The 57,671-nt window shown below is 35.1% G+C and carries 45 protein-coding genes (1 of these 45 running past the window's edge); 10 read left to right on the top strand and 35 right to left on the bottom strand.

Annotation, left to right across the window (positions count from 1 at the left end; all coding sequences use genetic code 11):
* Nucleotides 1–466 precede the first annotated feature (466 nt).
* From EZV73_RS19420 to EZV73_RS19445, 6 genes are all read right to left on the bottom strand, one after another.
* Entirely contained in the window at nucleotides 467–1,150 is a 684-nt protein-coding gene (locus EZV73_RS19420; protein WP_240842073.1) for a hypothetical protein, read from the bottom strand.
* Between the two features lie 456 nt (nucleotides 1,151–1,606).
* Complete coding sequence (locus EZV73_RS19425; RefSeq protein ID WP_240842074.1) at nucleotides 1,607–3,010, bottom strand: flotillin family protein; 1,404 nt, start codon at nucleotides 3,008–3,010, stop codon at nucleotides 1,607–1,609.
* 3 nt (nucleotides 3,011–3,013) lie between these two features.
* Nucleotides 3,014–3,652 (bottom strand): hypothetical protein, encoded by a 639-nt coding sequence (locus EZV73_RS19430; RefSeq protein WP_240842075.1) that lies wholly within the window; start codon nucleotides 3,650–3,652, stop codon nucleotides 3,014–3,016.
* A 127-nt stretch (nucleotides 3,653–3,779) separates the two neighbouring features.
* Nucleotides 3,780–5,561: a sensor domain-containing diguanylate cyclase gene (locus EZV73_RS19435; RefSeq protein ID WP_240842076.1), complete on the bottom strand. Its 1,782-nt coding sequence runs from the start codon at nucleotides 5,559–5,561 to the stop codon at nucleotides 3,780–3,782.
* 8 nt (nucleotides 5,562–5,569) lie between these two features.
* Nucleotides 5,570–6,199: a TraX family protein gene (locus EZV73_RS19440; protein WP_240842077.1), complete on the bottom strand. Its 630-nt coding sequence runs from the start codon at nucleotides 6,197–6,199 to the stop codon at nucleotides 5,570–5,572.
* Nucleotides 6,199–7,194: a S66 peptidase family protein gene (locus EZV73_RS19445; RefSeq protein ID WP_240842078.1), complete on the bottom strand. Its 996-nt coding sequence runs from the start codon at nucleotides 7,192–7,194 to the stop codon at nucleotides 6,199–6,201. The genes EZV73_RS19440 and EZV73_RS19445 overlap by 1 nt, the downstream gene beginning before the upstream one ends.
* A 55-nt stretch (nucleotides 7,195–7,249) precedes the next feature.
* Here EZV73_RS19445 and EZV73_RS19450 point away from each other — a divergent pair, with 55 nt between their 5' ends.
* From EZV73_RS19450 to EZV73_RS19465, 4 genes are read left to right on the top strand one after another with little or no spacing between them, the layout of a single operon-like run.
* Entirely contained in the window at nucleotides 7,250–7,903 is a 654-nt protein-coding gene (locus EZV73_RS19450) for a RecX family transcriptional regulator (RefSeq protein WP_240842079.1), read from the top strand.
* Nucleotides 7,904–7,948: 45 nt separating this feature from the next.
* Nucleotides 7,949–9,274 carry an MATE family efflux transporter gene (locus EZV73_RS19455; protein ID WP_240842080.1) on the top strand — a complete coding sequence of 442 codons (1,326 nt, stop codon included), beginning with the start codon at nucleotides 7,949–7,951 and terminating at the stop codon, nucleotides 9,272–9,274.
* Nucleotides 9,261–9,521: a metal-sensing transcriptional repressor gene (locus EZV73_RS19460; protein WP_240842081.1), complete on the top strand. Its 261-nt coding sequence runs from the start codon at nucleotides 9,261–9,263 to the stop codon at nucleotides 9,519–9,521. Before EZV73_RS19455 ends, EZV73_RS19460 begins: the two co-directional genes overlap by 14 nt.
* A gap of 9 nt (nucleotides 9,522–9,530) precedes the next feature.
* Nucleotides 9,531–9,863 carry a DsrE family protein gene (locus tag EZV73_RS19465; RefSeq protein ID WP_240842082.1) on the top strand — a complete coding sequence of 111 codons (333 nt, stop codon included), beginning with the start codon at nucleotides 9,531–9,533 and terminating at the stop codon, nucleotides 9,861–9,863.
* Between the two features lie 18 nt (nucleotides 9,864–9,881).
* On the opposite strand, the gene EZV73_RS19470 is transcribed toward EZV73_RS19465, so the two are convergent.
* The 3 genes from EZV73_RS19470 to EZV73_RS19480 are packed head-to-tail and all read right to left on the bottom strand — an operon-like array spanning nucleotide 9,882 to nucleotide 11,543.
* Entirely contained in the window at nucleotides 9,882–10,502 is a 621-nt protein-coding gene (locus EZV73_RS19470; protein ID WP_240842083.1) for a hypothetical protein, read from the bottom strand.
* A 55-nt stretch (nucleotides 10,503–10,557) separates the two neighbouring features.
* The gene (msrA, locus tag EZV73_RS19475) at nucleotides 10,558–11,106 is read right to left on the bottom strand and encodes a peptide-methionine (S)-S-oxide reductase MsrA (protein WP_240842084.1); all 549 of its coding nucleotides are present in this window, start codon (nucleotides 11,104–11,106) and stop codon (nucleotides 10,558–10,560) included.
* Nucleotides 11,106–11,543: a MarR family winged helix-turn-helix transcriptional regulator gene (locus tag EZV73_RS19480; RefSeq protein WP_240842085.1), complete on the bottom strand. Its 438-nt coding sequence runs from the start codon at nucleotides 11,541–11,543 to the stop codon at nucleotides 11,106–11,108. Before EZV73_RS19480 ends, msrA begins: the two co-directional genes overlap by 1 nt.
* A 155-nt stretch (nucleotides 11,544–11,698) precedes the next feature.
* Here EZV73_RS19480 and EZV73_RS19485 point away from each other — a divergent pair, with 155 nt between their 5' ends.
* Together EZV73_RS19485 and EZV73_RS19490 are read left to right on the top strand one after the other, a co-directional pair.
* Complete coding sequence (locus EZV73_RS19485) at nucleotides 11,699–12,886, top strand: cation:proton antiporter (RefSeq protein WP_240842086.1); 1,188 nt, start codon at nucleotides 11,699–11,701, stop codon at nucleotides 12,884–12,886.
* A gap of 77 nt (nucleotides 12,887–12,963) precedes the next feature.
* Nucleotides 12,964–14,346 carry a diguanylate cyclase gene (locus EZV73_RS19490; RefSeq protein WP_240842087.1) on the top strand — a complete coding sequence of 461 codons (1,383 nt, stop codon included), beginning with the start codon at nucleotides 12,964–12,966 and terminating at the stop codon, nucleotides 14,344–14,346.
* 21 nt (nucleotides 14,347–14,367) lie between these two features.
* On the opposite strand, the gene EZV73_RS19495 is transcribed toward EZV73_RS19490, so the two are convergent.
* The gene (locus tag EZV73_RS19495) at nucleotides 14,368–15,408 is read right to left on the bottom strand and encodes a cysteine-rich CWC family protein (protein ID WP_240842088.1); all 1,041 of its coding nucleotides are present in this window, start codon (nucleotides 15,406–15,408) and stop codon (nucleotides 14,368–14,370) included.
* Nucleotides 15,409–15,510: 102 nt separating this feature from the next.
* Here EZV73_RS19495 and EZV73_RS19500 point away from each other — a divergent pair, with 102 nt between their 5' ends.
* Both EZV73_RS19500 and EZV73_RS19505 read left to right on the top strand, forming a co-directional pair.
* Entirely contained in the window at nucleotides 15,511–17,097 is a 1,587-nt protein-coding gene (locus EZV73_RS19500) for a peptide chain release factor 3 (protein WP_240842089.1), read from the top strand.
* Between the two features lie 53 nt (nucleotides 17,098–17,150).
* On the top strand, nucleotides 17,151–19,472 hold the full coding sequence (locus EZV73_RS19505) for an ATP-binding protein (protein WP_240842090.1): 2,322 nt from the start codon (nucleotides 17,151–17,153) through the stop codon (nucleotides 19,470–19,472).
* Between the two features lie 12 nt (nucleotides 19,473–19,484).
* Here the strand turns inward: EZV73_RS19505 and EZV73_RS19510 are convergent, their stop codons facing one another.
* From EZV73_RS19510 to EZV73_RS19595, 18 genes are all read right to left on the bottom strand, one after another.
* Entirely contained in the window at nucleotides 19,485–21,365 is a 1,881-nt protein-coding gene (locus tag EZV73_RS19510; protein ID WP_240842091.1) for an IGHMBP2 family helicase, read from the bottom strand.
* An 87-nt stretch (nucleotides 21,366–21,452) separates the two neighbouring features.
* Nucleotides 21,453–22,361, bottom strand: a complete 909-nt coding sequence (locus EZV73_RS19515; protein WP_240842092.1) for a DUF697 domain-containing protein — start codon at nucleotides 22,359–22,361, stop codon at nucleotides 21,453–21,455.
* A gap of 48 nt (nucleotides 22,362–22,409) precedes the next feature.
* Nucleotides 22,410–24,701 carry a xanthine dehydrogenase family protein molybdopterin-binding subunit gene (locus EZV73_RS19520; protein ID WP_240842093.1) on the bottom strand — a complete coding sequence of 764 codons (2,292 nt, stop codon included), beginning with the start codon at nucleotides 24,699–24,701 and terminating at the stop codon, nucleotides 22,410–22,412.
* The gene (locus tag EZV73_RS19525; RefSeq protein ID WP_240842094.1) at nucleotides 24,701–25,150 is read right to left on the bottom strand and encodes a (2Fe-2S)-binding protein; all 450 of its coding nucleotides are present in this window, start codon (nucleotides 25,148–25,150) and stop codon (nucleotides 24,701–24,703) included. The genes EZV73_RS19520 and EZV73_RS19525 overlap by 1 nt, the downstream gene beginning before the upstream one ends.
* Nucleotides 25,140–25,859: a xanthine dehydrogenase family protein subunit M gene (locus tag EZV73_RS19530; protein WP_240842095.1), complete on the bottom strand. Its 720-nt coding sequence runs from the start codon at nucleotides 25,857–25,859 to the stop codon at nucleotides 25,140–25,142. Before EZV73_RS19530 ends, EZV73_RS19525 begins: the two co-directional genes overlap by 11 nt.
* Entirely contained in the window at nucleotides 25,856–27,037 is a 1,182-nt protein-coding gene (gene thrC, locus EZV73_RS19535; protein ID WP_240842096.1) for a threonine synthase, read from the bottom strand. The genes EZV73_RS19530 and thrC overlap by 4 nt, the downstream gene beginning before the upstream one ends.
* The gene (locus EZV73_RS19540) at nucleotides 27,037–28,107 is read right to left on the bottom strand and encodes a 4Fe-4S binding protein (protein ID WP_240842097.1); all 1,071 of its coding nucleotides are present in this window, start codon (nucleotides 28,105–28,107) and stop codon (nucleotides 27,037–27,039) included. The genes thrC and EZV73_RS19540 overlap by 1 nt, the downstream gene beginning before the upstream one ends.
* Nucleotides 28,104–29,348 (bottom strand): amidohydrolase family protein, encoded by a 1,245-nt coding sequence (locus EZV73_RS19545; RefSeq protein ID WP_240842098.1) that lies wholly within the window; start codon nucleotides 29,346–29,348, stop codon nucleotides 28,104–28,106. The genes EZV73_RS19540 and EZV73_RS19545 overlap by 4 nt, the downstream gene beginning before the upstream one ends.
* Nucleotides 29,332–30,597: a dihydroorotase family protein gene (locus EZV73_RS19550; RefSeq protein ID WP_240842099.1), complete on the bottom strand. Its 1,266-nt coding sequence runs from the start codon at nucleotides 30,595–30,597 to the stop codon at nucleotides 29,332–29,334. The genes EZV73_RS19545 and EZV73_RS19550 overlap by 17 nt, the downstream gene beginning before the upstream one ends.
* A gap of 8 nt (nucleotides 30,598–30,605) precedes the next feature.
* Complete coding sequence (locus EZV73_RS19555) at nucleotides 30,606–31,568, bottom strand: ornithine carbamoyltransferase (protein WP_240842100.1); 963 nt, start codon at nucleotides 31,566–31,568, stop codon at nucleotides 30,606–30,608.
* Complete coding sequence (locus EZV73_RS19560) at nucleotides 31,553–32,767, bottom strand: YgeY family selenium metabolism-linked hydrolase (RefSeq protein ID WP_240842101.1); 1,215 nt, start codon at nucleotides 32,765–32,767, stop codon at nucleotides 31,553–31,555. The genes EZV73_RS19555 and EZV73_RS19560 overlap by 16 nt, the downstream gene beginning before the upstream one ends.
* Nucleotides 32,757–33,572: a xanthine dehydrogenase family protein subunit M gene (locus tag EZV73_RS19565; RefSeq protein ID WP_240842102.1), complete on the bottom strand. Its 816-nt coding sequence runs from the start codon at nucleotides 33,570–33,572 to the stop codon at nucleotides 32,757–32,759. The genes EZV73_RS19560 and EZV73_RS19565 overlap by 11 nt, the downstream gene beginning before the upstream one ends.
* Nucleotides 33,565–34,035, bottom strand: a complete 471-nt coding sequence (locus tag EZV73_RS19570; RefSeq protein WP_240842103.1) for a (2Fe-2S)-binding protein — start codon at nucleotides 34,033–34,035, stop codon at nucleotides 33,565–33,567. The genes EZV73_RS19565 and EZV73_RS19570 overlap by 8 nt, the downstream gene beginning before the upstream one ends.
* A complete protein-coding gene (locus tag EZV73_RS19575; protein WP_240842104.1) occupies nucleotides 34,025–36,100 on the bottom strand; it encodes a xanthine dehydrogenase family protein molybdopterin-binding subunit in 2,076 nt (691 codons plus the stop codon). The genes EZV73_RS19570 and EZV73_RS19575 overlap by 11 nt, the downstream gene beginning before the upstream one ends.
* Nucleotides 36,097–36,651, bottom strand: coding sequence for an NTP transferase domain-containing protein (locus EZV73_RS19580; RefSeq protein WP_240842105.1), 555 nt, complete (start codon nucleotides 36,649–36,651; stop codon nucleotides 36,097–36,099). The genes EZV73_RS19575 and EZV73_RS19580 overlap by 4 nt, the downstream gene beginning before the upstream one ends.
* A gap of 177 nt (nucleotides 36,652–36,828) precedes the next feature.
* On the bottom strand, nucleotides 36,829–37,608 hold the full coding sequence (locus tag EZV73_RS19585; RefSeq protein WP_240842106.1) for an XdhC family protein: 780 nt from the start codon (nucleotides 37,606–37,608) through the stop codon (nucleotides 36,829–36,831).
* A 10-nt stretch (nucleotides 37,609–37,618) separates the two neighbouring features.
* The gene (locus EZV73_RS19590; protein ID WP_240842107.1) at nucleotides 37,619–38,431 is read right to left on the bottom strand and encodes a hypothetical protein; all 813 of its coding nucleotides are present in this window, start codon (nucleotides 38,429–38,431) and stop codon (nucleotides 37,619–37,621) included.
* Between the two features lie 2 nt (nucleotides 38,432–38,433).
* Nucleotides 38,434–39,345, bottom strand: a complete 912-nt coding sequence (locus EZV73_RS19595) for a GNAT family N-acetyltransferase (RefSeq protein ID WP_240842108.1) — start codon at nucleotides 39,343–39,345, stop codon at nucleotides 38,434–38,436.
* Nucleotides 39,346–39,414: 69 nt separating this feature from the next.
* On the opposite strand from EZV73_RS19595, the gene EZV73_RS19600 reads away from it, so the two are divergent.
* The gene (locus EZV73_RS19600; protein ID WP_240842109.1) at nucleotides 39,415–40,290 is read left to right on the top strand and encodes an acetamidase/formamidase family protein; all 876 of its coding nucleotides are present in this window, start codon (nucleotides 39,415–39,417) and stop codon (nucleotides 40,288–40,290) included.
* Between the two features lie 134 nt (nucleotides 40,291–40,424).
* On the opposite strand, the gene EZV73_RS19605 is transcribed toward EZV73_RS19600, so the two are convergent.
* The 4 genes from EZV73_RS19605 to EZV73_RS19620 form a co-directional block, all read right to left on the bottom strand.
* Nucleotides 40,425–45,308 (bottom strand): DNA repair ATPase, encoded by a 4,884-nt coding sequence (locus tag EZV73_RS19605; protein WP_240842110.1) that lies wholly within the window; start codon nucleotides 45,306–45,308, stop codon nucleotides 40,425–40,427.
* 1 nt (nucleotide 45,309) lies between these two features.
* Nucleotides 45,310–47,268: a flotillin family protein gene (locus EZV73_RS19610; protein ID WP_240842111.1), complete on the bottom strand. Its 1,959-nt coding sequence runs from the start codon at nucleotides 47,266–47,268 to the stop codon at nucleotides 45,310–45,312.
* An 18-nt stretch (nucleotides 47,269–47,286) separates the two neighbouring features.
* Nucleotides 47,287–47,811 (bottom strand): hypothetical protein, encoded by a 525-nt coding sequence (locus EZV73_RS19615; protein ID WP_240842112.1) that lies wholly within the window; start codon nucleotides 47,809–47,811, stop codon nucleotides 47,287–47,289.
* A 569-nt stretch (nucleotides 47,812–48,380) separates the two neighbouring features.
* On the bottom strand, nucleotides 48,381–49,892 hold the full coding sequence (locus EZV73_RS19620; RefSeq protein WP_240842113.1) for an S-layer homology domain-containing protein: 1,512 nt from the start codon (nucleotides 49,890–49,892) through the stop codon (nucleotides 48,381–48,383).
* Nucleotides 49,893–49,945: 53 nt separating this feature from the next.
* Here EZV73_RS19620 and EZV73_RS19625 point away from each other — a divergent pair, with 53 nt between their 5' ends.
* Nucleotides 49,946–50,755, top strand: a complete 810-nt coding sequence (locus EZV73_RS19625; protein ID WP_240842114.1) for a response regulator — start codon at nucleotides 49,946–49,948, stop codon at nucleotides 50,753–50,755.
* Here EZV73_RS19625 and EZV73_RS19630 read toward each other — a convergent pair.
* The 3 genes in view from EZV73_RS19630 to EZV73_RS19640 are tightly spaced (at most 46 nt apart) and all read right to left on the bottom strand, a layout consistent with a single transcriptional unit that may run on beyond the window.
* Nucleotides 50,741–51,439, bottom strand: a complete 699-nt coding sequence (locus EZV73_RS19630) for a deoxynucleoside kinase (protein ID WP_240842115.1) — start codon at nucleotides 51,437–51,439, stop codon at nucleotides 50,741–50,743. The two genes, EZV73_RS19625 and EZV73_RS19630, sit on opposite strands and share 15 nt — an antisense overlap.
* A gap of 30 nt (nucleotides 51,440–51,469) precedes the next feature.
* On the bottom strand, nucleotides 51,470–52,048 hold the full coding sequence (locus EZV73_RS19635) for a diguanylate cyclase (RefSeq protein ID WP_240842116.1): 579 nt from the start codon (nucleotides 52,046–52,048) through the stop codon (nucleotides 51,470–51,472).
* 46 nt (nucleotides 52,049–52,094) lie between these two features.
* Nucleotides 52,095–57,671, bottom strand: the 3' portion of a protein-coding gene (locus EZV73_RS19640; protein ID WP_240842117.1) for a VWA domain-containing protein. Its footprint extends 456 nt past the window's final position; 5,577 of the gene's 6,033 nt are visible here — the last part of the coding sequence; its start codon lies off the right edge, out of view — the gene reads right to left on this strand; it ends in the stop codon at nucleotides 52,095–52,097.

Genomic DNA, 57,671 nt, shown 5'->3' on the forward strand with positions numbered 1-57,671 from the left:
ACACGATAAAAGAAATAAATAAAAAATTAGAGATGGAATAAGCCATGGTTCACCATGGTTTTCCACTCACAATAGTTTGGCAATCTAAGCAATCAACTATTGGCAAAAGTAGTGAGCAAGGCAAGGTCAGACTAAGAAAGCATTAACAATCTAGAATGCTTTCTCCATAAATTACATCATAATAATAAACTGTACGATTAAAAATTGGCCATCGACTAAGAATAAGAAATAATATATAAAAAATTAATACTGGTAAATAATATATCCAATGTTTTTTTAGGCTAGTCATATCAAAAACTTTCCTCATTATTAGTAGTTCCTTTCCATATATGATAACAACCTTTCATTTCGTGTCATATTAAAGATATTAACTAACACACACAAATCAGTGCAATCACGCTAAATTAGTTGCACTTGCCTAATATTATTAAAAAGTCAATCACAATCACATTCACAAATAAAACTTTTATTTTGAATTTATAAAATATAATTGTAATATCAAATCAATCCATGAATTATTCCAAGAAGATAGTTTTATACTTGGTGGAACCAGATTCTCATCAAAATCACTTTTAAGTTTCACTTGTAAATCAGAGTAAATATGGTTGTTTTCATTATATTCATTAAAAACAAATTCAAGATGATTATACATATCATATTCTGATTCAAATAGATTTATTAAATCTCGATAATAACCTCTGACATGTATGAAATTGTCCAACTCTGCATCATTAAGTTTATACTTAATATCTTCGTTTATCTTTTTATTTTCTTCCATATAACTTATAGATAAGATATCTCGAATTGAGTCATATCCAATTTTTTGAGTATAGTCTGCTTCAACTCTTTTGAACTTTTTCCCCTCAACACGTTCGATAACATGGAAAATATCTGTGAGATTGCCATAGAACTCTAAATATGATTCGTTCAAAAGTTCAATATCAGATTTCAGCATATACTCATTTTCAATTACCCTATTTAGAATAGCCTCTGTTTTATATGAGTTCCTAACTAACATATTAATATCTGCTTCTACAGTATCTTCAACGACATAATTCTTAAATCTATAAAAATCAAAGCATAAGCCGACAAGAAAAATAATTAATACAAATATGATAATCAATGCAATTTTAGAATATTTATTAACCAATTTATTACCTCCATTCAACTTGTGTATCCAAAATAGAAATGAGAACACAAAAAACTTCACCTACCAATAATGTTATCATTGGTGCAAACACGGAAATCTCTTTAAACATAGTCATAAGAGAGGGAGAGTTCCAACTTAGCATTTTGACTTTGTAAAACCACGATATTACTTTAAAATTCATTAAAGCAAATAGTTTTATTTGAATATGTTGTACGCAAAATAGTATTTGCCATAATTTTACTACAGAAAAAAGATATTGTCTCCCAATATCTTCAAATGTATATTTATATGATACTTTCACAGATCGATCCCTACATATCAGAATTTTCTCGTTTAAGTATGACCTTTGATGAGGCTGATATAAAATAATAACACTTCTAAAATTTTATTGTACTTGTTAAGAAAAGTCTCATAAAAAAACAGTGACGAATCACTGTTTAATATGTATCATATCATCTATTCTAACTCTTCAATAACAGTTTCTTTTACTGCATCGTCAAGCTTATCTTGTACATCACTGCCTAAGAATTTAGGTAAGTCCATACCTGCCATTTTGAACATTTCATTCATTGGTGGTACAGCTTTCATCATGCCTGACAAGAAATCAGCAGTATTTGGAGAACCACCACTCATGCTGTCCCAAACTGTAACTTTATCAATCTTAAGGTTCTTAATGGCTTCAACTTGAATCTTAACGAGGTCTTCCATCTTATCAGCGATCATAAGTTTAACTGCATCGTCTGCAGAACCACCAGATGCTTTAACAACTTCTTTGAAACCTTCAGCTTGTTTCATTAACATGGCATTGATACCATCTGCTTGAGCAGACATTTTTGCAAAGATTGCATCCGCTTCACCTTTTGCATGTCGTCTGATTCTTTCAGCTTCAGCTTCAGCAGCAATCTCAATTTTTTCTTTTTCAACTCTAGCGATAACCAGTTCGTCGGCTTCTCTAGTAGCTCTTTCCTTATTGGCTCTTGCACGTTCAGCTGCTTCTTCAGCAACATATGCTTCTTGAAGTGCTAAGGCAGATTGAATCTTTTCAGCAGAAACGGCTTGTTTGTTTGCCTTGGCTTCCATCTCTCTTCTACTTGCATCTGAGTTTGCAATGGTAACCTTTGTTAAGTTCTCACCTTCTACAGCAGTAGCATTTGCTTCAGCTACTTGAACTCTCTGATCTCTTTGGGCATTGGCTTCACCAATAGAACCGTCTTTAGTTTTTTCAGCAACAGAAACTCTTGCTTCATTGATAGCTTTTGCAGCTGCTTCTTTACCAAGTGCTACGATATAACCAGATTCATCATTGATATCAGTAACGTTAACGTTGATAAGTCTAAGACCAATCTTTTTTAATTCTGTTTCCACATTGCTAGATACAGCAGCTAAGAACTTATCTCTATCTGTGTTAATTTCTTCAATATCCATTGTAGCTACTACCAAACGTAATTGACCGAAAATAATGTCCTTAGCTAATTCTTGAATTTCAGGTAGTTTTAAACCTAAAAGTCTTTCAGCAGCATTTTGCATAACACCAGCTTCTGTTGAAATACCAACTGTAAATCTTGAAGGCACATCCACACGAATGTTTTGTTTTGACAGTGCATTAGTCAAATTAACTTCAATTGAAATTGGTGTTAAGTCTAGGAATGCATATGACTGGAATACTGGCCATATAAATGCCGCACCACCATGAATACAGTTAGCAGAACGTTGGTCACCTGCTGATGACTTTGAAACCTTACCATACTTAACCAAAATTTTATCCGACGGACATTTTTTATAACGGCTAAATACAGCGACAATCATACCAAATACAAATACGGCGATGACTATTAAAAATATTGGTGTATAATCTGTCATTTCTTACTCCTTTTCATCTACTCTTTTAACCAATAAGATATTTTTTTCGATTAATCCGACTACTTTGACTGGTGTGTTGGTTTTAATTGTTTCAGGATCATTGGTCATAGCATCCAGTTCTTTGGATGCACCTGAAATAATTAAGGTTATTTTCCCAAGACCTGACTTATCTTTAGGAATAGGAATATAAACATGACCAACTCTTCCAACTGCATGAGATGGTTTTACAGATCCATCATTGGTCATTTTCTGCATGAAATAAAACAAACCAAAACTGACCATCATGGCTATAAATCCACCTATAACTGAAAGTGTTATTACGAGTACATTGGAATCCATCTTAGGTATTAAAACGATACCAGTCCATCCAAAGAAAGTTAAAAATGCAATCAGGTTTCTTACTGAAAAGATGTGCCATGCAAAAGAAAAATCACTTTCTGCTTCAGTATCAATATCACCATCTGACTCCATATCTAAATCAAAGTCGCCATCCGTATCTACATCCACATCTGCATCTAAATCATCGCCACCCAGACCTAAAAATGTCATGACTGTCTGTAAGACCATAAAAGTCGTTGCCGGTAAGGCAATAATCCAGAAAAATCTTTCGAACTGTGTCATTAACTGCCACCACTGTCCCATTTTTTCACCTTCTTTCTATGATATAATGATTAATCCTCTTAATTGTATCAAATAAAACCATTAATAACCAAGTCCTATAATAAAATACATTAAATTTTAATCATTTAAAAAGCACCTCTTAAGGTGCTTAGCTTTTCTTTTTCTTTTGTGCATACATTTCCTTGTCAGCTATATTTAATAGTTCTTCAAAACCGACCTTGTGTTTTGGATAGGATGCTATACCATAAGAAAATTTAGTAATGATGGTATTGCCTTCATAGGAAATTGGATGTGTATCAAATAAGTCCTTCCAATTTTCTAAACGATTTAATATATGCTTTTCTTCAATATCCCAAAAGATACCTACAAATTCATCACCACCTATTCTGGCTATGACATCAGAATCTCTTATTTCGTTTTCGATTACAAAGGCAAATTGCTTTATGACCTGGTCTCCAGCTACATGACCATAAGAATCATTAACTTTTTTTAGTTTATCAAGGTCAAATAAAACTAAAACAAATGACTTAGCAAGCTCGTTTGCATCCATAACATAAGTATCAAAGAGGTCTACGAGATGTCTTCTGTTAAAGATACCTGTTAATGGATCTATAATTGAATCACGCTTGACCTTTCTCATGTTCTTGAATTTAACAATGGCCCTTTCAATCTGAATTTTGATATAATCTAATAAATTCAAGTCGACATCATCAAAGACATGTGATGTATCACTGTCTACTGATAAAATACCATAGAGACTGCCATTGATAACAAGTGGTGTTGTGATATTGGATCTTAAAATGAACTCAGCTTCTAGCTTTGTACCATCAGGTAACAGATCCAGGTATTTTTTATCTATCTCATCAATGATGATGGATTTGTCATAGTTACCGGCCAAGTGTCTGGCTGCGTAAGACTTTTTAAATGGTATGACCATATCTTCTATATAGGACTTCTCAAAGCCGTAATCTGCATCTATATACAGATCATCATTTGAGTTTATCTTTAGGATACACGCTCTTTTAGCTGCAGGTATAACTGTGTTGATTTTTTCTAAGAGGTAATCATACATCTTAGTTAAGTCATTGGCATGATCCACAATGTCCTTAATTTCTATAACCAGTTCATTGGCTTTTAGTATCTTATTAAGTTGAGAATTATCAGTCTGATAGTTGGTCACATCCTCATGAAGATACAAGATACCTACAGCATTAGAATCATCTTTGATCTTTACTCGGTGAATGATATTCACATGGAGTTTATGCCTTAGAAAATAAGTCACCTTCATCTTCATATGGTGGTCAGAATACTGTTCTATACTAAGACTTTTAATCCATTCATAGTCATCAATATTTAAGAGTTGATCATGTACATATTTTTCAATAATCTTGTTAATACGTGAAAGATCAGCACTATGAAACTGGTTGGTAAACATCAAGTTACCTACTGTGTCATAGTAATACATAGGTAATGGTATAATATCTAAAAATTGCTCTAGCTGACTGGATAAACCTTTTACATCTTCTTGTGCGCTTTTTAAACTTGTGATGTTTTCAATAACACCTGTAATAACTGCTTTAGATTTGTCTCTTGAAAAACTCAACTTATACCAAACTTTGTTATTAAAAAATGGTCTTTCAAAGACAACAAGGTCCTCACCTTCGAAGAGTTTCATAAAATGATTAAGGACTGTGAATTTCTCCTTATCTTCAAAAGCTTTCTGAACGCCTTCTAATAAGAAGTTGACCTGATCACTTTTTATAAGTTCTAATACTCTATCATTTGCATAAAAATCCAACTCATTATAATACCATTCAAAAACACCTATACCGCTCTTGTTTAAGACGTTTAGGATTTTTCCTTTACTATCATCTGTATAAGACTTGATTCTGGTTTGATTTAATTTCAAAATGAGTTCATCTAAATTCATAAATACCTCTAAAAATATTGACTAATAACTTGTAAGATAACCATATGTATAGGATAGAATAAATAAAAGAAATACTTCATCTTTCTTCCTGGTTTCTTATTGTAAAACATAATTATAAATGGCGACAAGGCCGCTAAGTATTGGATATTAAACCAGGCATATGGTTTGTAGTAAAATAAGACACTCAGTACTAGTATACCCACTGACATCAGTAAATATCGTTCTTTTGTCATAAAGATGACAAGTATCATGATAACCCCATAGGCCCCATAGTCGCTCCCTATTATATGTGCTAAATACACAAGGCCCAGAATTTCAATTAATTTAATGAAATCATCTTGTTTGCTTTCAAACACCATGATAGATAAAAGGCCGAAGCTTAAGGTGAAAAACACATTTACAGGCAGTGTCATAAACAAGGATGGTATTTGTATGATACATGCAAATACAAAGAGTCTAAGAAAGTACTTCTTTACATCCCTAGTGTAGGAGTAACCATTGGCAATGAGAAAAGCGAATATGGGAAATGACAGTCTCCCGATGATTCTTAGTATTTTGTATTGTGGCAATAGGAAAAAACCTATATGGTCAATGATCATAAGGATTACAGCAATCCATTTTAAATAATAAGCACTCATTATAACCTCTTTATGATAAGACTCTTGGCACTTGTGTCTACTTTAGCATGCATACCAAGAGGTAAAATCCATTTAGGATCTGTATGTCCGAACATTAAGTTAAAGCATATTTTCGGTTGAATTTTAAGCTCTACTTCATAAATATCTAATATAATCTTTTTAACTCTTTCATAATCTTCTTCACTATAGTCCTTGAATCGTCCAAATATAACGCCTGATACCCTGTTTAAGATGCCTTGTGTGGCATAATTTCTTAAGAAGTATCCAACTTGATCAGGTGTCGGTTTCTCTTCTGACGTTTCAAAGAACAAGATCTTATCGTTAAAAAAGTCTAATTCCGGCCAATACTTGGTTCCCTTCATAAATTCAAGCACTTCAATGCATCCGCCAAAGAGTTTGCCTTCAAAGTCACCACCGAAAGATTCGAATGGTGCATAGGGTGTTTTTCTCTCTAAGAACTTATTAGGATACTTGAACCAATCTTTGTAGCCATCTACATAATAATCTGACAACTTTAAAGTATATTCATCCCAGCTGACTTGTAAAAACTTTTTTATGTTATCAAGATAGTGAATATCTTCATCCATTTGAGCAAAGCCTGCCATTACAGATGGTCCGTAATAGGTCGTCATCCCTAAGGCATTCAGATATGATAGAAATGTTGTTGCATCAGAGAAACCCATAATTGGTTTTGGATGTTTAAGGATCTCATCAATAGCCAGATGGTTAAGTATTCGGATGGATTCATAACCCCCTATGGCGCATACGATGCCTTTAATAGATGGATCTAAAAAGGCATCATTTAAGTCTTTTGCCCTTAACTCTGGATTTTCATACAAGTCTCTAGACGTCATCTTACATGTAGGATATAGAACACATTCATAATCCATTTTCTTTAAAATATCTAAACCACTTTGAAAGACATCTGGAAACATAGTTGCTGCTCCACTCGATGGTGCAATAATGGCAATTTTCGAATTTTTTTCTATAATCATAAATTCCTCTACTTTCTTTCATAAGTTTAGTATAATACAAGTATAAGGAGAAAGCATGAAAATTACTAAGATTGAAATACAAAAGAAAAATTTAAAAAGATATAATTTATACATTGATGGTGACTTTAAGATGGGTATCCATGAGGATGTTATTGTTTCATTGGGACTCTATGTCAATATGGTTATAGATGAAGCCACTGTAGAAGATATATTATTAAAAGAGGTCTATGCCAAGGCTAAAGCTGATGCCCTCAACTATATTTCTTATAGAATGAGAAGTGAAAGTGAGGTTAAAAGTAAGCTGTATGAGCTTGGTAATACGGAGGATATGGTAAACGTGACCATTGATTTTCTATATGAATATGGCTATCTAAATGACTATGAGTTTACCAAATCCTTCATACATGACAAAGCTACCCTATCTAGACACAGCCTATATAGAATCAAACATGATTTAAAACTAAAGGGGGTTTCTTCAAAAGTCATTGAAAAAGCCATCAATTACTATAAAGACCAAATGATTGACTTTGATTATGACAATGCTAAGGTGCTTGCTTTAAAAAAATATAAGCAATTATTAAGTAAAAAGAAATACAGCGAGTATGAGTTAAAACAAAGAGTCTATCAAGCCCTTTCACAAAAAGGCTTTAACATTTACACAGTAAAAGATGCCTTGGAAGATGCATTAAATGAAGAGCCTATTGATTAGGCTTTTATTCTATGTTAAAATAACCCCCGAGGGAGGTTGTAGGATATGACTAAATTTAAGAAAAACATCTTCGAGTTGGCAATTCCGTCAATCATTGAAAACATCCTGCAAATCATGTTATCTACAGTAGATACATACTTTGTAGCCACAATAGGATCCTTAGCTATTTCAGCTGTAGGTATCAATACACTTATTTCAAATCTATATTTAACCTTTTTTATAGCTCTAGGTACAGGTATTGGTATCATGACCGCTAGGGCTGATGGAGAAAATAATAGTATAAAAGTAAAAGAGAATATTCAAAATGGTTTACTGATGACCTTGCTTATCAGCATTCTGTTTTTAATTTTAAACATTGTATTTGGACACGACTTTTTACATTTCATAGGTAAAGACTATGAACTCGTTGAAACTGCACACATCTATTTTAATGTGGTTATCATCCCCATAGCGAGTCTTTCATTTATGACAGTCTTGTCTTCTATTTTAAAATCTCTTGGTGATACCAAAACACCAATGATGACTGTCTTTTTTATAAACGTAATTAATGTTATACTGGATTATATCCTGATTCAAAGATACGGTATATTAGGGGCAGGTATGGCCACAACTTTTTCTAGATTAGTTGCTTGTGTCATATTAATGGTTCAATTAAATAAGCGAACTGGGTTTTTATCAAGCTTTAAATTAAGTTTTACCAAAGACATTCATGAGATGGTCAAATACGCTATCCCAGTCGGACTAGAAAAAATTTCGATGAGGATTGGACAATTGGTATACGGTGGTTTAATTGTTACAATTGGTATCACCCATTATACGGCTCATAACATTGCAGGTACCATAGAGGGTTATTCTTACCTACCAGCAATGGGCTTTGGTGTAGCAGCCTTTACCATTATTGGACATGCCATTGGCGAAAAAAACTTTCACGATATAAAAAAGATTGGTCTTTTGACCTTTAAGTACTCTACTATCTTTATGGTAGCAATCGGTATTGTTTTCTTTGTCTTTGCACCTAACTTGGCCGGTATTTTTACAGATGATCCTGAAATCATTAGATTGGTAACCATGGTTCTTAGAATCATCGCCTTATTCCAACCGTTTTTATGTTCTACCCAAGTCATCGCTTCTTCACTTCAAGCACTTGGAGATGTGAAATACCCGTTTTACTTAACCACAATAGGTATTTGGGTGATTCGAATACTTGGCACGCTATTCTTTGGTATATATCTGAAAATGGGTTTAATAGGCGTTTGGATATCTTACGCCATTGATGTTACATTTAGAGGTAGCCTCTTATGGATCAGGTTTAAGAAAAAAACAAAAGATACTGATATATTAAGAAAGGAATTTAGTTATGAGTCATCCTAATAAAAAGGCTGTCATGGCTAGACTGGCAAAGATTTCTGGTCATGCTAAATCAATTCAGAAGATGTATGAGGAAGATAGAGAATGTACAGAAATTCTTAATCAGATTGCCGCTGTTAAAAGTGCTCTAAACAGCGTTGGTAAGGTAATTTTAAAAGACCACATCAACCATTGTATCATTGACGCTGCTAAAAGTGGCGATGAAAAAGCATTAGAAGATCTTAACAAATCTATTGATAAATTATTGTAAGGAGACCTTATGGATTTAAAAGTTATTTGGACAAGTGGTGACAAGGAAGTGGCTATGAAAATGGTCCACATGTACGTCTACAATGCCAAGGTTTATGAATGGTGGGATGACATTGAGTTGGTTATCTGGGGCCCTTCTTCTAAACTACTAGCTGAGGACGAAGATTTACAATTAAATATTGAATCGATGTTAAAAAAAGATATCAAAGTTGTTGCTTGTAAAGCTTGCAGCGATTCCTATGGTGTTTCTGATAAGTTGGCTTTGCTTGGCATTGAGGTTAAGTATATGGGCGTACCACTAACTGAATATCTAAAGTCAGATGCAAAAGTGATTACATTTTAAAAGGTGGTTTAACCACCTTTATTTTTTGAACAGATAATATGTTTCACTCTTTTTACTTTTACCTTCTGTTACAAACTCTACAGTCTTATGGTCACCTTTTACATTGAAGTATCCTAGAAAAGTCAGCTTTTCATTATCAAAGGCATTATCAGCATCTGAATGACCGTTGTTGACCAGTAGGAGTCCCCCATCTTTTAACAAATCAAAACATTCCAAAGAAACTGGACCGCCATTAGATGAAATCATAAGATCGTATTGACCATTTTGTTTTTCATAAGCTTCATTGATAAAGGTCATCTTTGTTTCTTCTTCATAGATCTTATGTAGTGAGATGTACTTTAAAACATCTGGATCTTCAAAGAAATCATCAACATGTTCATATTTATCAATGTATGTGACGTTTGAAAATGCATAGGATGGTGCAAGATGAATAAAGCTGCCTGGATAGACAACACTATCTATGTTATAGTGTTGCTTCAAATAATTAAATATTGGGATGGTTTCATCATACTTACCTAAATAATAAGCCTTATAATATTCCAAATCTACAAATCTTGGATTAAATATGTCCCCATACTTTCTCATAAAATCATCAAAAGTTTTACCCTTCATATCAAATACGCTGGTATATTTGGTCATAACGCCACCTCCTTATGATATTTTTACCCATTAAACGTAGAAAAAAACTAGCAAGCTAGTTTTCGTCATAAATCTTATAGTAATCATCGCCCCATGTTTTCTTTATAAACTCATCCCTACCAGATTTAGACCGATCTAGTTTATAGGCTGTAGGATCTTTTTTATAAAAGTCTTGGTGATAATCTTCTGCTAGATAAAAACTACCAGCAGGAAAAATAGGTGTAAGGATTGGACCTTCAAAGCGTCCAGACGCATCCATCTCGAGTTTCGACTTTTCAGCAATTTCCTTTTGATGAGCATCAGAATAAAAGATAGCTGTTCTATAAGAAGGGCCCCTATCTTGAAACTGTCCTTCGTCATCTGTCGGATCTACCTGACGCCAAAATGCTTGAAGCAACTTGTCATAATTAATGATCGCATCATCGTATTCTATACGAATAACCTCATAATGACCAGATGTTTGCTTTTTTACATCTTCATAAGTTGGATTATCAAGATCGCCTCCCATATAACCCGATTTTACTTCTAATATTCCCTCTAATACATCAAATGGGCTGACCATGCACCAAAAACAGCCACCTGCAAAATAAGCATACTTTATCATTAAAGATTTTCCTCAAAATTGTCGTGCATTCTATGAAGGTATTCCATAAACTGCTTGGCTTCCTCATCAGAAAAACCTTTAAAAGCAACATTTCTTACATTTGAAGTAATGGTATGAAACTCATTTTCTAGGCTATAAGCTTTCTTCGATAAACGAATATAAGTAACGCGTTTATCCAACTTACTTTTTTCTTTTTCTACATAACCTCTGTCAGCAAGTTTATTTACAAGTACAGTTATAGTAGATTTGTCTTTACCAACGAGTTCGCTGATTTGATTCATCTTAAGTTGACCTTCATTGATATAAAGAGCTGTTAATATGTCGCCATAAGCTGGTACTAAATCGTGAATATCAAAACTCTTGATCTGTTGGTCTACAAATTGATGCATCATTTTCTTTACTTTGTTAAAAGAATAAACTACATAATTATTATCCATATTATTCGCCTAAAGGCTTCTCCTTTCTTTTCGTAAATATAATCTTATATTAATATTAAAACCCATTTTTGATAAAAAAACAAGTTTAACCATTTTAAATACTGTATCAAACTTCTTGTGTATGTTATAATACCCAAAGAAAGAAAGGATAAAACATGACAACAAGTATTGCTATAATTATTTTATTGGGACTTTTATCCAAGTATCTATTTGAGAAAATGAAATTACCAGGCCTTCTAGGCATGTTATTGGTTGGTATTTTATTGGGTCCCTACGCCTTTGATTTATTAGATGAAACCATCTTACTTATATCAAAAGATTTAAGACAACTTGCCTTGATCATCATCTTACTTAGGGCTGGTTTAGGTATTTCAAGAGACAACTTAAACAAGGTTGGTAAAACAGCTGTAAAAATGAGCTTTATACCAGGCATATTAGAGGGGCTTACCATTCTATTTGTTTCTACTAAATTATTTGGCCTAAGCTTTGTAGAAGGTGGTATTCTCGGATTTATTGTAGCGGCTGTATCACCTGCTGTGGTTGTACCTTCTATGCTTACCTATATTGAAGAAAAGAAAGGTACCAACAAAAGTATACCGACACTTATATTAGCCAGCGCATCAGTAGATGACGTTTTTGCCATAACCATTTATACAGCCTTTTTAGGTTTATATTCTGGTACACAAAACAACATAGGTATCCAACTGTTAAACATTCCTTTATCAATTATCTTAGGTATTGCCATAGGTGCAGTATCAGGTTTGTTATTGGTTAAGTTTTTTGAAAAACACCATATAAGAGATACCAAAAAAGTTTTAATCATCTTAGGTATTGCTACCCTACTAACAAGTTTAGAATCCTGGTTATTTGGCCTTGTGCCTATTGCATCTTTATTAGGTGTGATGACCATTGGTTTTATCATCTTAGAAAAAAGAGAGGTTGTAGCCAAAAGACTTTCAGTTAAATACAATAAGATATGGATATTTGCAGAGATACTACTTTTCATTTTAATAGGTTCGCAAGTAAATATTCATGTGGCTTTTGAATCTGGCCTTAAAGGTATATTACTTATTTTTATAGGTCTTATTGCTAGAACCATTGGTGTTATGATTGCCACACACGGATCTCACCTCAATACCAAGGAACGTATTTTCTGTGCAATTTCTTATATACCTAAAGCTACCGTTCAAGCAGCCATAGGTGCTGTACCACTAAGTTTAGGCGTTGCATCTGGTGAGTTAATACTTGCAATCGCTGTATTGTCAATTATCATCACTGCCCCACTCGGTCTCATAGGCATTCGCTGGGGGTCCAATCATCTTATAGAACAGGAACTGGATTGATACCAGTTCTTTTTTTGCATAAAATAAATGCTGTATTATTCTGTAAATTCTAGTATAATAATAGGAAAGGAGCTTTTATGATCGATAAAATATATGATGCAATAAAAAATGAAGATGATGAACTAATCATTAAGCTTGCCATAGAACTGTACTTGAACTATGATTTATCCAATGGTTATGACCAGATCGGTTATGATTTGTTTAATTATACAATCACAGCCTTCGAGCAAGGTAAAATGGAAAAGTTTCTCTTTTTATCAGAAGCCATCAGCCGTCTGGTTAAAAAGATTAATACAAGAGATTCCATAAGACTCTATTACGAAATTACGACAGCAACTTATTATGTATTAGGTGATACGACTCAGACCATCACTCTTCTAAAAGAATATGTAGACTTTTGCAAATCAAATGACTTTGACTATGTTTTGGAATATACCTTAGGGAATATCGCCACCATCCAGCTTGATTTAAAAGATTATGCTGGTGCCAGCCAAAGCTTAGATGATGTTAAATTATATACACAAGGTGACTTTTCTGTTGCTTATATAGTGGATTTAGCTCGACTAAGACTCGAGCAAAACATAACAGAGGGAGTTCTTGATTATCTAAATGAGGCTTATGTGAGACCTGAGCTTTCAGATAACTATCCTAATAAGATTGAGGTTAATCTTCTATTTGCAACATATTACAGTCTGTGTAATCAGATTGATAAGGCAAATGAATGGTATATGAAAACAATTGGTCTTATTGAAATGCATGAACTTTCTTATGAACAAAGGTCTGTCTACAAAAGACTTGCAAAGGTCATGGCATTGCAAAATCGTTATGAAGAAAGTAATGATTACTTAAATAAATACATTAAACTCGTGGAATCTGTTATAAAAAAAGAACGTGAACTCATGGCGACAAAGGCTAAATTACAGGTTTATATTAATGAGAAAGAACATGAAAACATCCTTTTAAGAGAAACCAACAAAACGGTTACACATGCAAGCAATCATGACTTCTTAACAGATGCTTATAATAGGCGGTATTTCACCAATTATATCGAGACATTGATAAACGCTGATAAAAACTTTTCTATGTTACTGATGGATATAGACTCTTTTAAGGAAATCAATGACACATATGGTCATCAAATAGGTGACTTTATATTAAGAGAACTGTGTCGACTTACAGAAGAGTTCCTTGATGACAATCATATGCTTGCTAGAATAGCTGGAGATGAATTTGTAGTGACTTTTAACTTCCTAGATCATAAGGATGCATTGATCTTGGCTGATAAACTAAAAAATCATATTCAAAATCATATTTTTAAATATGATAATTATAAGATTAAAATAACTATTTCAGGTGGTATAGCCAAGTATGAAATAGGCCTGACTGTTGACAATATGTTAAAACAGGTGGATGCAAAATTATATAGATCAAAAGATCGCGGTAAAAACGCCATCACTTAAAAAAGACCATGAAAATGGTCTTTACTTGTATCTGATTCTTAATAGTTCCTGCAGCGATGGCATACCAGTTTGTGCACCGGGTTTAGTTGTTGCCATAGCACCTGCTATATTTGATGTCATAAGGGCATCTTCTATGGTGTAGTTAAAAACAAGGGCAAAGCAAAATGCTGCATTAAATGTATCACCAGCACCTACTGTATCAATTGCCTTAACAGGATACGGCGGTATGTTGATAGAGATCTCATTATGGATGTATTTTGATCCCTTCTCTCCTCTTTTAACAATCACATGATGACTTGGCTTTAAATAAGACTTTATCTGTTCATATTCACTGTTATTCGGCGTGATGTAATCCGTATAATCTAACATCTTTACATGGAAGTTTGCAAAAGGTGCTGGATCTAAAATAATCAACTTATGATGTTTTTCTAGTATTTCCATTAAATAAAGAACAAGATCTTGAGGAATTTCTAAAGAAAATAAAAAGACATCATGTTCTAAAATTTCTTCTAGGTGGTCATCTATCCATTGGATAGAAAGATCGTAATTGGCACCACCAATTGTAACTATGTTATTCTCACCTTCTTGGTCTACTTGAATAAATGCTTGACCAGAAATATTAGACTGGTGAATCAGATTAGTATTCACACCCATGTTAGTAAAATGTTCTATATAACTGTTTCCGTGACCATCTGAGCCCACAGAACCCAGCATACTGGTTGTCAGTCCAAGTTTTGAGCAAGCTGTGGCTTGATTACCACCCTTTCCTCCAAAGAAAGTACTTAATTTACTAGCCTTTATTGTTTCACCAGGCTTAGGAAAGTTTTTCACATCTAAGACATGGTCAACATTTAAAGAACCGACCACGCAGACCTTCTTATTATAATTTTTTACACATTCTCTACAAACACATGAGATATTTCTAAACTCATCTGGTATATTACTTACAAGATCCTTTGGAACTTTAGTTGTCATACACCAACACGTTGAAGGTTCCTCACCTAATGTGATGGCACATTGATTTGTTTTTCCACAAATGGGACATTTACCTTTTTCTATCATATTTACCTCTCTCAATATGTGTATTATATCAGATATTATTGACATTCCAACCTATAAGCGTTAATATTTTAAGAGTTGTAATATAAATAGAAGGAGAAGTTTATGTCTAAGCTTACAAATGAAATAGATAAGAGGCGAACATTCGCCATTATATCCCATCCCGATGCCGGTAAAACAACCTTAACAGAAAAGTTCTTACTTTATGGTGGAGCTATTAGAGAAGCCGGTTCAGTTAAATCTAGAAAATCTTCTAAACATGCTGTTTCTGACTGGATGGAAATAGAAAAACAAAGAGGTATCTCTGTAACATCTTCTGTTCTGCAGTTTAACTTCAATGACCACTGCATCAATATCCTTGATACACCAGGTCACCAGGACTTCAGTGAGGATACTTATAGAACATTAATGGCAGCCGATTCTGCTGTAATGGTAGTTGACTGTGCTAAGGGTGTTGAGGCACAGACAATCAAGTTATTTAAAGTATGTAAAATGAGAAACATTCCTATTTTTACATTTGTCAATAAAATGGACCGTCAAGGTAAAGACCCGTTTGAATTAATTGAAGAAATTGAATCTGTACTTGGTATTAGAGCCTGCCCAATCAACTGGCCTATTGGTTCTGGTAAAGGCTTCAAAGGTGTGTATAACCGTCAAGCTGAACGTGTGGAATTATTTGATGGTGGTAACCACGGTCAAAGTAAATTAGATGTTGTTACTGGTTCGCATGACGATGAAAAGTTTTCTGAATTACTTGGATCTGAACTACACGAAAAATTACTAGAAGACATAGAGCTATTAGATGTAGCTGGTGATAACTATGATTTAGATAAGATTTTAAGTGGGGATTTAACACCTGTTTATTATGGATCTGCCCTAACTAACTTTGGTGTAGAGCCATTTCTTGAGTCTTTCTTAGAGATCTCAAGAGGACCTCAAGCCAGAGATTCTAACAAGGGTTTAATCAATCCTTCTGATGATAACTTTACTGGCTTTGTATTTAAGATTCAGGCCAATATGGACAAGAACCATAGAGATAGAATTGCCTTTTTAAGAATATGCTCTGGTAAGTTTGAAAAAGGCATGGCAGTTAACCATGTCAGAACCAATAAAAAAGTAAAACTGGCACAACCACAGCAATTTATGGCTCAAGACAGAGTCATCGTTGAAGATGCCTTCCCTGGTGATATCATCGGTTTACATGATCCAGGTATTTTCAACATTGGTGATACATTATGTCAAGACAACTCTAAAGTTGCTTATCATGGTATCCCATCATTTGCGCCTGAGCATTTTGCAAAAGTAACCATCAAAAATTCCTTAAAGAGAAAGCAGTTCTTAAAGGGTATTACTCAGCTTTCTGATGAAGGTTCCATCCAAGTCTTCAAGCGTCATAACATTGGTATGGAAGAATTGATTGTTGGTGTTGTAGGTGTTTTACAGTTTGAAGTACTTGAGTATAGATTGAAAAATGAATATGGTGTAGACTGTTTGATTGAAAGACAACCATATAGATATATCAGATGGATTCATGATGAAAACTTCAATCACAGCTCTTTCTCAGTACCTATGGATTCAATGCTTGTTGTTGACAAGAATGAAATGCCAGCCATTTTATTTAAGAATGAGTGGTCGATCAGACATGCTGAAGAGAGAAATGAAAATGTGGTATTAAAAGAAACATCAATGTAAATAGCTTGCTATTTACATTTTTTTTTGGGTATAAAACTATTTGAGGTGACCATATGTATAGAGATCAAATCGAAAAGGCCTGGAATGACAGACGTCATCATCCTGAGGCCTCTCATAAAATCATAAAGGAAATTTTAAATAAAGCCATGCCAGACAGCTTAGATTACCATAACGCTCTGACCGTTTATGGTATTTTAGAGATCTATTTTGCCGATTATCATGAAGCTGAAAAAGCATTGATACATGCTGGAGATTACTATGAAAAACATCATGACCCACTCTTTGAATCAAGAAATGACAATTCACTGGGCATGATGTACATCAACTCAGGAGACTTAAGCAAGGCCGTGACATATTTAATGCATGGTGTAGAAGTTGCTGATAAACATGATATTGATGAGATGTTTATTTACATGGTTTATAATCTTGGTGAGATATATAAAGACATAAAAAATTATAGCAAGGCCATTACATTTATTAAAAAAGCCATTGATAAAAACCCGTCAGAGTCTCATTCTATTACCAGTGTTCTTTATTCTAGTATGGCTCAGTGTCTTGAAGCAGTTAACGAGTATGAAAAAGCCATGGTTTATGCTGATAAAAGTATTGAAATAGCAGCAAATAGACAAGATGACATAGCCCTAGCTCTTTGTTATATTACTCTGGCTCATTTATACTTCAATATGAATAAACTAGACCTAGCCTATGACTACTGCCTAAAAAGTTATGATATCAGAACAAGGATCAATGATTTGTATTCTATCGTTGTTTGTCATATGGTTTTTGCAAGAATTGCCCATGGAAGAAAAAACTATCTTGAATGCATATATAGGTGTGAAATGGCGCTTGAAATCTCTAATCGTATTAAAAGCAGTGTCAATCATGTGGTTTTATATGAGCTACTTGCAACCTCTTGTAAACATCTAAAAAAGTTTAATGAAGCCATTTACTATTATGAGAAGTTAAAGGAATACCAAAAGAAGCATTTTAATGATGAACTTCAAAATAATGTGACGGTTATGTCTGCTGAAAATAACATTGAGTCTCTTAAAAAAGATGCTGAAATCTACATGCTAAGCAATGAGAAGTTGATTCAAAAGTCAAAGGAACTCAAACTGATTTCCAACATCGGTCAGACCTTAATTAATGTTTTAGACTTTAAAATTGTTACAGAAGAACTGTATAAACACTTAAGTGAACTTTTGAATATTCAATTTATGTCTATCGGGATCTTGAATGAGGATGAATTAGATTATACCTATATTGTCTATGATAATGAGTTTCTTATTCCCTATAGGGTCAAAGATAAAAAGAAAAGTTTTGGTTATAAGGCCATCAGCGAAAAAAGAACCATTACCTTGTCTAAAGAGGACTTACAACTAAATAATATTGAGCAGATCAAGGACATTTCCAAAATAAACTCTCTTCTCTTTTGTCCACTCTACAATCATAACAAGGCGATTGGTGTTATCAGTATACAAAGCTATGATGTCGATGCATACTCTATAAGTGATATTGACCTAGTAGAAGGTTTGTCATCCTATATAGCCATTGCCATAGACAATGCCTTAAAGACATCTATTATCAAAGATACAGCGGATGAACTTAGACGAACACTGGACAACTTAAGAGAAACTCAAGCTTCTCTGATACAAGCTGAAAAACTGGCTGCCATGGGCAGTCTTGTAGCCGGAGTTGCACATGAACTCAATACACCAATCGGGGCAAGTATTACCATGATTACCCATCAAATTGACTTGATAAAGAGTTTACAAAAACAGTTTCTAAGCGAAACCCTAAGCAAAAAACAATTAAGTGATTGCATCAATAAGAGTCTATTAACTCTAAATAATATTGAAGATGCTGTTATACATTCTTCAGATATGATAAACTCATTTAAATCACTGGCTATCAATAAGACCGATATCCTTCTAAAGCAAATAGAGATCAATCATCTATTGCAGCTGGTTTATAAAAATGAAGAAAAACTTTTAATGGACAATGATGTCCACTTAACCACCAATCATTCAAGCGACTTTATCAAAACATATCCGACCATTTTACTTGAAGTATTGCACCAATTGATTGCCAATAGTATTCATCACAGCTTTGAAGATGAAGACAGAAAGATTATTTCTCTTTTTGTTGAACTAAAAGAAGATGGGATTCATATTATTTATAAGGATTCAGGCAAAGATATTCCAGAAGATGTTCAGTCTCATATGTATGAACCCTTCTATTCTACAAAAAAACTTGAAGGTATGATGGGGATTGGCCTACATGCCGTTCATAACATGGTCACACAACTATTGGATGGTGTTATTTATTATGATAAAGCTTATACCATTACAATCCCTAATATTGAAACAAACTAAAACAAGAAGCCTTTAGGCTTCTTGAATCATTTCTAATAGATAATCATACATATCATCATGCCTGATCATATTTAAGTTTCCTATTAAAATCAGTTTTGATTTTGCTCTAGAGATAGAAACATTTAATCTTCTGAAATCCTTTAGAAAACCAATGTTGTTTGAAGGATTAGATCTAACGAAAGAGATGATAACAACATCTTTTTCACGCCCTTGAAAGGCATCAACCGTGTCTATTTCAATTTCGGGATACAACTTTTGCAACTTTTTAGCCTGTGCTTTATAGGGTGATATAACAGCAATTTGATCTTCTTTTACATACTTGAGAAGTCTTTTTATCTGTTTACCAACCATGTCTATTTCCTGTTGGTTGTAAAAGGACTTTGAATCTTTCTGCATAAGCTCTTTACCACCAACCTGAATCGTTTCAATGATGTCACCTCGCATAACACGTCTTTTTCTGACCTGCTTTGCAGGAATCAGTTGATCATTATAAAACATACTAGATACAAGATTGTTAATTTCCTCATGCATACGGTATTGGACATTTAACTGACTTAAATAGTAAGGATACTTGTCTGCCAAGTAATCCATCAGAGATTGGTCTAAACCTAATTCTTTAGCCTCTTGGTTGATGACAACTGGTGGTAACTGATAATGGTCACCTACTAATACAAAGCGATTACATTTTAAAATAGGAATCATAGCTGATGGCATAGATGCTTGGGCAGCTTCGTCCATAATGACCCAATCAAAATGTGCATCCACCAATAAATCACAGCCTGCTGTAGCATTAGTAGAAGCAATGATCTGATGACTATAAAGTATGTCACTTTGTATCTGGTCTCTAAGCTTTTGTATTTTAGAGTATAAAGCATCCATTTTTTTTTGTAACTTTAAAAAGGGTTTCATGTCTTTTATGGTCTGTTTAGAAATGCCTCTTCCAGACTGATTACTTTCTAGAAGCTCTATAAGCTCCGTATAAGTATAGCCTCTTGTATCTTTGTTGCTTGGTCTTTCAACGCCCTTTTGAAGTTCCTTGACTTCTTCTAACTGGTCCTGTAGAGAAGTTACTTCACCATAAAGAACATGCTCATATATCCTGTAATCCAGGGTGTATGATTTTAGGTCTTTGTTGACACGGATGGGATTACCAATACGGAGCGGGTCTAAGCCGAGCTTGATGCAGTTTCTAATCAGATGGTCGACTGCAGCATTAGAATCCGCAGTAATTAAAACCTTTTTACCCTGTTTGACAATCCAATGAATCAAATGAGCTGCTGTATAGGTCTTACCAGTTCCAGGAGGTCCCTGTATACTGTAATAGCCATTGTTGTTAAATGCTTGAGATATAGCATCGCTTTGACGTTCATTCAAGTCCTTATAAGGAATCTCCTTTAAGGATGTATTGACACCATATTGGCCGGATAATATTTTATGTAGTTTAGAATATTGAGGTGACCTTAGATTCAAAAGGGCCTCTTCCATTCTCTTATAGGTTGTATCATTGACAGCTAAGTCAATCCTTAGTCCCTTAGAACTTGCAAATCTAGGCTGTCTAGAAAATGCAAGTGTTATCGACTTATGGCTGACTTCATAAACAATAGCTGTAGGATTTTGCTGATCAAGTGGATTTGTAAGACTTACAAGTACCTGGTCTCCAACATTTATTTCCGTTTCAATTCTTTCACCTTTTGAAAATATGTATAAGTGTTCGCCACTCAGCGTTCGACCACTTTTTCTCTTTTTTAAGTTGATGATAGCTCTGCCCTTTTTCTCTCTTTCAAGGCCGCTTAAATACTTCATTTCTTGGAAGTGTCTATCTCTTTCTTCTTCTCTTTCGTATTCGACAGAGCGAAGCATATTATTAATAAGTGTTTTTACTTGATAATCCATATTTCTTCCTTTCACATACATGATACGTAAATTGCATGAAAGATTCAAGTTATAAAGTTATTAAAAAATAACTGTACATATGTACAGCTACTTCTTCTTAAATGGATTTAGCTTAGTAATTTTTCTTCCTGTGCCTGTTAATACTTTGCCTGACATCTCCTTCACGTAGGCGTACTTTAAACTTCTGGCGCGTCTTCTGGCGCGTTTCTTGACCTCTTTTTCACTAAGATTTTGATCTTCTACGATATTTAAGAGTTCATACTTGAATTTTAAGCCGCTATAGTACATAAAAGCATAGTTGCCAGCAGCTTGTAAAACAGGACTGAGTGCATTAACAGCAATGTTGAAAAATGGCACTTTGGAGCCGACACTCTTACCGGATTCCTCAGCAATCAGTTCTGAAAACTCTTCAGCCAGTTCCTCAATGATGGCTTCAATGGTTTCATCAAATTCCTCAACCAGACCAGTTACAGAAGCAACACTTAGAACCGAAAAATACATCCTCATAAGCGATTTGAAATTGTATCGTAAGCCAAGGATCGATGACAGTTTATAAATCATCTGTGAATTAGATAGAAAGATTGACAAACCATCAATAAATGAATTAGGTGATACCATTACAGTGACGGTTGTTTGCTGGGCAAATTGTTTAATGATGCCATCAAACTCGTCCACTTTATGTATAAGATGTGCTTTTAATTCTTCTTTATCTGAAAGACCTACATTATCTCTTTTATTAAAGTAGTTTAAAAACTTCTTTTGGTGTTTATCTTCTTCTATGAATGATTTTAACTGGTTAAAAGATGGCCGTGATAAATATTTCATCATTGGATAGATGAAATATACAAGCACCAGTGTGGCAAATAAGCCATATAGGACATAAGACAGATAGACCTGATCAAAACTTAAAAAGTCAATGACTTTAAACATGCTGTTCACAAAAAAATATCCAAAGTATAAAATAACAAAGAATAATATAATTTTTAACTGTTTCATAACGCCTCCACTATTAATATACCAAATAAAACAAAAAAAATAACGGTATTACCCGTTATTTAATGAATTCCATATATCCTCTGACCTCATAGGTAGTTTTCTGATACGTTTTCCTAGAGCGTTCTTAATAGCGTTTGATAAGGCTGCTGGTGGTGTATCTATACCAATTTCACCAACTGATTTGGCTCCGAATGGACCTGACGGCTCATAGGAATCAACAAAGGTAACATCCATATTTTTAACTTCCATCCTAGTTGGCACATTGTAAGTTAAAAAGGAATTGTTCATGTTGACACCAAGTTCAGTACGATTGACTTCTTCATAGAGTGTCATACCAATGCCCTGTAAAAGTGCACCTTCTACCTGGATTTTAGCTAGATTTGGATTAATGGTTGTACCACAGTCCACAACAGCTACATAGTTTAAGATATCAAGCTTGCCTGTACGCTTATCTATTTCAACTTCTACACCACCAACCATATATGGTGGAGGTGACTTTGTTCCAACATAAGAACCTGATGAAACCAGTTGCTCTTGGTTTTCTGAGTAAAAGAGCTTGGTTGAAAAATCCTTAAGACTTATTTTAGAATCACCACAGATAATAGATTCACCATCATAATCTACGTCTTCGCTAGAAAAATAGATTTTACCAGCTTTTTTGATTTTCTCAATCATATTTTCAGCAGCAATTCTTACAGAATGACCAGATACATAAGTAGTAGATGATGCATAAGCACCTGTATCAAATGGTGTTAAGTCTGTATCAGATGAATATACAATGATTTTATCGGTATCTACCATTAAAGTTTCTGCAGCTATTTGAGCCAATATGGTATCTGAGCCAGTTCCTATATCAGTTGCCCCAACCAATAAGTTGAAGAAACCATCATCATTCAGTTTGATAATCGCTGAGCCCATATCAATGTATGGAATGCCCGATCCCTGCATGGCTATGGCAAGACCAACACCTCTAGCCTTGTAAGGATGTGTATTCTCAGCATTTACCTTATTGTAGTAGTCAAGTTTCTCAATACACAGATCTAAACACTCATCTAGTTTACAAGATTCTACAGTCATTGCTGTACCTTCTTGGCCTTCACCCATGATTTCAAATATTTCAGAAGTTTCTTGTTCCTTCATCATATTCATTCTTCTTAGGACGACAGGGTCCATCTGAAGTTTAGAAGCCAGTTCATCAATTGCTGATTCCAGTGCAAAATTACCTTGAATGGCACCGTAACCCCTATAAGCTCCAGCAGGTGTTAGATTTGTATAAACAACATCACCAGAAAAACCAACAGCTTCTACCTTGTTATAAAGCGGCAGTGTTTTAGAACCGGCTACCATTAAAACGGTTAAAGCATGTTCGCCATAAGCACCCGTATTGGAAAGTATTTTCATATCTATAACTTTGATATGACCATCTGTATCTGCACCAATTCGAATATCAAGTCTCATTTCATGTCTAGTATAAGATGCTGAGAAAACATCTTTTCTAGTATAAATCAGTTTTGCCGGTAGGCCTGTCTTCATGGTTACCAGTGATACATAAAACTCTCCATGGATGGCTTGTTTACCACCGTAGCCACCACCGATACGTGGTTTGATTACTCTGATTTTAGAAAGTGGCAGACCAAGTGTTTTACCTACAATTCGTCTTACATGAAATGGTGTTTGCGTTGATGTAATGATGTTAAGTCTGTCTTGTTGGTCAAAGTAGGAAACAGCTGAATGTGGTTCAGTCATGGCATGTGCTTGGGCTTGTGTATAATACCTGCCCTCATAGACAACATCAGATTCTGAAAGTGATTTTTCTACATCACCAATGGCCATCTCATAACAGGCAGCTATGTTGACCTCAGGTTTATGGCCAATTTCAAACATAGACTTAGAACCATCATCCTTATGGACTAGAACCTCATGGCCAATGGCCTTTTCAAAATCTAAAACAGCTTCATGAATATCATATTTGACCTGTATTTTAGAAATAGCCAAATCAACTGCTTTTTCAGAATGACCAGCGACGATAGCAACCGGCTCTCCTACATAACGCACTGTCTTATTAAGAATTCTATGATCATATGGAGATGGTTCAGGAAAACCTTGACCAGCTCTTGAAAAGTTAACATCTCCTACATCCTTGTATGTAAGAACACATTTGATTTCAGGTAAGGATGTTGCTATATGTGTATCAATAGATACTACGGTTGCATGGGCATGAGGACTTCTTAGAAGTTTTACGATTAGCGCATCTCTTGGTGCTAAATCATCAGTATAAGCAGGTTTACCCAATACAAGTCCTACACCATCGACTTTTGGAATTTTCTTATTAACACTCATCACTTTACCTCCAACATTTTCTTTAAGGCTCTATGTTGGCCCTCGTAACCAGAACATCTACATAAGTTACCAGCCAAATAATGTTTAATTTCATCTATACTTGGATGAGGATGGTCTTTCATCATGGCATAAATGGCCATAACATGACCTGGTGAACAGAATCCACATTGGTCTACACCCTCTTCTGTAATAAACTTTGCAATTTTTCTGGCTTCTTCTTGGATGCCTTCTACAGTTGTTATTGGCTTGTTATTGGCTCTTATTGTTAGATAAGAGCAAGATGGTACGAGATTACCGTCTACTAGTATAGAACAGACGCCACAAGAAGTTTGGTCACAGCCTCTTTTAACTGATTTATAACCAAGTTTTCTAAGTGTGTCTAAAAGGTACTCGTCAGGTTCTGCGGCAAACTTGTAATGAGAGCCGTTGATGATTAATTTAACTTCCATAAGCACCTCTTTCCTCTAATAAGTCTTGATATAAGGCTTCAAATAACGCTTTTCTATACTTGCCCGATGCACGGTAGTCATCACCAAATGGTATTTTATCAAAGTCCGCCTCATTAAAGTTTTCTATCACTAGTGTTTTACCTGGTCTTGCTCCAACCGCTAAACGATTATCAACCATAGATACATTTAAAATGGATAAGTCAGTGTAAACTTTTTTAAAGTACTTTGTTCCAGAAAAAACTGGCTTTTTAATATAGATTTCAACTAATATGTCCTTCTCATCTAGACCATTTTCATAGAAATCCTTCATAGACATCTTACCCTTCTTATAGAAGACTAGATATGCATCTAATGCCAGTAGGGCTGTATTGATATCACTAAAAGGATATCTGCCACATATAGATCCCCCTATGGTTGCCATGTTTCTAACACCAATACCTGATATCTGTTTCACAGCATCTGTTATGGCCTTTGGCAGTTTTGATTTTTCTAATGATCTTAAGTTGGTCATAGCACCAATAATAAAACCATCTTTGATTTCATTGATGTAATCTAAGTTCAATCCATTTAAATCAATTAATAAAGGATGTGTTTTCTTCTGTAATCTGATGAATAAACCACCAGCTAAAAGGGTTGCATTTCTTCTACTGTTAAGTAAGTCATATGCTTCGTCTAAATCTGCTGGTATCTTTAAGTCTAATGCCTTCATGAATGCTCCTTTCTGAAATACTCGTAAACCTCTTCTTTTGTATATGATTTTACTTCTGTAATCTTGATGTTTGATGTGTCCTTTAAGCCGTTACCTGTAATCACTAGACATATAGACTTATCTTTTGGAATATCTGATTTAAGTAGGCCAGCCAGCGTCACAGCGCCTGCAGGTTCAGAGAAAATACCGGTAGTTGAAGCCAGTAGTTCAATGCTTTTAACGATTTCTTCATCTGTGACTGACATGAAGTAACCACCGTTTTCTTTAAGGTACTTGCAAGCCTTAACGACATCCCTTGGATTGCCGACAGAGATGCTGTCAGCGATTGTTTGAACATCTTCTACAAATAAGTCATGTCCTTCAAAGACTTTTTTTAAGGTTGAGGCATTCTCTGCTTGCACACCGATAACCTTTGGTAGATTATCAATAAGGCCCAAGTCATAAAACTCTTTAAAACCCTTACACAAACCACTGATGATGGTACCATCACCTACGCCTACAAAAACATAGTCAGGTGATTCATAGTTGTTTTGGACGATGATTTCAAATGCACCAGTTTTCTTGCCTTCAAGCAAATACGGATTGATGGCAGAGTTTCTTGTATACCAGCCATTTTTTAGCCCAATTTCTAAAGAGAGATCAAAAACTTCATCATAAGAAGCTTGAATGGGAAAAATATGAGCGCCTGCAACCATAAGCTGTGCTAACTTACCACTTGGAATGGTAGATGGTACAAATATGGTTGTTTTTATAGGGGTATGTGCATTTAAAAGAGCCAGTGATGAGGCTGCATTACCTGTTGATGCACAGAATATGTGATCATTGCCTTCTTCGATGGCGCGATTAACAGCTATGATGCTTGCCCGGTCTTTATAAGAAGCTGACAAATTCATACCGTCATTTTTTATCATAAGTTTGTCATATCCAAATACATGGTCAAAAGTCATAAGCGGTGTGCCACCGATAAAATCATCGAGTGGCGTATGTGAGCTTACTGGTAAAAGTTCAGCAAACTGAAACATAGATGCTTTTTTCTTGAAGTTCTTCTCTAACTTGATAGATTCATAATCGTATAGGACCTCTAGTGTACCTAATAGCGGCCCACAGTCATCACAGGTATAACGCCCCTTTTGAGGATCGTAGACTTTTTCACATGTGATGCATCGTAGTTTGTGCATCATATCACCCCACTAATTGCCCCTGTCGGGCATCTAGACTCACATAAACCACACCTTATGCACTTGTCTGAGTCATTAACAATATAGGTCTCTTGTCTCATAGCCATTTCTGGACATATGTTGGTACATTTATGACATAAAACGCATTTGTCTTTATCAACAACCGGATAACCACCCTTACCTTTTACTTCAAGTGACAATGGTGTTTTCCTTAATGAAGCGATACTTTCAATGTTATGTTTAGCCATTAATTCTGGTAAGTCTTCAACTATATGATTGTAAACTTGTCTGCCGTTTATCAGGGCAGACGATAACATTTGTACCAAATCAGCACCTGCTAAAATGAACTCCAGTACATCCCTAGCAGAAGCTACGCCACCACATGCAATTAGAGGTAGATCTGGATAGTGTTTTCTTATGGTCATGACACGCTGTAAGGCAATCGGCTTTATAGCTGGGCCAGAAATCCAAGAATGTCCTTCCTCTGTACCTATGGTTACGGATCTTTTCCCTAGGTCTATACAGACACCAGGTCCCACTGAATTTACAGCAACCACCCCACTTGCACCAGCTTTAATAGCAACATCGATGAAGTCGATAAAATCAGTTACATGAGGACTCAACTTTATAAAAACAGGTTTATCTGTAAGGCTACAAATGGTAGAAACCAAATCGTGTAAGGAATCTTTACCATAATGTGTGGACACCTCAAAGAAATCTGCAAACTTATCTAAATGTGGTATAGACTTTTTAAAGTCATCTGATGTGTAACCCGCACATACAATAAGGGGCTTATTCAAATCTTTTTTTAATTCTGGAAGGATTTTATCGGTCCATTCCTCAAGTGGTTTTTCACTCCAAAGCTCAGTATTATAGACCGTATGTTTACCTGCAACAATACAAGGTTTTTTAACATCAGCCCCTTCAATAGAGATGGTTTTTGTAACAATACCACCTACTTTTGATTGATTAAAGAAGACAAGACTATGTAAAGAACCAACACTTGGACCCGATGCTGGTAAAAGAGGGTTCTCAAACTCAACACCTAGTAGATTAACTTTTAAACTCATAAACGCCTCCATAAATTTTTAACGACATCCTCATTGATCACTTCATTTTCTATCAAATCATAGTTATCAACTTTTCTTTTACCACCTACAATAACTGTATGTGGCCTTAATGCTTCAAATGCACCAAATAAAACATGGGCAAATATATTATCAGTATGAACTGGTGTAATCGAGTGATAATCCACTAGGATAAAATCACTGTCATACCCCTTTGAAATTCGTCCAATACGTGTATTTCTTAGTTTGTTGAAATAGTCATAAGAATGAATGACCTGTTTTTTTACCCAGTCTAGTGAAACATCCTTATTACTTTCATTGGATTGATTGCCAACATAAAAGAGATGTTGATACTCTTTAGCCACATTAACGCCAAGACCATCGGTACCAATAAGTAAAGGTATGTCTAGTCTAGATAGTAGACTCTGATTGTAAAGTCCAACGCCATTGTTTAAATTAGAAGTTGGATTAATTGCAACCACACAATTTTTATTCTTAATCATTTGGCCTTCTTGATCATCAATGTATATACAATGGGCGAGTATACTATCTTTATTAAGAAGATTAAAATCATCCAGACGCTGAACCACCCTTTTATCATACTGAGAAAGTGACAGTTCTTCATCTAAATCACTTTCAGCGACATGTATATGTATCGGTCTATCACCTAATACTGCTGAAACTTTAGCTAGACTTTCATTGGATAAAGACATAGATGCATGTAGGCCAAAATGATTGCTTTCTATGTATTTTAGGTTCTCTTTGATACAAGCTTCGATATCAAATCGATCACTGGTTTCAAAGCATAGGAGATGCTTCATTTCCCTTTTTTCAAGTTCATGATGAATGACCATTAAACTGTCTTCAATAACACCAGACGCATGATGGTCAATAATAGACGTTACACCACATAAGAGAGATTCTTGAGCATAAGCTTTGGCACTTTCCTTGATGGAGTCTAGGGTTAATTCCTTATCAAATTTCCACCATATCTGTTCTAATATCTCCAGAAAATTATTTGGAGAAGCACTTAAAGGGGAACCTCTAAACAAGGTTGAATAAATATGAGTGTGGCCATTAATTAGACCTGGCAAAAGAAGCATGCCTTTACCATCATATATTTCATAGTGGCCTTCAAAGTCTTCCATAGGACCCACACTAATGATTTGCCTATCGAAAATGACATAACCATTTGGAATGTAGTTTTGATAGTCATATATTTTAACATTAACGATTGCCTTCATAAGCCCTCCTCAAATACTTACCCTTATGGTCAAAAACTTGCCCGTTTTCCATAATGACCCTACCACGAGAGATTGTAGTTTTAATTTGACAATTAACCTTTATATCTTCATAAACATTAAAATCACACTTGGTATAAGGATTTATTAGCTGATAGTCCCCTTCTTCTAACAATACAAGGTCGGCATCAAAATCTTTTTTAATATAGCCTTTGCCAGATAATCCAAAAATTTCAGCAGTATTTTCAGTAAACTTAGGTATGATTTTATCCCCATACAAGGTATACAAAAGCTGAAAGGCGTAACCTAATGATCCAAGACCTTTGGGAATTTTATCAACGGGTTCATCGACAAGCTTTTCATCCAACATAAATGGACAATGGTCTGTACCGATGGTATCTAACTTGTCAGAGTTATCTTTCATGAGATTAATAGAATCATGAGACCTTATAGGAGGTGCAAGGAGATACTTCTTGCCATCTTCTTTAAGAAACAAGTCTTTTGAAAGATAAAAATATTGCGGACAAGATTCATAATAAACATCTTTATATCTATCCAGTCGATCTAAAGTATGGCCTGAAGAGATATGAACGATATATAGCCTGCCCTTGTCGCTCTTAAGCTTCAGTAGTTTATCAACGGCTTCATATTCAGCTTCTTCTGACCGACTTGCTTCATAGTCAGACATGCTTTCACAAGCCTTGATCCTATCATCATTTTCAGAATGTGCCATCATGACAAGGTCTTCACTCAATATTTCTTTTATCTTTTCATAGGAACATTTTCTATCACTGTCTGAATATGTTGTAAAAACTTTGACACTTGTAATACCTGCTTCTTTAAGCATAGGCAGAAGTGAAGCATAGTCGTCTTTATAATTGGCAAAAGTACAATGAAAACCATAATCAACAATGGCATTTTCAGCCTCTTGTAATCGTCTTTTAAAGACTGTTTCAAACTCTGAATTATCATAAATAGGATCTAAAAAGTCTAAAAGTGTCGTTACACCACCAAGGGCTGCCGACTGGCTACCAGACTTAAAATCATCTGCTGAGAAAGTCTTACCAATATTTAAATGCAAATGAACATGTGGATCGATAAAGCCAGGTAAAACCTTTAGACCATCAGCATCAATTGTCTTATCAGCATCCAATAAGTCTTTAGTAATTTTTGATATTTTACCTGATTTTATATAGATGTTTGTTTCTATAAATTCATGGTCAATGTAACATTGACCATGAATAATTCTCATATCGTACATCATAGTGTTAATGCCATGACTGCCTTAGCTGTATGAAGTCTGTTTTCAGCTTCCTGATAAACAACTGATTTTGGTCCATCAATGACAGAATCTTCGACTTCATTACCTCTGTCTGCTGGCAGTGCATGCATGTACTTAACATTTGGACTAGCAAGTTTCATCTTCTCTTCTGTGCATTTCCATGATTTAAAATCTTCAATATTAACTTGAGGATTCTTACCTGACCATGAACCCCAGTTCTTAGGAATCACAACGTCAGCATCTTTAAAGGCTTCATCAATATCGTGAGTAATCTTAAAAGAACCACCGTATTTTAAAGCATTTTCCTTGGCTTCTTCTATAACCCAGTCTGGCATTTCAAAGCCTTCTGGATAAGCTAACGTTACGTCCATCTCATATCTAGGGAAAAGTAAAGCTTGAGTTAAAGGTACACTGATTGGTTTCTTATGACTGGTCGCATAAGCCCAAATAATTGAAACCTTAAGCTTCTTGGTATCTCTACATAATTCTTTGATGGTCAAAAGATCTGCAAGTCCCTGCATTGGATGATATAAATCGCATTGTAAGTTCATAATTGGACGGCTAGAATGTTTGGCCATTTCATTTAGATACTTGTTACCGATTTCCCAGAAGCAGTTTCTACAGGCAATACCATGACCAAAGCTTGATAAGATAACAGCTGTATCTTTTGCAACTTCTCCATGTGATATCTGCATGGTAGATGTATCTAAGAAGTTTGCATGACCGCCTAATTGAGCCATACCCATTTCCATTGAGTTTCTTGTTCTAGTAGATTCTTCAAAGAACATAAGCGCAATGGTCTTGTTCTTTAGGTAATCCGTTGTTACATCCATATAATGCTTTCTTTTTAACTCACTTGCTGTCTCCAAAAGCATGTCAATTTCAAAGTTTGTCCAGTCTCTTAAAGTAATAAAGTGTTTACCTTTTAATTTTCCGTACATAATGCCCCCTTATCCGCTAGTGGTATCAATGCATAAAGCATTGCCGCTTCAGTTAAATCTGATTTTTTAATTTTTTCATTTGGTGCATGAGCTTCTTCTTCAAGCCCAGGCCCAAAACCTATACACGGTACATCATACATGCCCATAATTGCAACACCATTTGTAGAGAATGTCCACTTATCAAGTAATGCTGGTTTTTCAAACAAGTAATCATAAGCACATAAGAAATCTTTACAGAGTTTATGTTCCTCTGGTATAACCCAAGTTGGAAAATAACAAGCCACATCCGGATGATAACCGGTATAGGATGGTCTGTCATACCTGTACATGGTAACTTTTGCATCAAATTTTTTAACACTGTCTAGTCCTAATATTTCTCCTATAGCAGACGCTTCTGTTTCACCAAAAGTCAGTCTTCTATCAATAGAAATCTTACAACCATCTGCTACAGCACATCTTGATGGGGATGAATAAAAAATCTCTGATACAACAAGTGTCCCTTTACCTAAAAAGTCATCATGACGAAGTCTTTCATTTAACAGTTCAAGTTCATTAATGATTTTTGCCATTTTATAAATGGCATTGTCACCACGTTCTGGTGCAGAACCATGTGCACTGGTACCTGCTACTTCAACTAATATTTCCATACGGCCTCTTTGGCCCCTGTAGATGTTTAAGCCTGTTGGCTCCGTAGATACGACAAAGTCAGGCTCGATAACCTTTTCGTTGAGAATATGTTGCCAGCATAAACCGTCACAGTCTTCTTCCTGAACAGTTCCTGTTACCCAAACGGTGTGATTATCTAGAAAACCAGCCTCTTTCATGATTTTGGCCCCATAGACTGCAGAGGCAAAGCCACCTTCTTGGTCACTGGCACCTCTACCATAGATGTATTCATCATCTTCTTTGCCTTTAAAAGGATCAAAGGTCCAGTTGTCAATATTACCGACATCTACTGTATCTATGTGTCCATCAAAGGCGATTACTTTAGGACCTGAACCCATACGACCTAAGATGTTGCCCATCTCATCGATTAGGATTTCATCATATTCAAGTTTTGTCATTTCTGCCTTGATTCTATCTATGAGTTTACTTTCTTCACAAGAAGTAGACGGAATGGCAATCATATCTCTTAAAAACTGGTGTAAATCTTTTTCATATTTATCAGCTAATGCTTTAACCTTCTCTTTATAGTTCATCTTCCATCTCCTTTAAAAAAGATCTAATAAGGTTTTCAGTTACCCGTTCTCTGTAATCTTTGGTAGATCGTTTATCATCTTGGCCAAACATAAGGCTCTTGTAGCCTTGAATTAAATCATCTATGTTTTTATCTTTTTTATATGTTACTTCAAGGGCTCTGTTTCTAATCACAGTATCATTTACAGCACCAATGGCTATTCTTAAATCTGATTCATTATAGACCATGAAGACTGAAAGTTTTGATAAAATACTGGCCTTTCTCTGACCGATCTTCTTGTAAGAAAATCCTTTTTCCTTAAACTTCGGCACAATCACCTTAGTCAATATTTCATTGGCCTGTCTAGCAGTTTTGTACTTTCCTAAAACAAACTCTTCTACAGGTAGTAGACGTCTACCATATTTACTGACAAGCTCTACCTTTGCATCTAATGCATAAAATATTGGTAAAGAATCTGCTACGGAGGCTGCATTGACAATGTTGCCACCAACTGTGGCTACATTTCGGATGGCTGGTGAAGACATCAATGAATACGGCACCCTAATATAGTCAGGTAGATCGCTGTCAACGATGTCAGTCTGAGTCGTCAAGGTTCCAATCTCATAATAATCATCACTTTCTACAATGCCAGCCAACTCTTTTAAATGACTGATGTAAACGACAGATTGAGTAAACTTTCTTTCAGCACCCTGCCACTGTCTCTTACGAATCATTAGGTCAGTACCACCAGCAAAAATATGACAGGTTTCCTTATCAAGAATATCAAGGACTTGATCGAATGTGTCAGGACGATAAGTATTAAACATCGAAGAAACCTCCCTTCTTTAAGAGTTCTACTGCTTCAAATATACTTTGATAGCCTGTACATCTACATAAATTACCAGAAAGGGCTTCCTTAACTTCTTCTGGACTCGGATCAACGTTTTTTCTAACCAGTTCATAAACAGCCATGACCATGCCAGGCGTACAATAGCCACATTGAACAGCACCAGTATCCATAAAGGCTTTTTCAATTTGCCTATAGTCCTCTGTTTGAGAAAATGCTTCAATGGTCACAACATGTTTATCTACAACATTGGCCATTGGGACCATACAGGAGTTGACTAAAAGATCATCTATAAAAACCATACAAGCGCCACATTCTCCTTCAGCACATCCCTCTTTGGTACCTGTTAAATCGAAGTCTTCTCTGATACAGTCTAATAATCTTCTTGAGTAGGTTGTATCTACATTTACATCTTTATGATTTAGTTTAAATTTAATCTTCATTCATTGCCTCCATAACGCGTTCTGGTGTTACAGGAATTACATTGATATGTTTATGAATGATATCTTCTACAGCTGATGCTACAGCGGGTGCTACACCTACTAGGGTTAATTCTCCTACAGCCTTAGCTCCAAAAGGTCCATCCACATATTTGTTGATGACCCAGTCACAATGAATGGTTGGAATATCACAAGTTGTTGGAATAACATAGTTAGAAAAAGAATGTTGTTGGATCAAGCCATCTTTGGTGTCCATTTTTTCAAGCAAACCGTATCCCAGACCTTGTACAACACCACCCTGTATTTGACCTATAAGGAGTCTTTCGTCTACAGGTACGCCAACATCATAAACGCCATATATATCAGTACATGTCACTTCATAAGTAATTGGATCCATCTCAACTCTAGCCATTAGAGCCGACCATGAATAAGCCATATAGGCATTACCATGTAACTTATCTTGATCCCACTTAACATAATCAGGTTGTTTAAATCTTTCTTCAATGAGTATTTCACCGGGCTCATCTAAACGGTCTTTTAGCTTCTTCGCTGCAAGGTGAAGCAGGTTCCCGACTACCATAGTTGTTCTAGATGCCACAGTAGGACCTGAATCAGGCACATACTTTGTGTCCGGTCTATGGTAATGAACTCTTTCTATTGGATAGTCCAGTGTTGCTGCCACAATTTTAGATAAGGCAGTAATGGCACCTTGTCCCATTTCCACATTAGAAACCAAAATAGTCACATCGCCATTTGTCTCTTTTTTCAGATGTACAATTGCCTTTATATGAGCCGCTTCTCCATCACCTGTGAATCCACCCCCATGTGGAATGAATGAAAAACCATAACCCACATATGGCTCTTTAGCAGACTTAATCTTGTCATAGTCGATGATGTCTTTAAGCTTGTCTGTGATTTCGTCCAAACAGATAGTCTCGTTAAAGACACCACCAGTAGACGTCATGTCACCTTGTTTTACAAAGTAAGTTTTTCTGAAGTCTATTTGGTCTAAACCTAGGTAGTCAGCAAGCTGACTCATATGAAGCTCAAGAGCATACATAGACTGAGGTGCACCAAAGCCTCTAAAGGCCCCAGTAAAGACATTATTGGTTTTAACAGTTTTCCCATTGACTCGAATGACATCAAACATGTAACAGCCCATCATGGTAAAAATGGCTCTTTGTAAAACAACATCAGAAAGACCTAGGTAGGGACCTGAATCCAATTTAATGGCATAATCCATACCCACAATTTTTTTATCTTTGATGTATGTTTTAGTTTTAGATTCTGAAGGATGTCTTTTTGTTGTAAAAGCCATATCCTCTCTTCTATCAAATATGAGTCTAACAGGTGCCTGAACCTTAGAGGCTGCTACAGCAACTTGTATAGCAAGAAGTGATGGATATTCTTCCTTGCCGCCAAATGCGCCACCAGTTGGTGTTTGTACAACTCGAACATCCTCTGTTTCCAAGGCATGTTTTAAGGCATTAAGGACATAATAAGGGCATTGTAAAGAACCATAGACAGTGATGATATCATCTTCTACAATACCCACAACGCCTTGTTTTTCCATGTATACCTGCTCTTGATAACCTGTATTGTATACAGATTCAAATATGTCATCATACTCAAGCTCATCAAAAGAGCCAATAGAAAAAGTATGATCTGTAAAAACTTCTGCTTGATCTGATTTAAAATCGTCTACAAATGGAAGTTCTTCATATGTAACTTTTGTTCTGTTAAAAAATGAAATGATTTGATCTTTATCCCTACCGACAATTAAGGCAATAGGTTCTCCGTAATAATTGACTTGATCTTTTGCAAAGACAGGCATGTCCTTTAAAATCATAGCTACTTCGTTATGGCCCTTTACATCTTTATGGTCCACTACGGTAATACCTTCTTCTGCAGGTGGATACTCAATACTCAGTATTTTCCCCTTTGTAACGGTAGACCTTAATGTTCTTGCAAAATGTAAGTTATCAAAGGTCATATCTTCTATGTACTTGGTTTTACCACACAGTTTGTCCTTGATATCCACTCGATCTACATGATCAGTGATTTTCATTGAATCCGCCCCCTTACTTTTTCTAAATCTTTTTTAGTATCTATATCCACAAGAATATAGGGATCCTCTACTACAAGGTAGTCTTTATCATATTCATTTAAAAATGCTCTTAAATGCTCATGTTTGCTTTTACATATGGCTTTTACAATAGGATAGGCCAACTTAATTGGATGACCTGATTTCATATTATAAGAAGGTATAAGTATCTGCCCATCTTGCTCACTCATTTTTTGATAGGTCTTATCAGATACAAAAGCCATGTCACCTGGAATAAGATAAACATCCTCTCCTGCTAAGGCCATACCACATTTTATAGAGCTATACATACCTTCTTTATAATCTTTGTTGTAGGCCAATATGACTTTGTCATATTTAGCCAGAATCTCTTCAATCAGGTGGCTTTTATGGCCCACCACAACAATAATCCTATTAACATAAGGTGCCATTTTAATGACCGTCTTTTCTATTAAGGTCACACCCTCAATCATTTGAAGCATTTTATTCTCTGGAAAACGTGTTGACATTCCAGCAGCCAAGATTATTCCCTCCAAAAGTTACCTCCTAAATATATTATATTCTGAAAATTCTGATAACAAAACTTTAGCTTATAGAATTTTATATTAGTTTGTAAGTTTCTAACAAACTTATACCCAAAAATGTAAAAAAAAATAGGACTTCGCCTATTTTCTTAAGAAACTTTCAAATAAAATTACTTTAACTATTAAGTTCTATTTGCCAACATCTCTTAAATGTTCAACTTTTGTGTCATTAGAAATAGCGTGTATCTCACTTATGATGCTTAAGGCTATGTCTTCTGGTCTTTCACCACCTAAGCTTAAACCAATTGGCGCATAAACTTTATCAAGTGTCTCCTTGTCAAATCCAAGAGTCTTCAAGTTCTTATAACAAGTTTTAATCTTATTTTCAGACCCGATCATACCGATATAGGCATGGGGTTTATTTAAAACATAAGCTAGGGAATCTTGGTCATATCGATGACCGTGAGTCACAATAATAATATACATGTCCTTATGAAAATCTATCTCTTCTAATGCTTTTAAAATATCATCCTGGATACAATTTGATTTTTCAAAAACAGGATCTAAAAATATGTCAGGTCTTTGATCGATGACACTTGTTTTATAACCCAAGGTATTTGCAAATGGTAAGATAGCCTTGCATATATGACCACCACCTAGGATGAGGATTTCCTTTTTTCGATTGAATACCTGAATGAAGACTTTGACTTCACCACCACAAGTCATGTCAAGTGTGTCCAAAGGATAATGTATAACATGAGACATCTTGTTATTAAGTGCTTTAATAGCATCTTTTATAGCCTTGAATTCTACAGCACCCCCACCAATAGAACCATGTAGAAGTCCATCTAAACCTACGAGCATGCTTGATCCGATGCCTCTAGGGCTTGATCCACTTTCTTCGATTATTGTTACTGTTGCCACGGATATATTTTTATCTATTAGTGTTTGTATTTCTTTAAAAAACATTTTCACCTCTCTAAGGAATCAACCATATGATATTGTCTATTTTTTCTTTTAAAGTCTTTATAAGATCCAAATCCTTTAAGAGATCCAGTTCTATTTTCATCCTGTATCCCAATTGTTTGGCCTCTTGTTTAAAGCCTAGGTTTAACATGAATCTTAAATCATCACAGTTTTCTTGGAACAAATCCAAAACTTCATGAAGGCCAAGTCCTGGCTCTGACAGATAATAGCTTTTGTTCTTTAAGAACCTTTTCCATACTGCATCTGGTTTGATAGATGTAGGTTTCAGGACCATATCTTCTGTGATGGTTAACTCAGAAGTTTCTCTAAACTGATATTCAAACATCCAACCTTCATAGGCTGCAAGCATGTCACTAAATTCTTCAATATCGATGACTTTATCGTCAATTTTCAATTTATAAACGCCATGATCTACAGTGACAATTGATGTACCGACACTCTTTAAACCAAACTCACCTTTATGGTTTTCTAAAGACTTATAAGAAAGTGTTCTTTGTATTTTTTCAATCAGCTGCCACAAGCCTACTTTCAACTCTGTATCAAGAGATGAATAAAGCTCTATTTTATAGCCATCCTTTTCTCTTGCCAGCCATTTGATACCAACAGGCATGATGACATAGGAAACGACAAAGAGGTGATCTTTTTGATCGATGTCTTCAATCGTAACCTCTAACTTATCTTCTATGTCCACATTGACATCAAAGACCTCAGCCATCATGTCGTTGTAACACGACTTACAGAAATGGCCTATGCCTTCTATTTGTATGGCTGTATGCTTTTCTTTACAGATATCACAATAACTCATAATTAACCTATGTTTCTGATAACACTTCTAATGGTCAGATCGAAGTGTTTTGACCAAAATCTATAAGCAGAGAAATTAAAAGACTCAAAGTCTACTGCCAAGATTTTATAACCATTTTTTAAACCGTAATCATGGGCATGTTTTAGAAGAGAAAGTCCAATCCCCTTGCCCTGATGTTTACTCATTACCTGAGTAGTTTTTATGCCAAGTGTTGTATCATCTGAACCTATTGTACAACCTCCTGAACTTTTATCAACAAGCATCATCATAGCAAGTATCTGGTCCTCTTCATAAACAAGAATATGGGAAGATTCATCTTGTAGCCACTTGCTTAATAAAGTTCTTGAATCAGAGAAGTTCATACCTAAACGAGAAACATCGTTCATATAGTCATGATGTTCATCTAGTAAAGGTACCAAGGCATCTATATCCTTCATACTTGCCTGACGAATGTTTTCAAGTGCACATGCCATTTGAGGATCTATCTTAGTATGTGCATCTAGACACCTACCACCATAAGAGGCTTCAAAGAATAAACTTGATAGATCTTGTCTGTTATTCAGATAGGAAATGGTATGATCTCTTAAATGATTTTTTGTCATGTAATCATAAGCAAGATTTAAAAGCGCTTCAGTAATTACAGGATTACTAGGAAAGTAATGGGCCCATTCAGCATGATAGAGTCCTTGTCTTCCATAAAAGAGTTCACCGGCATAAGTCATAGAAATAAAACCATATTCATGACCTATATTTATAATATACCCATCTTTATCTAGAATATTGTTTACAAATTTATCAATATCAATCCTTCCCTTTGGTATGTATTTGAAACTTTTGGTGTATGCTTCGAATTTATCAGATAAGATACGACTGATAAGTTCTTTATGTTCTACATTAATTTTTTGAATATTCATACTTACCTCCTAATAAAAATTGTATAATAGACTTAATAGCATAGCAAGAAGTATATGAAAGGAGCCAAAATGATTAAAAAAGAAAACATATTTTATACATTCTCAAAAAACAATAAACCAGTCTATCGTGCTTATGATGGAGAAATCATTACCTTAGAAACCGTAGATGCTTTTGGTGGTCAAATCAAGTCAGAAGAAGATAAACTAGACCAACTCGATTGGAAAAGAGTCAATCCTGCCACGGGTCCTATCTATGTAGAAAACGCTCAAGCTGGTGATCTACTAAAAGTAGACATTATGGCTATCGAACTTGATAGTCATGGCATCATGGCCTCCATTCCTGGAGCTGGTATATTTGGCAAGATGTATGAATCATCTAGTATCAAATGTTTTTCAATTGAAAATAATCATACTTATTTTAACGACATTATGTTGCCCTTAGAGCCTATGATAGGCGTCATTGGAGTGGCACCTGAAACAGATACTCCAAATGGCGAGCCAGGACCTCACGGTGGTAATATGGACAACAAGATGATTCGTGTTGGCTCTAGTCTCTATCTACCTGTTTTTACTGAAGGTGTCTTGTTTGGCCTTGGTGACTTACATGCACTTATGTCTGATGGTGAAGTCAATGTAACAGGCATAGAAATTGGTGGTAAGGTCACCATAAAGTTAAGTCTTTTAAAAGGCCTGTCTCATGGTCATCCCCTTTTAATTGATCAAGATCATTTTTACACCATCTATTCGGACAAAACTTTAGAAGACGCTGTAAAAGGTGCATCTCTTGAAATGCACCACTGGTTAAAAGATGCCCTTAACTATACAGATTCAGATACATCTATGTTAATGAGCTTGATGGCCAACTTAGAGATTTGCCAGGTGGTAGATCCTAAGGTTACCATTCGAATGAAAGCGCCTTTAACTTATTTTAGGCAATTTAAATAGCAGCTATACTATGTTTACCTATAGCAATAAAAGTTTATTAAGTAAAAAACCTATGTGTATAGAGATAAAATCTTTACCACATAGGTTTTTCAACTCAACTTAAGTTGTTGACATTGGACACTAGCCTTTTCTTATTAGTTTAACAATTTATTATTGTTAAGAATATCTTTAATCATAGCTATATTTTCTGTTAGATCACTAAGTACAACAACGGCCTGTCCTAACTTATCATCCCCTTTTGCCAATTTGTTCTTATTATAGATTTTCTTGATTTCTTCATATCTATGACTTTCATCTTCAGAAAGACAGCCTACAAGTTCCTTCCATTTCAGAATATTAGATTCAGCACCCGATGTTAAAGTTTGACAATCATTTTCATAACTGGCTAAGATTTGAGCAAAGAGTTCATCATCATTCATGACAGAAACAACCTTTTCAGCAATTTTGTTCATATTTCTGTAAGAGCCCTGTAACTTAAAGGCTGGTTCTGAACGATATTCATCCGCTTGAGCAGCAGAATAGATATAAGCCATATTGACCTTAAGTACAATATCTCTAACTTCAGATAGCTTTTGAAGTACACTGATATATTCATTGAGCTCATCGGCTGAATAACTCATTGACAATTCAACAGCTTCTCTATCAGCACCTTCAGCCATTTTAATCAAACCATATAAATCTGCTGGATTTCTATTAGTCAACTTAGATAATACTGTATTAGATGTTAAAGCATTTTCAATATATGATAGCTTGAAAGCTTCTTCATTTTCTCTAAGCATATCACCTAAGTTGTAAACATCAGCTCTATTGGCAAGCATATCTGGTATTTTAAACTTTTCACCACTTTCAGTATAAGGGTTACCAGCCATAACAACAGCTATCTTTTTGCCTCTTAAGTCATAGGTCTGACCCTTGCCATCATATACACCTTCGATCTTTCTTTGCCCATCACATAAAGAGATAAACTTTTGTAAGAATTCTGGATGACAGTGTTGTATATCATCAATATATAACATAATGTTATTACCCATTTTAAGAGCTAGATTAAGTTTTCTTAATTCTTCTTTGGCACTTGAATGATTTGCTTTATCAGGATCTAATGAAGTTACCTCATGTCCTAAGGAAGGTCCATTGACTTTAACCAGTATAAATCCTAAACGACTAGCTATATATTCCATCAATGTTGTCTTACCATAACCGGGGGGTGAAACCAATAAGAGTAGCCCCATTAAATCTGTACGTTTATCATCTCCAACTACCCCCATTTGCTTAGCTAGGTTATCGCCTACAAGGGGTAAATAAACATCATCTATCAGTTTATTTCTTACAAAAGATGTTAGGACATTGGGCTGGAAATCTTCTAGTCTCAAGTCATTTTTAAAAGTCTTAACTAGGTCTTTCTTAATATCTTGGAAAGTTATAAAATCCCTTACTGTACAATCATCAAAATGCTTTAACTTTGTCATAAACTGATTATATGATAACTCGTAATTGCCATTATCTATTAAGCCATGTGAGCCTACAAGATCTTTAACCAGTTTTTTAGTAGAAACATGAATTACATTTGACAAGTCAACATCTTCTTCCATTAATAGTACGATGACTTCATTTAGTATGCCATTAAGTTCTTCTGCTTCAAAAGCCATCCCCTTATCAACTGTTAACTGATACTCCCAAAAAGCAGCTACCCATTCTTTAATCAGATAGAACAAACCTTCTAGATCATCCTTTGAGTCCTTAACTGATTGATTAAAAGTATGAGATGCATCTTTATCTTTTAGGTACATAATAAAAGCATCATATACTTGTTTGGCTTCCGATGAAATGACAAATGAAGTCCCCTGCATCAATTCCTGACATAAATAATCAGCTGCTTGATTGAGATACGAGAGATCATAAAATGATAGGTTCACATAAGCGTGTCTCATATCTTCTATAACAGTAGGCAAGTAATTATCAAGATTAGGCTTAGAATCAAAAAACATGCTCATCTTAGATAACTGTTGTAATCTTGATGAAAGAATTTTCTTTTTATTATCATCAGCTAAGTGGTTCCAATACATCCTTGCCATTGCTCTTACTTCGTTCTTATATGTCAATAGATTAACATTTTGATGCATATTTAAAAGTGTACTTAGTATTTTTGTTGCATCTTCATCATGTACACCTTTGGTGTAACCTTCTTGATACCTTGACTCCATGAATGATCTAACTTGCTCTAACAATATGGGGTCTGTCATCGATGACAAAGCTTGAATATCTGGAATCTCTTTTAGCATTGCAGCCTGGAATACTTTATATACTAAGTATTCTCCACGATATACTAGTGTATTTTCTGAAAGCAAACTTTGTTCATAAACATGCTTAAAGTTTTCTAAGCCCTCATGTTTAATCTTGTCCCAGAAATCTGTACCTGTAATATGGTAATGTAAATCACCATCTTTTTGTACAATAGTCAAATCAATGTTTTTCTTGTTTACAGAGAAATGATGATCACCTAATTTAATAACATCTTGACCATTTAAGTAAAGGTCCTGTTTGTCCTTTAACTGCCTTAAAGTATTCTCTCTTAAGGATTTAAGCTTAGAAGATATCTCATCTGCTTTTACAGAATCACCTAATCCTCTAAGTTCAGAGATAATATCTCGAACCTTCTCAGCCATTAAATCCGTTGCTAAGTAGCCATTGATTTTTTCTACACTATCTAGACCCAATAGTCTATTTTCAATACCACTAATAATACGGTCTGAGGAATCGAATAATGCTACCAATCGTTTATTTAACTTATCTAAAATCGATTGTTTTCTTGATTCGAAAGCAGAGTATATTTCTTCTCTTTTATCGTCTAATTTAATTAGGTATTCATCAAACTCTGAAAACTTACCCTCAAGTTCTTGGAGTTGAATCATTACCTTGTTCAAGTAAGACTCACATTTATCTTCAGTATCTGAGATTTCTAAATAGTTAACAACAGCTTGTCCTAATAATTTCATTTGAGCATTAAACTGAACAGTCATTTCAGATTTTGTAAATGCTTCAACTTTAGATTTTAACTTTGCCTTTGCGTTGTTTAACAATGAAAACAAGGCTGAAATTTTTTCAATTATTTCTGTTGTTATTGTTGGATCTTCGATCTTAAAGTTACCCACTATATCCATTAAGAGTTCTAAATCGAATGATGTTTTATCCATACGTGCTGAAAGGTCTATACCTTCCTGAGATTTAGTTACCTGTTCAATATCCTCTTGTAAGCTTTCTACTACTACTTCGTATGGCTTTAAGCCATCTGGACTGATGATAAAGTCTACACATTTCACAGAGAATACATCATTTTTCTCTTTCACACGGGCATCTAGTTGATCAACGAATTCTACATTGGTATACATCAAATCTCTAAGCGAGACAATCTGCCCTCTTAAATTTCTAATTTCACCTAAAACATCTACATACTCATTCACTGTATCAAAGGTACCATATTGTAGGTTCTTTAGGAGTTCTTCTGTCTTTGCAGATACATCCTCAATCTGCCTCTTAGTAGCATTTTGTATACGAGTTACTTTTTCGAACTCACTTATTGCAAAAGTTGCAGTTTCTTTGATTTCTTTTAAGACTTCCGAAATCTTAAAAGCCTCATCCTTATCTAACCAGAAATAAGCATCAAGTATACTCTGTGATTCTTTGACAATGTCCATGTAAACTGACTGATAACTATCATTCTTTTGAACCATCTTAGTGACTGCTCGACATGCAGCAATACAATCAACAACTTCCTTATTACCAATCTTATACAAGACTGAATTGTTATCATTTTCACTTTGATGGTCTTTACCAACATAAGGTGTTTGCCATATTTGTAAAGCATGTGTCTTTCTAGGTTCATTCTCATGTCTAAAGACAATCATTTCTCCATTAGAAAAATGTGAGTAACCACTACATACTATTGGCATGTCAATTGTCTGTTCTATCACATTGTATGAATAAATCAAGTAAATGCCGCTCTGCATATTGTAGAAGATATATTGAGAATCTTCACCATTTATTGAAGAGTTTAATTGGTCAAAGACTGTATCTTCAAAAGGTACATCAAAAAATTTATATTCGCCGTTCTGTAAATAATAGCCTTGTGGGAATATCAAACCATGACCACCAGGTAATAGCTTACACGTATTGGCGATAGAGTCTATTCGAACGACGTTTTTAAGCTTGTTGTTATAGACAAAATACCTAAAATCCTTTTCCTTGTATGGAAGAATCTTTAATACTATTAAATGACCTAAATCAGCATAGAATATTTCAGCATCATCTAAAGACTGATCTTTATCTTCAACATCTTCTGAATAAATACCTCGTCCAGTCTCAGTATTGTCTTCAACTTTGATAGTTAAATCACCACCAATTGTTTCAACAAATACTTTGTCTAGAATAGATACATGAGGATGAAGGCCTGTTCTTTGGTTATCTCTTGTTGCCTTTTTAAAATCAAAGTTATTGCCAATTTCAAATTTTACCTCATGCTCACTTCTATCATCTACATAAGTTAGCTTGTCTCCATCAATATGCCATTTAAAAGCCTTAATATCATTGGTATTTTCACTCGTTTGGAAAACCATATAAAAATAAGGTCCAATAATGGTAAACTTAGCAAAGAATGTTGCCTTGTAGTAAAGGTATAAATCCTGGAAGTCTTTTTTGAACTGTGGATCATCAATAAGTTGGAGGGATTCTTGAATAAGTCCCTCATCACCATATCGATATATTGAAAATACATCTTGTATTTCCACTTTATTTTTTAATCCGATATGCACGTTATAACCAAAGATAAAACAATGATCAACTGGTGCCATATCTCTAGGGATACAATTATTTTCAGTAAGAACCCGCTCACTAGATAATAGTTTTGTCTCGATTGATCCAAAAACTTCTTTTCTAACTGTATTTAATTGTGTTGCTCTAGATTTTAAGTCTTGTCCTTGTTTCTCAAGACGACTCTTAATCACTTCATAGGTTCCGTTATCCATGTTATTCTCCAATAACTGTATTGACTAATCTAGCTGGCATGTCAGCAACTCCTGCCTTATGCACAGTATCTAATAATTTGTTTAACATATTCTTATCTGCGCCGTCTGCTGTGTGCATCATTTTACCAATAGCACCTGCAATTGAAAGATTCATTAAATCCTCAGAAGTTAAGTTAAATCTACCTACCAACGTCTTTAACTGGTTTTGGAAGTAATCTGCATCACCTGTAATCAATGTTTCTTTAATATCTGTTAAGACATCACTGTTATCTACCATACGATCAACTGATTTACCTTGAGCGATTGAACCAATAATCTTATCGAAGAACATAGTTTCTCCACCAACGATATCAATCTTAGCTGACTTAAGTGCTTCTTGAATAACAGAAGCTTGTGCATCTGCAATATCTTTTTGAATACTAATTTTTGCAAGGTCGATTTGCTTTTCTTTATCAAGCTTAAGTTTAAACTCTTCATGTTCTTTACCAACATTATCAAGTAACTTCATGCTATTAGCTTTTTCTTTAATACCTTCAGCTTCAGCAACATATTTTCTCTTCAGATTTTCAGCAATAACCAAACCATCTTTTTCTTTAACTTCAACTTTAGCTGTTTCACCTTTAGCTTCAGCCATAGCTTTAGCCTCGATTACTTTCGCTTCAGCAATACCAGTTACTGAATCTTCTAGTATTTTTGCATCCACAATAACTTTAATTGCTTCTGCTTCTTTTTGAGATGATTTTAAGTTGGCATCTGCATCGATAATTATTTTTTCGGCCTCTTTTTCAGCATCTATAAGAGCAACATTTTTGGTACGATCAGCAGATGCCAAAGCACGCGTATCTTTGATTTTTTCTTCTTCAACAACTGTATCTTTTTCAACAGTAACTCTTTCTCTGATAACTGTTTGAATGTTTTTCTTTTCTACCTCTACTTGCTTTTCTTTTTCAATTATTGCCAATTCAACCAATTTTTCTTTTTCAGTCTTCTCAAGAAGTCTCTTTCTGTCTACACGTTCTGTTTCAACAGCTTCTGTAGACTCTTTAGATTTAGAAGCAATAATAATCTGTCTTTCTTTATTTTCTTCTGCAATACCGATCTCCTCTTCAGTCTTAACTCTTGCAAGTTCAGCCTTGTATCTTTCTTCTTGAGCAACTTTTTCAGCTTCTGCATTCTCTCTTGAATTGATGATTGCAATTTCCCTTTTTTGTTTCGCTTCAGCTTCGGCTTTTTGCTTATCTAATTCTAAGATAGCCTCTCTAGCAGCTACATCTTGCTTTTTGATTGTTTTTTCTTTTTCTCTTTCAATCTCATTTGCCAAAATTCTTTGAGTCGCTGTTAACTCAGTAATTTTTTTAATACCTTCAGCATCCAAAATATTATCTACATTCAGAAGTTTAATATCTGTTTGCTCTAAGTAATCTATAGCAGCATCATCTAGTACATAACCATTTAGGTCTGTACCAATAATTTGTAGGATCTCATTTTTGAACTTCTCTCTATCCGTATATAGTTGAACAAAGTCAAACTTTTTACCAACTGTTTTTAATGCTTCTGAGAATTTAGCATCAAAGAAGGCCATTAAAGTTTCAGGATCTGATGCTTTTTGACAACCTAACAATTGAGCTACCTTTAATACATCTTCTGTTGTCTGATTTACTCTTACAAAGAATGCAACTCTGATATCTGCTCTTAAATTATCCTTACAGATTAAACCATCTTTACCTTCTCTGGCAATTTCAACACGTTTGATTGAAATATCCATTTCTTCATATCTATGAATAATCGGCACAACAAAAATACCACTAAAGCAGACCACTTGATTACCCACACCATTTCTAATAATTACCTTTGATTGTTCTACCTTATGATAAAATCTTGAGAACAATGCCAGTAAGCCGATTATTACAATAATAATTCCACCAGCAGTCATTAAAGTCACTTGTGATAAAAAACCCATTTACTTTCCTCCATCTTCTTAATCATAATACTCTTCACTTAATAGCGGTTTTGCTATTAGATAAAAATCTTCATTTTCATCTTTACTAAATACCAATGCATGTTCATTTTTTTTGAAGCTCTCTTCTTTTATCATCACTTTGACATTGATAACAATTGAAGCACCCTCTTGTTCAATCTCAGCTTGACCTAAACGACCATATTCTAAATCTGTGATTAAACGACATTTGTGACTCAAAACCTTATGTTCGATATCATCTTCACCTTTACGATCACGAAATACCATTCTTAAGGGCTTGATTTCAAACTTAGTAATAAACACGCTGACAATTAGCTCTGGCAACAGCAAAATACCACTAATTACTCCACCAGCTTCTATTGGAAGAAAGTATGTCATCATGGCAAGAATCCAGAAATTAGCAGCGACTATACTGAAAACCAATGCAACAGGCACTTGACCTATGTTAATAATTACAGCTAGAGCTCCTATAGGTCCTACACCTTCTGAGCCATCTAGATCCAAATCAAAATCAAGAAAGTCCAAATCAAACAACCCTAGAATTGCAACTAACCAATACAATTGAATCATGAGAAACAGTACAGTTGGGATTATATTAACCCCAGTAAATGCAAATCTTAAAAGTTCTATTTCAACCGCCTCCTTCATTTTTATAAAACACTGTGTGTATTATATCTTTACATAAATCTTCCAACATAAATATTATATCAAACAACAATTGAAAACCCATATTTTTGTATATGAGTTAATTATCTGTTAATATGTTTTGCCTAAAAGTAATGTCTTTAGATAAAAAAAAAGCCAGCAGGCTGACTTAAACAGTGATTTTAATGTTTTGATAATACAGAATATCTATGCGACAACTTTTGAACAAAACACGGTCTCAGTAACAAACGCTGAGCAAGAAGAAAAAACAAAGAAACCTAAGAAAAAGCATACTTACAAACCAAGTTAGTATTCATCAAGAGCTAATATAATATTTGGAAATAACGGCTTATTTAGCATAGAATAAACTATGTAGATAGAGTTAAATCTATGTCACATAGTTTTGCTTATCTCAACACACCTTAATTTGCTGAGATTAACTATACTTGCTAATACAAATCAAAGAAACGTGTTTCGTACATTATAGATGTTTTTGTACCATCTAGTAGATATATATTGTCTATTTGGATGGTATATTTTTTATCTAACTCATACTCATAATCATCTGGTCGAAAGACAATACAAAATGGGACACCGTATCCAGCTGTGCTTACGTTAAAATAATCACCTTGAAGATCTTTGTTGTTGCTGTTAAGAACGCGAGTATTGCCTGTTTCATCTATTATGGATACTGTAATGTCTGAAATCTCAGATGCGTCATAAATACCTGGATTTAATGAAACGGACCATGGTATTTCATTTCCAAAAAACTCTATAGGAAAGGCTTCTTTATTTGGCCAAAGTACCATATCAAAGTCTCTAGATTCTATCTCCATGCCTTTAAAAACTTTTACAACTGTATAATACCTGTAGAGATCATCTTTTTCAACATAGCCAATACCGAACTCTTTTAGACCGGGAAGTAGTTGCCACCTTCTGTGACCAAGGGCTGCTATATTACTTGGATCTTCATCATCCATCAAACGTTTGATGGCATCCGCAATGCCTTCTACACCTGCTGCCAAGTTGCCTGTAGATGTACCATTATAACCCTTTTGGTACATATCTTCAGTCATCCCTTCAGGCTTACTGGGCGTATGAGAAAACTCACTTGTTGCAATTAACAAGGCACCGTTTTGGGCGTATTCATTGGCTGTATCAGATAGATAAACATCCGGTGAAACACCACCAATGTAACGGACAAACTTCATCATATTCAGGCCATCTGTTAAGTAGTTTTGGTTGAGTGCACCAGCTTCATAAGGGACTTGTAAAGACGGAATTTCCAAGAAAACATCACTTTGGATAGGCATTCTATTGGCCCATTCAGCCTTAATTTCAGACACTCTCTTTTGGTAGAGACTCCATTCGTTGTCTGGCTGATCTCTTAAATCAGGTTTTATAACTTTTGAAAGAATAACAGCAGCTTCAGCTCTATTTGCTTCATTGTTAAGACCAAAAGATCCATCTGGATAGCCACTAATGATGCCTGTTGAATATATTCTAATGGCAATGTTTTGCCAATATGGTGTCATGGTGTCCAAGTCATTGATGGCGTGGGCATAGTCCATAAAGTTATCAGGCACCTCTACACCTGTAGCCCTTAAAACAATTCTGCCCATTTCCCCTCTGGTTACAGGTCGTGTATAGGAATTGTATTCTACTTCTGCAATGATATTTAAACTGATGGCTTTCGCAATATAACCATCAGACCAATGCGTTGTTTCAACTTCTGCTTGATCTTCTCCCATAGCCTTGAGGGTTAAGGTTACAAACTCTTCTACTGATATGGTTTTATAGGGTCTATAGGTCATATCCTCATAGCCAGATGTTACATCTTCATCCACGAGTATTTGAACATAATCATAAAACCAGTCACCTGACTCTACATCTACAAAGGTGTCTTCTGCAAAGACAGGTGTTGCAAATATAAAAATTAGAATTATCAAAAGTTTTTTCATAGATACCCCTTTTATTGAAAAGTTTAATGATATAATGTTTTAAAGGAGGCCTTATGCAACATATCATTGTATTTGAACAAAAAACATTTATGATGCAGCGCATTACTGGTATCTTAGAAAAGTTACCGTGTAAAGTCTATGCTGCCTTGAATTACTTAGAACTAGAACACTTTTTAAGTCTTGATTTGGTCCAAGTAGATATGATCATAGCAGAGCTTGATTTTTCTAATAATCAAGAAATTGAAATGATTGCATCTTATTTAAAACATTACCCAAATACCAAGCTGATAATCTTTACTTCAGATTCTAGTAGAAAAGCATTTCTTGATTCTATCAAAGTTGGTGCATCTGATTATATCATTCAAAGTATCTCTGACGATGAGATTTCAGCGAGAATAGACCAACACTTGTCGAAAAAAGCATCTGATCTGATACCGACGCATTTGATCTTAAATCTTAATAAGTACATATCTGGTGAACTCATAAAGGCCAACAAGGGCGGTTACAAGTTGACGGTTGCTTTTTCATCAATTGTAAACGAGTCTGGCTCACACGTTGAAAAAGAAGATACATCAAAGGTTGCCAATTTCTTTTCAGCTAACTATTGGGACACTGACTCTATTGTTATTTACGGATTCAATCACATGTTAAGTTTCTTTCCATTTTGTGATAAGGATATGATTGAACTGGTAGATGAAAAATTACAATATATGTTCGCAGCATTTAAGAGCCAAAATATCCATTTAGGTAAGTGTGAACTTAGAAATACCTATGTAACCTTCCCTGAAGAAGGTTTAACAGTTGAGGATATCTTAAAAATTGTGAGACGAAAAATTGAAAAATCTACATTAACAACTCGTTAGAGTTGTTTTTTTGTAGTGGCCATCAATAAGTGCAATAAGTTCATCTTGAGAACAATCGTGCCAGTTATCCTCTGAAATACAGTCATGATTAAAATCAATCTTGAGCTTTGGACTGAGGTCGTATGTTTCAAACCACTTGTCATAAGCTTCCTTTAAGTCTTCCATATAATCTCTAGGAATCATCTGGGCTTCCGTAGAACGGTTTCTTTTTCTTATACGGTCCATGGCAGTATCGACACTGACATCAAGGTAAATCAATAATTTTGGCCTAAAGGTTACCTGCAACATATTTTTTAGAAGATCTTGATAAACTTGAAACTCATCTAGGGTCATCTGCTTTCTTTTCAAAACAGTACGCGAAAAGATCTCATCACCATAAATAGACCTATCAAGTATGCCCTTGAGGTCATTTGCTTGGATATGTTTGATGTCTTTAAAGCGCTGGGTTAAAAACATTACTTGAGTGGCAAAGGACCATCTTTTAGGATTATCATAAAAACGATCAAGCATTCTTTGTACCAGTGAGGCCTGACTTTCATCTTTGATTTCTTCAAAGAATGGCAGCTTATAATGATCACTTAAGAGTCTGCCAACCGTCGTCTTACCAGCACCAATGATACCATCTATGATAATTGCCTCATTGACCTTATTTGCATAATTTTCTTTTATACTAGATATGTACATTCTACCTCCAAAAAAACTGAAGTTTACACTTCAGTTAATTCTTTTCTTATATTGTATCTTTTTGAGCATCATTTTTAAATAATCATCTATGGAATTGTCATACAAATCTGACACTTCAAAGACTTCATAGCTCAGTTTATGACCATCCGTTGCATGGTAAAACTCATTTTCTATACGCTTGCATATTTTTTGACCGTTTTCATGATTGCAATCAACAAGTATTAAAAAGAACTTATCACCTTCTATTCTAAAAAAAGAATCCAGTTCATCTCTGATCAGGTGTTTGCTGAGTTTACTAAAGGACTTAATTAAAGAATCACCAAAATCTGCACCATAGGTTTCATTCACACTAGACATAAACCTGATATCAAAAAGACACAGGGAGATATCGAAATGCCAACGTTTTTTCATATTGATGGCTTCTCTATACTTCTTAACTAAATGCTGCTTGGTATAAGCCTCAGTCAGTAGATCTGTTGTTTTGTTAAGGGACAAACGATGTTCAAGGTTCTGTATAAGGTATTCCTTTTTCATGTTCATCCTCTTTAACAAGGCAACTTCTTTGTTTAATCTTTCAATTTCTAATTCTAATTTATTTTTTTTCTTCATATAATCACCGTAAGAACGTATACCCCTGTAACTAGTCCATAAACAATTATTTAGCAGAATCAAAATAAATTTTTACACCTTCTACAAAACCTTCAGTATATCCTAAGCTGTTTTGGGAAATATCTGGCTTACCGTTAAAAGTGACTTTTACAGGACCTAGTGATTGTGATGCAGAAATGGTTCCTCCAACTGAACCACCTACGCCAGCTTTACTGTAGCCAAATTTCTTGGATATACCAAGTGCAAATGATTTTGCATTTTTCAGAATGACAGCATAATCAGATTCTTCTAATGAAAATGCTGCCACTGACCACATGGAAGTTTCAACGCCTTTAAAAGCACCTAAGGCGTATTGAGCACTGTTTTTTACAGCATCGATAATAGCAGACTCAGCACTGCCATGTGTGTAGTCATCTAAAACAGAAATTACCTTGTAATCATCGTCAAACTCCAGCCAAGCCCATCTTTTTTTACCATCTATTAGAGCAGGCTTGTCTGGAATTAGAATATATTTGTCTAGTTCTAGTAGATAGTTTTTTAAATGTTCTTCCATGTCAAGCCTAGCTAAAAAGTCTTCTTTGGAATCGTTGTAGTTTAGGAAGACCAAAGCAGCATCATCTGATAACTTACTCCATATACTTTCAATACCAGATCCTAAAATGGATTCTTCCATATCAGAAATCATGAGTCCAAGCATAGTCGTAAAAGACTGAGCTTTTGAGCTTTCACCATAAACATCCGTAAAAGGTTGCAATATATCCATATTGGATATCAGTTGATTACCATCAAACTTATGGGTTAGGCTGATGATTCTCGTTTGATTACTTCTGTATGAAGAGACCTCTAGATTCTCAGATAAGTCATCTTCTAGTCTCGATTGATGATAAATCAAATCATTAATGTGTTTTCTACTCAACCACTTGAGTGTTGTAAGTGGATCTGGTTTCTGAGTCCTTGTATAAAGCTCCAAAGATCTATCTTTTAAATACTTACCTGCCTCTAATGAGAGATTCGGCTGATTAATGGAAGTTGTCACCAAAATTTGATTAAATGGTATGTCTTCTAATTCTATCGTTTGAGTCACTTTTGTTCCATCAATCATGTAATAATGAATATAGTAGCGTTTTATGTCATAGTGGTTTGGGTTGAAGTTATCCCCCTTTAGTTCTCCTTCAATACTAGATACAAATACATTGGCACTTTGTCCAGATGAACCTATAAGGATTTCAATGCAATCTTGACTAAGGGCACTTAGATCAACTTTGTCATAAAAGATGGATTGAATCACATGATCATCACTTTCTTCTCCAGCGAGTGCATCACTTATATCACCCATTTGCTGACTTAAGCCTTTTTCTGTATATATGCCTTCTAACTCGACTTCTATTAGGAGTCCATTTTCTTCAAACTCCTTAGTTGCAGGACCAGTGATCTCTGCAAGATCTGAATATTCGTCTGCAAAAACCATAAATGGCATGATCAGCATGCGATTTTGACCCTTATTTTCAAAGGAAATACCCGGAACAATGTCGTATTTAACATCAAAGCCATACATATTCTTGAGTTGACTTTTGCCTCTTTCGGTAAGTTTTAATTCATGTAGTTTTAGCGTATATCCAAGACTTGATAAAATCTCTTTAGCAGCATTACCAAAATCACCGGGACAGCCATAACCTTCCATCAAGAAGGCTTCAGTAGATTTAATATTTGAAAATCCATCATAAAAATAGTCTGATGGTACACAGGTGTATGATTTAAAAAGTTCTATCATTGCTTCTATGGAATCAATGTCAGATTTGATCTTTTCACCATATATGCTTATTGATGGTGGCGCTATTTCATCGTAACTAAGATCAATACTGTAATTTACTCCAGAGTTTGATTCATCAAGATTCATTCTTTCATATTCTTCAACAACCCTAGAAATTACCTCATTCATCATGGCCATATAATAGTCATCTTCTTCATAATCAAACTTTCTTGCAAAGAGGCCGTCATCTATACTTCCCACTTGAGGTTCAATCCTGTCACCTTCAAATTCTAGATACCATGACCTTTGGTCATAGATTGGAAAGATGATATAACCTCTTCTTGACTGACCATCATAAAAGATATCTTCCTCATGAATTTCTAATAGAAAGTCGTTGTAATCATCTCCTGGATAGATTTCATTAGAAGATGTGGCGAAATTACCCAGACCAACCTCATCATCATCACCTTCATCTGTTTTTAATACAAAAAGATCTGTGACGCCACTTGTAGAGAAACCATCTTTCTTTTCATGAACAGTTATATCTAAAAGAGCATACTTAGAAGAGATATCTATAAAAGATTCATCAAGAATGAAATCGTTGATATCGATATCGTAATAATCAAATGAATAGCGTTTAATAAGTTGATTGTTATGTCGCGTCCCTTCTTGAACGCCCACTAGTTTATCTTGATCTTTTAAGTCTATGAAGATTTTCATCTCATTCTGAGCTAAAGCCTCAGGCAACTCAAATAACCATTTCACGCGATTCATGGCACCTGGTGCAAGGCGTGTTTCTTTTATAAAGCCCCCAGGTACTTCTACAGTCAGTGGGCTGATATCTAGATAATATGACCCATTGTCACTCGGCAATTCAAGCTTGAGTCTTTCTAAGGGATCAATATCAAGTAAAGCTTGCATATTAGATGTAAATGAAGCGTCTACTGTTAGCAAGTGTGTATTTTCATCTAGCTCATAATCTTTAAAACCATCAAGACTTGATACTCTATTGATACTAAGTCCAAAGGTGTCTGACAGGTTTTCACTGGCCTTAATAGGCAAGTCTTCAAGCTCTAATGTATTTTCCATTAGGCCTGTTATCTGTAAATTGATATGGCCATAATTTGTATCATAGAGATGAAGTGACAATTGAGATGTGTTAGCCTTTGGTACTAGAAAGATCAAAATACCTTCTTGAATCTCATCTGGTTTTATGGTCAAGTCGTATTGACCTGGATTAATCAAAGGCTTTTCTGAAACCCAAGTTACTGTACTTGCAGGCACCTGGTTAGAATTAAAACTTAAGTATAAGTGGTTCACGAAATTGGGTATCATGTAGTCAATTTTTTTCTTGACAGTTTGTCCCTTGGCTTGACCGCCTATCCAAGAGGCTGGATGGGCTGAACCATCTGGGTAAACCACAACTTCTCTAGCTTCCATAATGTTTTTAAGTCTTACATCAAGTGCAAGATATTGATAGCCATATGGTGCATCTACACCTGCTAGCTTATCAAGGGTAAATATTTCATTGACCTGAATTTGACAAGTCTCATTAGAAGCTTTTTTATCAGTCTTTTGTCGTGATGTTATTAAAACCTCTTCACCATGAAGCATATGACCTGTTAATAGTTGAGAAGATTTTATATCATAGGGACTGACCATGTCTGTTATTTCAAATGAAACAGCATCTAATGATGCAAGCTCGCCTATCTCATTAGGAGATAGTTCTACTAGTCTGCTAGTAGAATATGCTTCCCTAGAACCAAGGGAATTTTCTTTTTCAACAGTCAAGCTTATGGCTGTCTGCATGGAATCATCTGTTGATAAAATGCTTTCTAATAAATTATCTACCTTGTCTCTGAGCGCACTTACATCAGTAGAAATGATATAGTCACCGCCTGAAATATCTGCCGCCATTGAAAAATCAATGACTTCATCCTCTGATATCCCCATACCAATCCACAAGACATGGATGTCTGAGTCCTTGATTTCAGACAAGTAATCCAACATGATTTCATCAGCATCTCTAGTCCCCAGCGCAGCATCTGTTATATAGAGCAGGACCTTCTTACTTGATGGTATTTCATTCAATGTTTCATAGGCAACCTGAATAGACCCTTCTATATCCGTATAGCCACCCGCTTCTAGTTCCGCTATGGCTTTTAAAATATTTCTTTTATCCAATGTGTTCAACTGAACAATACTTGTACGGTCGTTAAATTCGGACAATTGTAGAGATACATCCTGTGGCAGTTTGGTCACAAACTCATGTAATAAGTTTTTTACTTTTATCAATCTGTCACCATACTCACCTGAATCCTCATAGCCATCAGACATTGAACCAGATGTGTCTACGACTATTGAAATGACAGGAAAATCTGATTTTCCCATTACTTTAGGTCGTTTGTAAACAAGATCATAGGTGTTAGTCAATTTGCTACTTATAGCATTAAAGATAAAGGACAAGGCCTCTTGATCTGATGCTGAAAAGTACTCACCATTGTTGTTCTTTGAGATGTTTTCTAGTGTGTCTTTGTCGTGGTTAGAGCCAAAACCAATGGTATAGATAGGAATATTAGACGATAAATTTTCTACCATTTCTTCATAAGTAATCTGAGAACCCGGGCCAGTATCGTTTAGATTGGCGTCCTGACCATCTGTAAATACAATTAATGATGGTCTCGATTTATTTTCTAAATACTGATTGCCTACTAAAATGGCGTCGTATAAGGCAGTGGCACCACCGACCTGCAACTTATCTATATTGTTCAAGGCTTGGGCCTTTGTCTGGCCTTCTAAAAGCTTAACACTTGTATCAAAATCAACGATGACAATTTTACTATCATCTGGCAACTTAGTAATAAAATCTTTAGCGGCTTCTTGTGTCGCTTCTAACTGACCTTTCATAGAGCCTGATGAATCCAGCAGTAAAACCAAATCTAATGGCATGGTCACAGGTTGAATTTCTAATATCTCAGCCTGCTGACCACCTTCATGTAGGATTGTATTGTCTTTGTTTGCAAGCACATCTTGAGTTTCATCATCAAGCAAAGTAAATCTAAGCGAAACCTCCTGATTGGACTCTTTAATTTGGCCAATGGAAAGGCCATTTTTGACCCCAGTATTTGAGAACTTAAGCGCTTGAGAAATAGAGTTAGGTACAATAATTTCTGTTAACTGCCCACTGTTGACTGGAATCATCTTGGATTTAAAAGACTCAACTAGTTCCTTGTTTTTAGGCTCTATTACGACATCCCAATAACCTGATGGTAGAAAAATAATGTGGTCGCCATCAGGTGTTTTATCAAGACTGCTTGTTTCATAATTGAAATGTGGATGGTCAACAAGAAGGTGCTTGCCACCTGTTGGTAGTGCATGTACTGCACCCACATACTCTGCAGATACTTTAATGGCACCTAAAGCTTCACCGTGTTTTATTTTTTCAACATGTCCATTGGTTTCTAAAAACAAGGATATTTCCTCTGTTTCGTCAGACCATTCAAGGACCCATTCAAAAGGCCCTTCTTCAGAAGGTAAACCGTTGATATAAAATGTCTCACCATAATTTTCATAATAATCTCGTGACAATACAAAAGAACGCTTATAATCACCATAAAGATGATCCATATAGACATTTAGATAAATTTCACCACCGGTCTTTTCAAGTATCAATGTTTGAAAAAGATCTCCAGTGTTATATGAGGTAAACTTAGCTCGATTTTCTTCATAATCTGATGTCTTTATAACAACTAACTCATCATTAGGCATAAAGTTTTCTTTACATAAACTAATAAGAAAAGCCTTGTCTATTTCTTCAATGGTGCCATACCAATGCTGAGATCCTTCTAAAGTTACAAATGCCAAGGAATCACC

Origin of the sequence: Acidaminobacter sp. JC074 (genome assembly GCF_022496765.1) — a bacterium.
GTDB lineage: Bacteria > Bacillota > Clostridia > Peptostreptococcales > Acidaminobacteraceae > JABXKX01.

Coding starts and splice junctions, on each gene's coding strand:
- EZV73_RS19510 (WP_240842091.1), bottom strand. CDS start 21,365: ATGGATTATCAAGTAAAAACACTTATTAATAATATGCTTCGCTCTGTC.
- EZV73_RS19610 (WP_240842111.1), bottom strand. CDS start 47,268: ATGGGTTTTTTATCACAAGTGACTTTAATGACTGCTGGTGGAATTATT.
- EZV73_RS19550 (WP_240842099.1), bottom strand. CDS start 30,597: ATGAGAATTATTCATGGTCAATGTTACATTGACCATGAATTTATAGAA.
- EZV73_RS19515 (WP_240842092.1), bottom strand. CDS start 22,361: ATGAAACAGTTAAAAATTATATTATTCTTTGTTATTTTATACTTTGGA.
- EZV73_RS19635 (WP_240842116.1), bottom strand. CDS start 52,048: ATGAAGAAAAAAAATAAATTAGAATTAGAAATTGAAAGATTAAACAAA.
- EZV73_RS19530 (WP_240842095.1), bottom strand. CDS start 25,859: ATGAAGGCATTAGACTTAAAGATACCAGCAGATTTAGACGAAGCATAT.
- msrA (WP_240842084.1), bottom strand. CDS start 11,106: ATGATAAAGTATGCTTATTTTGCAGGTGGCTGTTTTTGGTGCATGGTC.
- EZV73_RS19435 (WP_240842076.1), bottom strand. CDS start 5,561: ATGAATTTAGATGAACTCATTTTGAAATTAAATCAAACCAGAATCAAG.
- EZV73_RS19495 (WP_240842088.1), bottom strand. CDS start 15,408: ATGATAGAAAAAGGTAAATGTCCCATTTGTGGAAAAACAAATCAATGT.
- EZV73_RS19500 (WP_240842089.1), top strand. CDS start 15,511: ATGTCTAAGCTTACAAATGAAATAGATAAGAGGCGAACATTCGCCATT.
- EZV73_RS19505 (WP_240842090.1), top strand. CDS start 17,151: ATGTATAGAGATCAAATCGAAAAGGCCTGGAATGACAGACGTCATCAT.
- EZV73_RS19470 (WP_240842083.1), bottom strand. CDS start 10,502: ATGACCAAATATACCAGCGTATTTGATATGAAGGGTAAAACTTTTGAT.
- EZV73_RS19605 (WP_240842110.1), bottom strand. CDS start 45,308: ATGGATAACGGAACCTATGAAGTGATTAAGAGTCGTCTTGAGAAACAA.
- EZV73_RS19560 (WP_240842101.1), bottom strand. CDS start 32,767: ATGAACTATAAAGAGAAGGTTAAAGCATTAGCTGATAAATATGAAAAA.
- EZV73_RS19485 (WP_240842086.1), top strand. CDS start 11,699: ATGACAACAAGTATTGCTATAATTATTTTATTGGGACTTTTATCCAAG.
- EZV73_RS19480 (WP_240842085.1), bottom strand. CDS start 11,543: ATGGATAATAATTATGTAGTTTATTCTTTTAACAAAGTAAAGAAAATG.
- EZV73_RS19465 (WP_240842082.1), top strand. CDS start 9,531: ATGGATTTAAAAGTTATTTGGACAAGTGGTGACAAGGAAGTGGCTATG.
- EZV73_RS19630 (WP_240842115.1), bottom strand. CDS start 51,439: ATGTACATATCTAGTATAAAAGAAAATTATGCAAATAAGGTCAATGAG.
- EZV73_RS19540 (WP_240842097.1), bottom strand. CDS start 28,107: ATGAGTTTAAAAGTTAATCTACTAGGTGTTGAGTTTGAGAACCCTCTT.
- EZV73_RS19565 (WP_240842102.1), bottom strand. CDS start 33,572: ATGTTTAATACTTATCGTCCTGACACATTCGATCAAGTCCTTGATATT.
- EZV73_RS19445 (WP_240842078.1), bottom strand. CDS start 7,194: ATGATTATAGAAAAAAATTCGAAAATTGCCATTATTGCACCATCGAGT.
- EZV73_RS19430 (WP_240842075.1), bottom strand. CDS start 3,652: ATGGGACAGTGGTGGCAGTTAATGACACAGTTCGAAAGATTTTTCTGG.
- EZV73_RS19570 (WP_240842103.1), bottom strand. CDS start 34,035: ATGAAGATTAAATTTAAACTAAATCATAAAGATGTAAATGTAGATACA.
- EZV73_RS19595 (WP_240842108.1), bottom strand. CDS start 39,345: ATGAATATTCAAAAAATTAATGTAGAACATAAAGAACTTATCAGTCGT.
- EZV73_RS19620 (WP_240842113.1), bottom strand. CDS start 49,892: ATGAAAAAACTTTTGATAATTCTAATTTTTATATTTGCAACACCTGTC.
- EZV73_RS19525 (WP_240842094.1), bottom strand. CDS start 25,150: ATGGAAGTTAAATTAATCATCAACGGCTCTCATTACAAGTTTGCCGCA.
- EZV73_RS19590 (WP_240842107.1), bottom strand. CDS start 38,431: ATGAGTTATTGTGATATCTGTAAAGAAAAGCATACAGCCATACAAATA.
- EZV73_RS19455 (WP_240842080.1), top strand. CDS start 7,949: ATGACTAAATTTAAGAAAAACATCTTCGAGTTGGCAATTCCGTCAATC.
- EZV73_RS19460 (WP_240842081.1), top strand. CDS start 9,261: ATGAGTCATCCTAATAAAAAGGCTGTCATGGCTAGACTGGCAAAGATT.
- EZV73_RS19545 (WP_240842098.1), bottom strand. CDS start 29,348: ATGAAGGCAATCGTTAATGTTAAAATATATGACTATCAAAACTACATT.
- EZV73_RS19520 (WP_240842093.1), bottom strand. CDS start 24,701: ATGAGTGTTAATAAGAAAATTCCAAAAGTCGATGGTGTAGGACTTGTA.
- EZV73_RS19450 (WP_240842079.1), top strand. CDS start 7,250: ATGAAAATTACTAAGATTGAAATACAAAAGAAAAATTTAAAAAGATAT.
- EZV73_RS19585 (WP_240842106.1), bottom strand. CDS start 37,608: ATGTTTTTTAAAGAAATACAAACACTAATAGATAAAAATATATCCGTG.
- EZV73_RS19440 (WP_240842077.1), bottom strand. CDS start 6,199: ATGAGTGCTTATTATTTAAAATGGATTGCTGTAATCCTTATGATCATT.
- EZV73_RS19625 (WP_240842114.1), top strand. CDS start 49,946: ATGCAACATATCATTGTATTTGAACAAAAAACATTTATGATGCAGCGC.
- EZV73_RS19490 (WP_240842087.1), top strand. CDS start 12,964: ATGATCGATAAAATATATGATGCAATAAAAAATGAAGATGATGAACTA.
- EZV73_RS19555 (WP_240842100.1), bottom strand. CDS start 31,568: ATGTACGGAAAATTAAAAGGTAAACACTTTATTACTTTAAGAGACTGG.
- EZV73_RS19425 (WP_240842074.1), bottom strand. CDS start 3,010: ATGACAGATTATACACCAATATTTTTAATAGTCATCGCCGTATTTGTA.
- EZV73_RS19575 (WP_240842104.1), bottom strand. CDS start 36,100: ATGAAAATCACTGATCATGTAGATCGAGTGGATATCAAGGACAAACTG.
- EZV73_RS19600 (WP_240842109.1), top strand. CDS start 39,415: ATGATTAAAAAAGAAAACATATTTTATACATTCTCAAAAAACAATAAA.
- thrC (WP_240842096.1), bottom strand. CDS start 27,037: ATGCACAAACTACGATGCATCACATGTGAAAAAGTCTACGATCCTCAA.